The 57671-nt window shown below is 39.3% G+C and carries 56 protein-coding genes and 1 pseudogene; 35 read left to right on the forward strand and 22 right to left on the reverse strand.

Going from position 1 to position 57671, the window contains the following annotated elements:
* Together SAY88_RS04635 and SAY88_RS04640 are read left to right on the forward strand one after the other, a co-directional pair.
* Positions 1-345, forward strand: a 345-nt coding sequence (locus SAY88_RS04635; protein WP_332629746.1) for a hypothetical protein, incomplete at its 5' end; no start/stop codon positions are given.
* Positions 346-534: 189 nt separating this feature from the next.
* The gene (locus SAY88_RS04640) at positions 535-1209 is read left to right on the forward strand and encodes a response regulator transcription factor (protein WP_431308839.1); all 675 of its coding nucleotides are present in this window, start codon (positions 535-537) and stop codon (positions 1207-1209) included.
* A gap of 72 nt (positions 1210-1281) precedes the next feature.
* Here the strand turns inward: SAY88_RS04640 and SAY88_RS04645 are convergent, their stop codons facing one another.
* Positions 1282-1881: a CBO0543 family protein gene (locus SAY88_RS04645; RefSeq protein ID WP_332629750.1), complete on the reverse strand. Its 600-nt coding sequence runs from the start codon at positions 1879-1881 to the stop codon at positions 1282-1284.
* Positions 1882-1979: 98 nt separating this feature from the next.
* On the reverse strand, positions 1980-2618 hold the full coding sequence (locus tag SAY88_RS04650; RefSeq protein ID WP_332629752.1) for a CBO0543 family protein: 639 nt from the start codon (positions 2616-2618) through the stop codon (positions 1980-1982).
* 105 nt (positions 2619-2723) lie between these two features.
* On the opposite strand from SAY88_RS04650, the pseudogene SAY88_RS04655 reads away from it, so the two are divergent.
* From SAY88_RS04655 to SAY88_RS04665, 3 genes and pseudogenes are all read left to right on the forward strand, one after another.
* Positions 2724-2852, forward strand: a pseudogene (locus SAY88_RS04655) (NlpC/P60 family protein); the annotation flags it as partial.
* A 96-nt stretch (positions 2853-2948) separates the two neighbouring features.
* Positions 2949-3215: a YkvA family protein gene (locus tag SAY88_RS04660; RefSeq protein ID WP_431308837.1), complete on the forward strand. Its 267-nt coding sequence runs from the start codon at positions 2949-2951 to the stop codon at positions 3213-3215.
* Between the two features lie 293 nt (positions 3216-3508).
* A complete protein-coding gene (locus SAY88_RS04665) occupies positions 3509-4039 on the forward strand; it encodes a hypothetical protein (RefSeq protein ID WP_332629754.1) in 531 nt (176 codons plus the stop codon).
* 88 nt (positions 4040-4127) lie between these two features.
* On the opposite strand, the gene SAY88_RS04670 is transcribed toward SAY88_RS04665, so the two are convergent.
* Positions 4128-5354: an efflux RND transporter periplasmic adaptor subunit gene (locus tag SAY88_RS04670; protein ID WP_332629755.1), complete on the reverse strand. Its 1227-nt coding sequence runs from the start codon at positions 5352-5354 to the stop codon at positions 4128-4130.
* A gap of 15 nt (positions 5355-5369) precedes the next feature.
* Complete coding sequence (locus SAY88_RS04675; RefSeq protein ID WP_332629757.1) at positions 5370-6044, reverse strand: hypothetical protein; 675 nt, start codon at positions 6042-6044, stop codon at positions 5370-5372.
* A 440-nt stretch (positions 6045-6484) separates the two neighbouring features.
* Here SAY88_RS04675 and SAY88_RS04680 point away from each other — a divergent pair, with 440 nt between their 5' ends.
* Positions 6485-7093 carry a thermonuclease family protein gene (locus tag SAY88_RS04680; RefSeq protein ID WP_332629758.1) on the forward strand — a complete coding sequence of 203 codons (609 nt, stop codon included), beginning with the start codon at positions 6485-6487 and terminating at the stop codon, positions 7091-7093.
* A 438-nt stretch (positions 7094-7531) separates the two neighbouring features.
* On the opposite strand, the gene SAY88_RS04685 is transcribed toward SAY88_RS04680, so the two are convergent.
* Positions 7532-7813 carry a hypothetical protein gene (locus tag SAY88_RS04685; protein ID WP_332629760.1) on the reverse strand — a complete coding sequence of 94 codons (282 nt, stop codon included), beginning with the start codon at positions 7811-7813 and terminating at the stop codon, positions 7532-7534.
* A gap of 529 nt (positions 7814-8342) precedes the next feature.
* Here SAY88_RS04685 and SAY88_RS04690 point away from each other — a divergent pair.
* A complete protein-coding gene (locus SAY88_RS04690; RefSeq protein WP_332629762.1) occupies positions 8343-8651 on the forward strand; it encodes a hypothetical protein in 309 nt (102 codons plus the stop codon).
* A gap of 140 nt (positions 8652-8791) precedes the next feature.
* Here SAY88_RS04690 and SAY88_RS04695 read toward each other — a convergent pair whose 3' ends face one another.
* The 3 genes from SAY88_RS04695 to sda (SAY88_RS04705) form a co-directional block, all read right to left on the reverse strand.
* Positions 8792-8941, reverse strand: coding sequence for a hypothetical protein (locus SAY88_RS04695; protein ID WP_332629763.1), 150 nt, complete (start codon positions 8939-8941; stop codon positions 8792-8794).
* Positions 8942-9037: 96 nt separating this feature from the next.
* Entirely contained in the window at positions 9038-9223 is a 186-nt protein-coding gene (gene sda, locus SAY88_RS04700; RefSeq protein WP_332629765.1) for a sporulation histidine kinase inhibitor Sda, read from the reverse strand.
* Positions 9224-9398: 175 nt separating this feature from the next.
* The gene (sda, locus tag SAY88_RS04705) at positions 9399-9551 is read right to left on the reverse strand and encodes a sporulation histidine kinase inhibitor Sda (RefSeq protein WP_332629767.1); all 153 of its coding nucleotides are present in this window, start codon (positions 9549-9551) and stop codon (positions 9399-9401) included.
* A gap of 199 nt (positions 9552-9750) precedes the next feature.
* Here sda (SAY88_RS04705) and SAY88_RS04710 point away from each other — a divergent pair, with 199 nt between their 5' ends.
* The 5 genes from SAY88_RS04710 to galT all read left to right on the forward strand — a co-directional run bounded on the left by SAY88_RS04710 (position 9751) and on the right by galT (position 16034).
* Positions 9751-10746, forward strand: a complete 996-nt coding sequence (locus SAY88_RS04710; protein WP_332629769.1) for an ATP-binding protein — start codon at positions 9751-9753, stop codon at positions 10744-10746.
* 214 nt (positions 10747-10960) lie between these two features.
* On the forward strand, positions 10961-12175 hold the full coding sequence (locus tag SAY88_RS04715) for an ROK family transcriptional regulator (protein WP_332629771.1): 1215 nt from the start codon (positions 10961-10963) through the stop codon (positions 12173-12175).
* Positions 12176-12306: 131 nt separating this feature from the next.
* Positions 12307-13491 (forward strand): galactokinase, encoded by a 1185-nt coding sequence (locus SAY88_RS04720; RefSeq protein WP_332629773.1) that lies wholly within the window; start codon positions 12307-12309, stop codon positions 13489-13491.
* Positions 13492-14502 (forward strand): UDP-glucose 4-epimerase GalE, encoded by a 1011-nt coding sequence (galE, locus tag SAY88_RS04725; protein ID WP_332629774.1) that lies wholly within the window; start codon positions 13492-13494, stop codon positions 14500-14502.
* A 14-nt stretch (positions 14503-14516) separates the two neighbouring features.
* On the forward strand, positions 14517-16034 hold the full coding sequence (gene galT / locus SAY88_RS04730) for a UDP-glucose--hexose-1-phosphate uridylyltransferase (protein ID WP_332629775.1): 1518 nt from the start codon (positions 14517-14519) through the stop codon (positions 16032-16034).
* A 314-nt stretch (positions 16035-16348) separates the two neighbouring features.
* On the opposite strand, the gene SAY88_RS04735 is transcribed toward galT, so the two are convergent.
* From SAY88_RS04735 to SAY88_RS04750, 4 genes are all read right to left on the reverse strand, one after another.
* Positions 16349-16525 carry a YvrJ family protein gene (locus SAY88_RS04735; RefSeq protein WP_332629777.1) on the reverse strand — a complete coding sequence of 59 codons (177 nt, stop codon included), beginning with the start codon at positions 16523-16525 and terminating at the stop codon, positions 16349-16351.
* A 60-nt stretch (positions 16526-16585) separates the two neighbouring features.
* On the reverse strand, positions 16586-16801 hold the full coding sequence (locus SAY88_RS04740; RefSeq protein WP_332629779.1) for a DUF2922 domain-containing protein: 216 nt from the start codon (positions 16799-16801) through the stop codon (positions 16586-16588).
* 34 nt (positions 16802-16835) lie between these two features.
* Positions 16836-17039: a DUF1659 domain-containing protein gene (locus SAY88_RS04745; protein ID WP_332629781.1), complete on the reverse strand. Its 204-nt coding sequence runs from the start codon at positions 17037-17039 to the stop codon at positions 16836-16838.
* A 343-nt stretch (positions 17040-17382) separates the two neighbouring features.
* A complete protein-coding gene (locus tag SAY88_RS04750; protein WP_332629783.1) occupies positions 17383-17571 on the reverse strand; it encodes a hypothetical protein in 189 nt (62 codons plus the stop codon).
* A 164-nt stretch (positions 17572-17735) separates the two neighbouring features.
* Between SAY88_RS04750 and SAY88_RS04755 the strand changes: the two genes are divergently transcribed.
* Positions 17736-17891, forward strand: coding sequence for a YjcZ family sporulation protein (locus tag SAY88_RS04755; RefSeq protein ID WP_332629784.1), 156 nt, complete (start codon positions 17736-17738; stop codon positions 17889-17891).
* A gap of 230 nt (positions 17892-18121) precedes the next feature.
* Here the strand turns inward: SAY88_RS04755 and SAY88_RS04760 are convergent, their stop codons facing one another.
* Positions 18122-19771, reverse strand: coding sequence for a S8 family peptidase (locus SAY88_RS04760; protein WP_332629786.1), 1650 nt, complete (start codon positions 19769-19771; stop codon positions 18122-18124).
* 274 nt (positions 19772-20045) lie between these two features.
* The gene (locus SAY88_RS04765; protein ID WP_332629788.1) at positions 20046-21068 is read right to left on the reverse strand and encodes a C40 family peptidase; all 1023 of its coding nucleotides are present in this window, start codon (positions 21066-21068) and stop codon (positions 20046-20048) included.
* 294 nt (positions 21069-21362) lie between these two features.
* On the opposite strand from SAY88_RS04765, the gene SAY88_RS04770 reads away from it, so the two are divergent.
* On the forward strand, positions 21363-22214 hold the full coding sequence (locus SAY88_RS04770; protein WP_332629790.1) for a DUF6612 family protein: 852 nt from the start codon (positions 21363-21365) through the stop codon (positions 22212-22214).
* A gap of 43 nt (positions 22215-22257) precedes the next feature.
* Here the strand turns inward: SAY88_RS04770 and SAY88_RS04775 are convergent, their stop codons facing one another.
* A complete protein-coding gene (locus SAY88_RS04775) occupies positions 22258-23190 on the reverse strand; it encodes a polysaccharide deacetylase family protein (RefSeq protein ID WP_332629791.1) in 933 nt (310 codons plus the stop codon).
* Between the two features lie 376 nt (positions 23191-23566).
* A complete protein-coding gene (locus tag SAY88_RS04780; RefSeq protein WP_332629792.1) occupies positions 23567-26581 on the reverse strand; it encodes a CotH kinase family protein in 3015 nt (1004 codons plus the stop codon).
* 206 nt (positions 26582-26787) lie between these two features.
* Here SAY88_RS04780 and SAY88_RS04785 point away from each other — a divergent pair, with 206 nt between their 5' ends.
* On the forward strand, positions 26788-27540 hold the full coding sequence (locus SAY88_RS04785; protein ID WP_332629793.1) for a polyphosphate polymerase domain-containing protein: 753 nt from the start codon (positions 26788-26790) through the stop codon (positions 27538-27540).
* 15 nt (positions 27541-27555) lie between these two features.
* Positions 27556-28245 (forward strand): DUF4956 domain-containing protein, encoded by a 690-nt coding sequence (locus SAY88_RS04790; RefSeq protein WP_332629794.1) that lies wholly within the window; start codon positions 27556-27558, stop codon positions 28243-28245.
* Positions 28246-28323: 78 nt separating this feature from the next.
* Here the strand turns inward: SAY88_RS04790 and SAY88_RS04795 are convergent, their stop codons facing one another.
* Both SAY88_RS04795 and SAY88_RS04800 read right to left on the reverse strand, forming a co-directional pair.
* Positions 28324-30321 (reverse strand): acyltransferase family protein, encoded by a 1998-nt coding sequence (locus tag SAY88_RS04795; protein ID WP_332629795.1) that lies wholly within the window; start codon positions 30319-30321, stop codon positions 28324-28326.
* A gap of 636 nt (positions 30322-30957) precedes the next feature.
* The gene (locus SAY88_RS04800) at positions 30958-31782 is read right to left on the reverse strand and encodes a tetratricopeptide repeat protein (RefSeq protein ID WP_332629797.1); all 825 of its coding nucleotides are present in this window, start codon (positions 31780-31782) and stop codon (positions 30958-30960) included.
* Between the two features lie 224 nt (positions 31783-32006).
* Between SAY88_RS04800 and SAY88_RS04805 the strand changes: the two genes are divergently transcribed.
* The 9 genes from SAY88_RS04805 (at position 32007) to SAY88_RS04845 (ending at position 41909) form a co-directional block, all read left to right on the forward strand.
* Positions 32007-33419, forward strand: a complete 1413-nt coding sequence (locus tag SAY88_RS04805) for an N-acetylmuramoyl-L-alanine amidase (protein WP_332629798.1) — start codon at positions 32007-32009, stop codon at positions 33417-33419.
* A 178-nt stretch (positions 33420-33597) separates the two neighbouring features.
* A complete protein-coding gene (galU, locus tag SAY88_RS04810; protein ID WP_332629800.1) occupies positions 33598-34482 on the forward strand; it encodes a UTP--glucose-1-phosphate uridylyltransferase GalU in 885 nt (294 codons plus the stop codon).
* A 10-nt stretch (positions 34483-34492) separates the two neighbouring features.
* Positions 34493-35635 carry a polysaccharide pyruvyl transferase family protein gene (locus SAY88_RS04815; protein WP_332629801.1) on the forward strand — a complete coding sequence of 381 codons (1143 nt, stop codon included), beginning with the start codon at positions 34493-34495 and terminating at the stop codon, positions 35633-35635.
* Between the two features lie 16 nt (positions 35636-35651).
* Entirely contained in the window at positions 35652-36995 is a 1344-nt protein-coding gene (locus SAY88_RS04820) for an O-antigen ligase family protein (protein WP_332629802.1), read from the forward strand.
* Complete coding sequence (locus tag SAY88_RS04825) at positions 36988-38106, forward strand: glycosyltransferase (RefSeq protein ID WP_332629804.1); 1119 nt, start codon at positions 36988-36990, stop codon at positions 38104-38106. Before SAY88_RS04820 ends, SAY88_RS04825 begins: the two co-directional genes overlap by 8 nt.
* Entirely contained in the window at positions 38093-38572 is a 480-nt protein-coding gene (pssD, locus tag SAY88_RS04830; protein WP_250095677.1) for a PssD/Cps14F family polysaccharide biosynthesis glycosyltransferase, read from the forward strand. The genes SAY88_RS04825 and pssD overlap by 14 nt, the downstream gene beginning before the upstream one ends.
* Positions 38569-39048 (forward strand): PssE/Cps14G family polysaccharide biosynthesis glycosyltransferase, encoded by a 480-nt coding sequence (pssE, locus tag SAY88_RS04835; protein WP_332629808.1) that lies wholly within the window; start codon positions 38569-38571, stop codon positions 39046-39048. Before pssD ends, pssE begins: the two co-directional genes overlap by 4 nt.
* 36 nt (positions 39049-39084) lie before the next feature.
* Positions 39085-40617 carry a murein biosynthesis integral membrane protein MurJ gene (gene murJ, locus SAY88_RS04840; protein WP_332629810.1) on the forward strand — a complete coding sequence of 511 codons (1533 nt, stop codon included), beginning with the start codon at positions 39085-39087 and terminating at the stop codon, positions 40615-40617.
* A complete protein-coding gene (locus tag SAY88_RS04845; RefSeq protein ID WP_332629812.1) occupies positions 40614-41909 on the forward strand; it encodes a UDP-glucose dehydrogenase family protein in 1296 nt (431 codons plus the stop codon). Before murJ ends, SAY88_RS04845 begins: the two co-directional genes overlap by 4 nt.
* Positions 41910-41976: 67 nt before the next feature.
* On the opposite strand, the gene SAY88_RS04850 is transcribed toward SAY88_RS04845, so the two are convergent.
* Positions 41977-43851, reverse strand: coding sequence for a SpoIID/LytB domain-containing protein (locus tag SAY88_RS04850; RefSeq protein WP_431308838.1), 1875 nt, complete (start codon positions 43849-43851; stop codon positions 41977-41979).
* 358 nt (positions 43852-44209) lie between these two features.
* Here SAY88_RS04850 and SAY88_RS04860 point away from each other — a divergent pair, with 358 nt between their 5' ends.
* Positions 44210-45274 (forward strand): glycosyltransferase family 4 protein, encoded by a 1065-nt coding sequence (locus SAY88_RS04860; protein WP_332629814.1) that lies wholly within the window; start codon positions 44210-44212, stop codon positions 45272-45274.
* Positions 45275-45472: 198 nt separating this feature from the next.
* Here the strand turns inward: SAY88_RS04860 and SAY88_RS04865 are convergent, their stop codons facing one another.
* Positions 45473-46486: an LCP family glycopolymer transferase gene (locus SAY88_RS04865; RefSeq protein ID WP_332629815.1), complete on the reverse strand. Its 1014-nt coding sequence runs from the start codon at positions 46484-46486 to the stop codon at positions 45473-45475.
* A 583-nt stretch (positions 46487-47069) separates the two neighbouring features.
* Between SAY88_RS04865 and SAY88_RS04870 the strand changes: the two genes are divergently transcribed.
* The 7 genes from SAY88_RS04870 to pcp all read left to right on the forward strand — a co-directional run bounded on the left by SAY88_RS04870 (position 47070) and on the right by pcp (position 54236).
* The gene (locus SAY88_RS04870) at positions 47070-47525 is read left to right on the forward strand and encodes an Lrp/AsnC family transcriptional regulator (protein WP_332629817.1); all 456 of its coding nucleotides are present in this window, start codon (positions 47070-47072) and stop codon (positions 47523-47525) included.
* A gap of 88 nt (positions 47526-47613) precedes the next feature.
* The gene (locus tag SAY88_RS04875; protein WP_332629819.1) at positions 47614-48606 is read left to right on the forward strand and encodes an ABC transporter ATP-binding protein; all 993 of its coding nucleotides are present in this window, start codon (positions 47614-47616) and stop codon (positions 48604-48606) included.
* Entirely contained in the window at positions 48603-49631 is a 1029-nt protein-coding gene (locus SAY88_RS04880; protein WP_332629821.1) for an ABC transporter ATP-binding protein, read from the forward strand. Before SAY88_RS04875 ends, SAY88_RS04880 begins: the two co-directional genes overlap by 4 nt.
* A 163-nt stretch (positions 49632-49794) precedes the next feature.
* Positions 49795-51447, forward strand: coding sequence for a peptide-binding protein (locus SAY88_RS04885; RefSeq protein WP_332629823.1), 1653 nt, complete (start codon positions 49795-49797; stop codon positions 51445-51447).
* Between the two features lie 85 nt (positions 51448-51532).
* Positions 51533-52480 (forward strand): ABC transporter permease, encoded by a 948-nt coding sequence (locus SAY88_RS04890; protein WP_332629825.1) that lies wholly within the window; start codon positions 51533-51535, stop codon positions 52478-52480.
* A 15-nt stretch (positions 52481-52495) separates the two neighbouring features.
* Positions 52496-53419: an oligopeptide ABC transporter permease gene (gene opp4C, locus SAY88_RS04895; protein ID WP_332629827.1), complete on the forward strand. Its 924-nt coding sequence runs from the start codon at positions 52496-52498 to the stop codon at positions 53417-53419.
* A 214-nt stretch (positions 53420-53633) separates the two neighbouring features.
* Positions 53634-54236, forward strand: a complete 603-nt coding sequence (gene pcp, locus SAY88_RS04900) for a pyroglutamyl-peptidase I (RefSeq protein WP_332629829.1) — start codon at positions 53634-53636, stop codon at positions 54234-54236.
* Positions 54237-54309: 73 nt separating this feature from the next.
* Here the strand turns inward: pcp and SAY88_RS04905 are convergent, their stop codons facing one another.
* Complete coding sequence (locus tag SAY88_RS04905) at positions 54310-54714, reverse strand: secondary thiamine-phosphate synthase enzyme YjbQ (protein WP_332629831.1); 405 nt, start codon at positions 54712-54714, stop codon at positions 54310-54312.
* Positions 54715-54776: 62 nt separating this feature from the next.
* Positions 54777-55415 (reverse strand): YigZ family protein, encoded by a 639-nt coding sequence (locus SAY88_RS04910; protein ID WP_332629832.1) that lies wholly within the window; start codon positions 55413-55415, stop codon positions 54777-54779.
* A gap of 244 nt (positions 55416-55659) precedes the next feature.
* On the opposite strand from SAY88_RS04910, the gene SAY88_RS04915 reads away from it, so the two are divergent.
* A complete protein-coding gene (locus tag SAY88_RS04915; RefSeq protein WP_332629833.1) occupies positions 55660-56793 on the forward strand; it encodes a sensor histidine kinase in 1134 nt (377 codons plus the stop codon).
* Between the two features lie 57 nt (positions 56794-56850).
* On the forward strand, positions 56851-57555 hold the full coding sequence (locus SAY88_RS04920; protein WP_431308840.1) for a response regulator: 705 nt from the start codon (positions 56851-56853) through the stop codon (positions 57553-57555).
* Positions 57556-57671 lie beyond the last annotated feature (116 nt).

Raw genomic sequence — 57671 nt, forward strand, 5'->3', positions numbered from 1 at the left:
ATCGATGAAGTGACAACAGAAGTAGAAGAAGGAATCGAAGAGGTAGAGCTAGTAATCGATGAAGTGACAACAGAAGTAGAAGAAGGAATCGAAGAGGTAGAGCTAGTAATCGATGAAGTGACAACAGAAGTTGAAAAAGGAACAGAAGAGATTGATTCAGTAAATGATGGAGCTACAACAGAAACTGAAGAACCAACAGATGCTAATGCTGGAGTCGAGCTTGACTCGGAGACAGAGGCAAATGCAAATGCTAACGTGCAATATGAAGGTACGTTTGATAAGTTGTTTGGTTATTATGAGAGACTGAAAACGGGTTATACGAACTTCCTTTCTTTCTTGAAATAGGTGAGACTAAAGAGGGACCGAAATGGTTCCTCTTTTCTTAAAGTGGAAAGAAGATAGGACTGAGTTTCAAACTTATGTCCCTTGAAACGTGTTAATTGTTAATGCTACCTTGTATATGTGTAAAAGCTTCTTAGAAAGATTCCAATAGAATACGAGGAATTAAAGGAGAGGTTTTATTTGCTAAATGTTATGGTAGCCGATGATGATGATAATATTAGAGGAATCATTCATCATTATTTAAAAAAGCAAAAATATAACGTAATTGAGGCTGAGAATGGCAAAGATGCACTGGATTTAGCTTTAGAAAAACAATTCGACATGGTCATACTGGATATTTTGATGCCTGAAATGGATGGGTATGATGTTTGTCGTGAAATTAGAAAAGTTTCTAATGTCCCGATTATCATGTTAACCGCAAGCGGGGATGAATTGGATCGAGTCCTTGGATTAGAGCTAGGAGCTGATGATTACATAATTAAGCCATTTAGTCCAAGAGAATTGGTTGCTAGGATTAAGGCGATTTTAAGAAGAGTGGAACCTTTAAGTAATGAAAGTGTTAAAGAACAAAGCTACACGTATGATTATGGAGAGTTTAAGATTGATGTGGATCGAAGAGAAGTGATCTATAAAGGTGAGAAAGTGACTTTACGGCCAAAGGAATTTGATTTACTAGTACACTTAGCAAAGGCCCCTGGAAATGTGTATACACGCGAGACATTGCTTGAACATGTTTGGGGATACGACTTTTTAGGTGATATTCGAATTGTCGATGCGCATATAAAGAAGATTAGAAATAAATTAAAAACAACAGGTTGTGATGTGCTCCGTACTGTTTGGGGCGTTGGTTATAAATTTGAGGTATAGGTTGGAGCAGGATAAAAACCTTAGAAAGCGCAATGGAGTCATATGGGCCCATTGCGTTTTTTATGGTCATATTTATTTTAAGGTACCCAAATAGTAACCAGCAAGAAATATAGTAATAATAAGTATGAAATGGATAAGAAACCACCCTATTTTACCGTATTGTAAATTTTGAATGCTTATTGGTTTTCGTAAATGTTCGGGTATAATTTTTCCACCAATCCATTCAAAAAGTAAGAAATAAATCCACCACCATGTATAAGAGTCCCAAAGATTCCATTTGAAATTGAATTCAATAATACGTGTGTTCGTTAAAAGGAGGGTTTCAAAAAACACTCCTATATGGATAACGGTCCAATAAAAGGGGATTTTCCACATCCAAAGTTTTGGACTGTACCTAACACAAATCAAAACAAGTAACGGAAAACTAGCTGTTATAGTGATTACAGGCATGGTTGCAAGTTTGGGAAATAGGCGGTAAGGATACGAGTAAAATCCCAATTCCACAAATAGTAAACATAAAATATTTCCCACACTGGCACTTAGTAAAAACAACAACCCGTACCGTTTCCAATCTAATAAAGAAAATAGAATTAATCCAATGACTCCAATGCTAATGATCCCCAATAGGATAAACGTTTCTATGTTTGTTCCAACATTAATATATTGATTCATACACCTCCCCCTTACATAACAATTTAGTATGGATTATTCTACTTTCGTCGTTATATGTTGAAACTTGTATAAAGATGATATCCTGTATTTCAGAAGGGTTAACAAGGCTTTCGTTTTAACTCCTGTAATAGATAAGAATAGTATGGATAAATACATGTTTTGAAATTATCCATGAGGGGGTACTTTTTCTTCCTGATAAATAACAAATAAGGACCTCTCAATAACCGCCCAGTTAACGGGACTTTAAATACTGTCATATAAAACAGAACAGAAAAAAATGAAAGAGCCCATACCATTACAGGTTTTTTTAGAAAGAAATAACTAAATAGATACATCTGTAAATAGATCAGTCCTGACCAAATGACATTCCAACCGTATTTAAATCGAATCATTTTTCTCTTCTCTAAAAAATACTCAGCGAAACTGGATGCTAATACCCACTTCATCGTATAGATGACCTGATTTATAAACGATGTGGGAAATCGTGATAAGAATAGGAGCACTAAGACAGGTGAGAGAAAAAACGTATGTATTTTTCTTAAAAGCCTCCAGTTCATCCCTCCAGGTTTGAATTCCCAAAGAAGATTTCTTTTAAAAATATAATAATAAAGAGCATTAATAAAGCTTGTGTACAGCATACTTTTGTAGTATTTCGAGAGACCCTTCCATGTTCGGAGGTAAAGATTAAGTAATAGAATAATTAGAATTAATGCAATCTGTTTATGTCTTTGTCTCATTTTATCCTCCTAAACGTTAGTTTGTTTATAAGTATCTCTTATGAAATCCCAAATATGTAATTTAATTGGAAGTTTTTTGGTTATTATAGGCTGTTCATTTAATGGAGTTATGCTGGTATTTACATTGGCAACAATCAATTTATTCACGCCCGATCAAGCGCAGGTGTTATAATTGCAGATATGAATAATTCGTATTGGAAACCACGTTATTTAGGGGCGAAGTCAGTACGATAAGGAGCCTTTTTAGCAAGAGCTGATGAATCATGCTCTTGCTTTGTTTTTTATGATAACCTAGGCATAGATAGAAAGTTGGTGAGGCAGTTGCGGAAGGTGTTAAAGAGATTAACATTTATTTTTAAAGTGTGGAAGTTTGCTCCTTTTTTGAAAGACTATTTTTTATCAAAAGAGGTTTCTGTTAGTAAAAAGTGGATTGGAGTGCTATTGATCATCGGGTATGCTCTTTTTCCAATTGATCTCATTCCGGACTTTATCCTGTTTTTCGGGATTCTAGATGACATTGTTATTGCAACATTTATCTTTGAACGCATGGTGAAAATGGCTCCAGAATCATTGAAGGAGAAGTATAAGCTTAAATAAATATCGATTATCAAAAGCCTTGTCAAAAAGGCTTTTATTTTTTTGGAAAAATTTCAAAAAAAGTGAATCCAAACACTTTCAAATTACGTCAAAGGAAGGGACCTAGTCTCTAGTAGGAGGTAATTGAGTGAATTGTTTCTTCTCGAATCGACAGAAATAGCAAAAATGTTTCTTTACATATGGTACTCTGAAGATGTTGCGTAAGAGCCAACCCTTTTTAAATAAAAGGTTGATAATCTGTAAGCTAGAGAAAAAATAGATTAGTTGAGTTGAGGTAATGAAAGGAGCTTATGATGAAAAGTAAAAAGGTTGCGTTTATTTTAGTATATTCCTTAATTGCAATGTTCGGTGTTGTCATTGCCGTAAATTGGTATTCTGTTAGTCAAGGTGAGGAGACTATTGAGGAATATCTTGAACAGGAAGAAGCTGTAGAGGTGATTACAGTTAGTCATGAAGAAGGGGGAGAGGAATCGGATCTGTCTAATGATGAAGAGACAGAGAGCGGTTCAGGAGAGATCATTGCAGCGGTACATCAAGAGTTAAACCAATTAGTAGGGTGGAATCGCTACCGTGGGTTTTCTTGGGGGCGTAATGAACCTCGGCTTGAAGGAATTGTTGAAGATCTTGAAACGATGTTAGAGATAGAAACGAATGATGATCGACGTAAAGATGCAAAAAGAACGATCCAGGCCATTCAGAAAGCATTAGATGGAAGTGATGTAGAAGGGGTACGACTAGCTCATAAAATTATGCATGACCTAGATTTTTACGTAAACGGAAATGTTGGAGATGGGAAGAGGTATGGGATTACGGAATATCAGTAGGAATAGGAAAACCGCATGGGTCTTTCATCCCGTGCGGTTTTTAGCTATTGCAACTTTATTATGGTACCTTTCAACTTGTAGGAAACCACTATTGAACAAACCCCTGTAACATCAAAGTTAACAGTGTTTTCTTCCTAAAAGCTAACTGTGCCGTTTCATCAATTTCTTGTACCTGCAATTTCGTAACAAACGGGTTGTTATCCAGCATACCAGAAGGGTTTGATACAAGCCGCTCTCTTAACACAACCCCTCTTGTGACTTGTTGATGGTTATTTTGCGACATCCCTAATTCAATATGGCGTTGTTCGAGAAGGCCGTCTTCAATAATGAAGATAGAATATTCATCATTCTCTACTAAGATGCTAGACTCAGGTATTGTGATTGCGCTATGAATTTCATTTTGAATAATATTGAGATACACATGGTATCCAACCTTTAGTCCGTCATCTTGCTCTTCCATATCCCAGTCTACATAAAAAGGGTAGGTAGTTTCTTTATCAAGTGTGGGTTCTTTTGCAGGTAGGTTGGAAATCCGCGAGAGGATCCCGTTAATTGGTTCTTGATTATGTCCTGTGATTTCAACTCTCAACCCTTCATGAATCTCTTGAGATTCTGCCTGTGTTAGCTCCCCTTGGGCTAGTAATGTGCTAGAGACAATGGTCAGTAGTGGTGCGTTTTGCTGGGTGTTCACTTCTTTGATGATTCCCGTTACTGGACTGGTCACCTCTAATTCATATTGTTGGCTATTTAGCGCGAGGAGGGATTGTTGATGGATATCCCTTTCAAATTCGAGCGCTTCGATTTGGTGTTGCTTTTGTAAAATTTGTACTTCATATTGGTCTATTTGTTGATTTTGAAATGCTGTAAGTTCTTCTTCTGCTTCATCATCGAATTGATAATTTTGTTGTTCGAGCCTGTTTTTGATTGATGTAATTGTCCAAATCTCTTCTGATAGCTGAGATGTTTTCAAATCAATCTGATCAATTTTTGACTGTAATTCTTGCTCGGTAGATTCAATTTCAATGTTTTCATAAGTAAATAGAATATCTCCAACATGAACTTCTTGTCCCTCTACTACATAAAGATCACCCATTGAACCGATATTTTCATTAAAGTAAATATGCTCTTCATTCGTAGATAAAATAATACCTGGTTTCTCGGTTGATTCAACGAGGTCGCGTTCAGTTGGTGATAGAATTTCATCAACAATTTGTAAGCGTGGAATTTTACTTTCACTCCCGACAATGAGAAAGACATTAACTGAAATCAATAAGACACAAGCAAAAACGATGACATTTACTTTCCACTTTTTCACTAGTTGTGACCACCTTTACATCAAATCAACGCTAAGAAAGTTTGATAGAAATAATAAAAATACTGATGTGACAATCATGATGAGATGAGCTAACACGGTTATAACAATTAAGAACCATTTCCTCGTGTAAGCTATTTTTGAAAATGCATAGATTTGGTAAATCATTGCCGCTATGAAAAATAATGAGAGTTGCCCAAAAAAGTGAATATAGTATTCATTTGTTGTCCACAAATGAGCAAGAACACCTAAAGCAAAGGGAGACGTAGCTGATTGAACTCCGAGCAAAACTTCAAAAGGCAGCAGCGCTATGTTTCCGATAGTAAGAATGAAGATGCTAATGGTTGATACGACAAAGGCTTGTCGATAATGTGTTTCATCTAAGAACACCCAAAACCATACACTTGTGAACATCAAGTAGGCGAGGGGCGATACGAGCGCATCTAACACTCCGCCTAGTCCAATCATCAGTTTGGCTAACTCAAATTGGCTCGCAGTATAATTAGTAATGACGTGAGAAATGCCTGACGTATGTAAGCCGTAGTAAGCTTGTACGATCGAGACGGATACCCCTAGGAAGAGAATGAATACTACTTTCCCTAGGTTAAGAGGGATCTCTTCTGCAATTGATAACTGGTCAACCTTTGTATCTGGTTCTACTAAACTCCTTACTAGTTCTAAATGGTACCTCATTATATAAATCCCCCATGTGAGTCGATATGATAAGTCTACTTTATTTTACAGTTTTTTGTAGCTGTTGCCTAGGGAGTGCACTGGCACCACCCGAGTTTTGTCGATTTTTGATAGATTGTATGTAGATTCTGTAAATTAGGTAAATTATATGCCATACATGATGATTGCGAGACAAGGTGCTGTTATGATGACAGTGAGGTGAGGGAAATGACTAACAAGACGATTTTGGAGAATATGAAGGTTTATTTTGAAGAGAAGCTGAAACGGAAATTGAAGGTCGAGGAAGTTGCAGTTTTATCTCAAGCGATAGAAAAAGCTCACCGGTGATGTAGAATACTAAGATGAGAGCTCTGATGAGTACTTAAAATCAAGTACTAGTGTAGAGCTCCTTTTTTGTTTGATATAATAAAGCAGGCATTCATTTAAAAGGGGATAGGAAAATGTTTAAAAGGAAGATATTGTTCTTGTCGTTCGCTCTATTACTTAGTGCTTGTGCACCGGTGGAAAGGGAACTACCAGTAGAAATTGTGGCCGATGATGCTTCTTTTTTTGAGAGTGATTGGATTTTTGCAAGCGTTGAGAGAGTAGTAGATGGGGACACCATTCGTATTAAAGATGTAAACTTGGATTATGTTAGTGATCTCGACTTAGTTAAGGAGCTGTCTGAAGTTGGTCCTTCTGTACGAGTGAGATTTTTAGCAGTAGATACTCCAGAGGATACGAATGTGAAGCAGCTTTATGGAAGAGAAAGCACTGAGCGTGTTCAGGAATTATTGAAAAGTGGGTATGTCGTTATTGAGATCGATGAAAATGCTGATTTTGACCGGTATGATAGGTTGCTTGGTCATATCTTCACTGTAGATGGTGTGAATGTGCAGGAGGTGCTTTTACGTGAGGGCTTAGCGCGAGTCGCTTATTTGTATGATGATTACAAGTATGTGGATGATTATTTTGAAGCGGAAGCAGAGGCGCTAGCTAAAGGGTTGAACGTGCATTCTATTGAGGGATATGTAACGGAGCGAGGGTTTGATATGAGTGTGGTCGAGTAAGGATTGTTATAACCTGTATTTAGAATACATATTTATTGGTAAATAACCTGACATGAATGCTTACAGCTTTTTGGATGCTTGGTAGTATGAAGTTATCCAAAAGAGATGAACATTCAGGAGGTTATTCAAATGACGAACACACTTAGAAATCCGGGAATTTTCACGTTACTTGCTTTGACGTTTACGGTGTTTTTTCAAAAATAAATAGATAGCAGTGGAGAAGGAGCGAGAGCATGGGGATGAACATGCTCTTGTTTTTTTGCGTGGTTTTTTGGGGGAGCGGACAGTAAATCGACTTGTTTGGACAGTAAATGTTGAGGATTGGATGTAGCAGGATTGGATAGTAAACGCAGAAATTGGACAGTATCAAGCAGACTCATAGAAAAAACAGGAGCGAGCATCTGCCACTCCTGTTTTCCGATCAATTTTGGTTAAACGTTAACTATTCGCTCCTGTTAATCTATTTACAGCATCTTGAATGGTCGTAATGAGATTGTCCATGCTTTCTTTGATCGATTCTGTTACTTGTGTTTGTTCTTCAATGGCCTCTGTTTGGTCTTGGATTGACTCGTTCATATTAGAGACTTCATCCGTTAAGCCAGAAAGAGCGAAAAACAGAACACCAATCCCAACTGCAGCTACAATGAGCCACATCCAGCCTTGATTGTACCAAGGCTTTTTATTATTAGAATGTCTTGTTTCATTTTTATTATTGTCCATACCAATCACACCTTTGTTGAATTGATTAGGAGCGCTCGTAATCTATTTTTTTATTACCCTGAATTGATCTATATAAACACCTCCCCAAAAGGCCATTGAAAAAGGTTAAAGCCGTACCTTTTTCAGTGGCTCGATTAAGTAGCAATGGCTTCGCACGTTGCGCGCCTTCTATGAGAAACCCACTCATAGAAGGCTTAATTAAAACATGGCAACGGCTTCGCACATTGCATAGAGGGCACTAAAAAGGTAAAACCCAACCTTTTTCAGTGCCCTCACCAAAAAGGAGAGGTGGTATTGTCTCTATATCTTATTCGATTGGTGAAAAAAGTATAGCGAATCCACGATATCTACATTCTTCTTGTAGAGTTTTACAATGTTTACGATCCGTATTTTAGAGTTTCTGAGATTGTTGTAGAATCATCAAGAGTGGCAAGCTGGCACTTCTACTAATGCCTAATTTCCAAAAGGATAAGCTCTTATCCTGTCCTTGTTCAATAGGATATATAAGCTCTAAGGAAAAGGTGATGATATGTTTGTAAATGCATTTCACAGGTTTGGCCCAGTTGCACCCGCACGGTATGGCCATGGGCACATTTGGCACCATCCGGGCTTTTATCCAGTCCATTATGGGCATGGACATGTTGGACATCATCCAGGGTACCACTATGGACATCCTCAGCAGCAATGGCATCACGGATATCAGCAACCTCAAAATGAGGTGCTAGCTGAGCAAAAGCCCGCCAAAAAGAAGGATCATCAAGAGTATCATTTGCATCATGGATATGCGTTCGGACAAGGGACAGGACATTTCCCGGATTACTACAATCATAACTACTGATCAAAAAAGGGATTATCCCAAAAAAGGTCTAAATTTGACCTTTGGGATAACCCCTAATTCATGTGCAGAACCGTGGCGAGTAGCGAACGGAGCCATTGTCATCTCTGTAACTGGCTTTTAGACAGCCTCCTTTGTAAAACCTACCACCATGGACGACGTGGATACCAAGGGTTCCATGGAGTCCAATGCAACAATAGGTGATCTTGGTAAGAAGGGTTCCAGTGTCTGTCATGACTTGGATTGTGGTGCACATGTGGATGAAGACTCATTTCTTGAAGCCAAGGAAACATATTATCACCTCTTTGTACGCTGGGATAATATAGTTTATTTGGTTTTTTTAAGAATAGAGCTTTTTCACAAAAATTTATAGCGAAAATCTGCATTAACTAAGATTCTTGCTTTCTCTCTGTAGATTTATTTGAAGATAACTTTTCTCTGAGTTCTATTTCTTTCTCTATTAACTCAATAAATTTTGGGTCTAATTGGAGTGCGAGAGCTTTCTGTCTTGCATCTAATAGAATTTCATGATCAAGCCTCCCTAACCCTTTGTTTGTGAAAGTGTTCTTCATCATATATCCCCCTTGGTATTGAGTCCTATAGGTGAATACCACAATAATAAGTCTTTAAACATCATTGATACATTAATTATACAGAATATAGACGGTTTGGTGAAGGTATTTCGAGGATTCATAAAAAATGAGAGCTTTGGCGTTTGATGCCTAGCTCTCATTTGTTTATAAATGTTATTTAGTTTGTCTTTTTTTCTCTTAAATAAAGCTCTCGATTTAACAAATTAATAAACTCTTCATCCAATTGGAGTTTCATTGCTTTATTGCGAGCATCTAGTAAAATTTCCTTATCAACCTTTGCTAGAGCACGTTCCTTCATGATACTTTGCATAAGATAACCCCCTATTTGAGTTATATATATTACCTACCACATCACTTCAATTCGTAAACATACTATGAATCTAAGCTAGTTTCGACTTTTTGTAATCTATCATTTATAATAAAAAGAAAAAAAAGGATACGATTACGATTATGTCAATAAATCAGAACCTATCAGAGTGTAAACTGAAAAATGAAATAGAGAAGTTGATTTGCAGGCGAATGTCATTTTTTGGAATAAGGCAGCTGAACAATTAACAGGTTTTCTAATCACTGATTTTGAGAAGCAAAATCTCCATGACTTAATCCATCATACGAATCAGCAAGGGGAGCACGTTCCTCTAACTGAATGTCCTGTTTATCATGCGTTAAATAGTGGTGAAAGTATTTTTGTCGAAGATGATATCTTTTGGAGGAAAGATGGTACTTCTTTTCCTGTTGAATACACAGTAAATCCGATGGTGGAAAAGGGAGAGTTTATCGGGACCGTCATTACGTTTAGGGATATTTCTGAGAAAAAGAAAACAGAGCAAATGCTAGCTGAGTGGGAGAAGCTCTCGTTAGTTGGACAAATGTCTGTGGGGATTGCTCATGAAATTCGTAATCCAATTACATCTTTAAAAGGTTTCGTGCAGCTAATTAGAGAAAGCAAGCAATTACGAGAAGATTATTTTGACATCATGGACTCAGAGTTTAATCGGATCGAAAAGATTATTAAAGAGCTATTAATGTTTTCAAAGCCTAAAGACATTAATTTTACTCAACATGATTTAAAGGATCTCATTACTCAAGTCGTCATGCTCATGGAGCCGCAAGCTATTTTGAAAAATATTCGAATTGATACAGAATGGAACTCTAACGAAGCAATTATTTCGTGCCTCGAACATCAAATCAAGCAAGCCTTTTTAAACCTAATAAAAAATGCAACAGAAGCGATGGTTAATGGCGGAAATATCATCATAAAAGTAGACACAAATGAGAAAGATGTTCTTATTCAAGTCATCGATAATGGCCCAGGAATTCCAAAAGAGAAGCTTAAAAAAATAGGAGAACCGTTCTTTACGACAAAAGAAGGCGGGACGGGTCTTGGGATGATGGTAACGAAAAACATTATAAAAAATAACCATCAAGGATCATTAGAGGTAGAAAGTGAAGTCGGTAAAGGGACAACGTTTCATATTCGTTTGCCGCTTGGGATGGATTGTTAGGGGAAAAGGTTGATTGAATCTTCCAATATATAATACATAATCAAATGAAGAGGGCTGGAGAAATACATCAGTTCTCTTTTGTCGTTTTAATGATTTAACGTAGTAAAGAGGGGTCTGACCCCCGGAAATAACTATTATTTCCTCAACTAGATTTGGGGATTATTAACTAGGAACGAAACAGTTATAATAGATGGTGAGAGAAGGAGGGACGATAATGTCACGAAATCAAATGACCGGAAGTTTTCAGTGGATGAAAACATTAAATAAGTCGACAATCTTAAATACAATTAGACTTCATAGCCCAATTTCTAGGGCTGAAATAGCAAAGAAAACGAAATTGACTCCACCGACGGTTACGAATATTGTTGCTGAATTAATCGAAGCCAATTTAGTAAGAGAAAGCAAGGTTGGCACGTCTCAGGGAGGACGCAAACCGATCCTTTTGACGATTAATGACCAACACTCATTTATTGTTGGAATTGATGTAGGAGGGCATTTCGTTCGTGCCATTGTGACGGATCTGAATGCAGCGATTCAAGCGAAGTGTGAGGTAGAACTCCCAAAGCAGTTAACGAACGATCTGTTGCTTGAGGCGATCACAGCAGCTGTTGATACAGTCATTAAAAAATCAAAGGTATCAAAGGAAAAAGTGATTGGAATTGGCATTGGGATGCACGGGATTGTGGACCATACCAAAGGCATCGCTGTCTTTGCTCCAAACTTTCAATTGAGTGAAATTCCAATAAAAGATACGGTTGAACAGCAATTTCAAATCCCAACCTTTGTTGAGAACGATGTTCGTGCCTTAGCATTAGGGGAAGCGTGGTTTGGAAATGGCCAAGGAATCGATAATGTCATTTGTATTAACATTGGTGTCGGAATTGGTGCTGGGATCATTTTAAACAATGAACTGTTCCATGGGCAAAATGGTATCGCTGGGGAATTTGGTCATATTATTGTCGATATTAACGGAAGTCGATGTTCTTGTGGCAGTTACGGATGTTTGCAGACGATTGCGGGTGGAGGTGTCCTCAGGGAGCATGCTTTGCAGTCTGAGAGAAATGCGAAGCTGTTAGAAAAAGCCGATCACAACCCAGATGAAATCAATGGTGCGCTCATTTATCAATGTGCACAAGAGGGCGATGAGTTTTCGATCCAACTTTTAGCTGAAACAGGGCGATCGATTGGGGTAGGAGTTACGAATCTGATCAATTTAATTAACCCAACTCGAATTATCGTCGGGGGCGGCGTGTCAAAAGCCGGTGACTTTGTGTTAGGGCCGTTACGTGAGGTTGTTAAGCGGAGAGCGCTTACATCTCAAGCGCGTGAGACGGAAATCATCCAATCAAAATTAGGCGATGACGGAACCGTAATAGGTGCAGCAACGCTCGTGTTAAAGGACCTTTTTAGCCCACAAGTTCCGCACTGATTAAGCGCTTGCAAAATACTTTTGATAAAAGGGTTTTATTTTATTAAAAGTATGATACAATCTTAATTAATTAAATTAATTAATGAAGTTTATCTTTTTGATAGAAAATCACTAAAATGAGGTGTGCACATATGTGGAATACAACGAGTCTTTTAGAAAAGTTTGATCAGCTGTTTCCTGCGTCTGATAAAGAAAAGCGCTTATTTTTTGCTCCGGGACGTGTGAATTTAATTGGAGAGCATACAGATTACAATGGCGGATATGTTTTTCCTGCGGCGCTGACGATCGGAACGGAAATGGTCGTTCGTGAGCGAGAGGATAGAACGTTCCACTTAGCGAGTACGAATTTTGAACAACGAGTTTCTTTTACGTTGGATGAATTAACGTACGAAGAAGATGATGACTGGGGCAACTATCCAAAAGGAATTATCAAAGAACTTAGAAATGAAGGCGTTGTCTTAAAGGGAGCAGACATCCTGTATGAAGGAACAATCCCAAATGGCGCAGGGCTTTCTTCTTCAGCTTCAATCGGAATGGTAACAGCGTATGGTTTAGCAGAGTTAGCCAATGCGTCGATTTCACGAGTGGATTTAGCGAAGCTTTGTCAGCGCATGGAAAATAATTTTATTGGTGTAAATAGCGGCATTATGGATCAATATGCTGTTGGCCTTTGCAAAGAAAAGCATGCGATTTATTTAAATACGATGACGATGCACGCTGAGGATGTTCCTCTAGAGCTTCATGGCCACAAAATCGTCATTACAAATACAAACAAGCGAAGAGGTCTTGCTGATTCAAAATACAATGAGCGTAGAGCACAATGTGAGGAAGCGTTACGAAGAATTCAAACGAAAAAGCCTGACACGCAAACATTAAGTGATCTAACAAGTGAAGATCTCCCGGAAATGGAAGCTCTGATCCAAGATGACCTGCTTTACCGTCGTGCGAAGCATGTGGTAACAGAAAACAAGCGTACAAACGGTGCGAAAGAAGCGTTGCAAAACGGCGATCTAGCTATTTTCGGTAAATTAATGATCGGTTCCCATCTATCGTTAAAAGAAAATTATGAGGTAACAGGAAAAGAACTTGACGCCTTATTTGAAGCACAAAGAAAAGTAGAAGGTTGTGTCGGCACGCGTATGACGGGAGCGGGCTTTGGCGGGTGTACCGTAAGTGTTGTCAAAGCAGAGGCTGTTGATACATTTAAAGAGCAAGTGACAAAAGAGTATGAAAAGGAAACAGGGTTAACACCAACATTTTATATTTGCGAAGCTGGAAACGGTGTTCATGAACGTCAATTGGAGGTGCAAAAGTAAATGAGTGTTTTAATTACAGGTGGAGCGGGATACATTGGCAGCCATACGGTCCTTTATTTTCTAGATAAGGGCGAGGATGTTGTAGTGTTAGATAGTTTGGAAAAAGGCCATAAGCAAGCTCTTTTAGATGGGGTTACGTTTTATCAAGGATCGATTCATGATGAGGCACTTCTCAGTGATATTTTTCAAAAACATACCATTGAAGCTGTTGTTCATTTTGCTGCTTCATCCTTAGTCGGAGAAAGTGTTGAGAAGCCTCTAGATTATTATGAAAACAACGTTATTGGCTCTCACACGCTTGTGAAGCAAATGGTGAAACATGAAGTAAAGCATATTGTCTTCTCATCAACAGCTGCGACTTACGGAGAGCCAAAAAACATTCCAATTAAAGAAACGGATCCGACCATTCCAACGAATCCTTATGGAGAAACAAAGCTTGCGATGGAGAAAATGTTCCGCTGGTGTGACGCGGCATACGGATTAAAGTCAGTTTGCTTGCGCTATTTTAATGCGGCTGGAGCAGATCCAGATGGCCGCATTGGAGAAGACCATACCCCTGAATCACACCTGATTCCGATCGTTTTACAAGTCGCATTAGGTCAGCGTGAACAGGTGCAGATTTTCGGTGAAGATTATGATACAAAAGATGGCAGCTGCATCCGCGACTATATCCACGTCATGGACTTAGCAGAAGCTCATTATTTAGCACTAGAAAAATTACGTCGCGACAATACAACGTCGATTTACAACTTAGGAAATGGGAAAGGTTTTACTGTAAAAGAAGTGATTGAAACGTGCAGAGAAGTAACAGGTCACGAGATTCCAGCTGCTGTCTCAGAAAGAAGAGCGGGAGACCCGGCAACGCTAATTGCATCAGCAGAACAAGCGAATCAAGAGCTAGGGTGGCAGCCACGATACCCAGAATTGAAAATGATTGTCGAGCACGCTTGGAAGTGGCATGTGGCTAACCCAACAGGCTACGATAAAGAGGTTGCAGTGAATAAACAATAGAAAGGATGTCAGACATGAGTGTACACATTCATGAACAAATTGAACGACTCCTACAGTTCGGATTACAGAAGGGTCTCATTTCGAAGTGGGACCTTGATTATAGCCGGAATCAAATCTTTCAAGTATTAGGAATCGATGATGCAGAGCTAGTTCAAGTAAATGACGAAGAGTTAGAGACGCCTGTTGAGATCTTAAGTGAAATAGTAGACTGGGCGGCAGAACACAACATTCTTGAAGAAAATACCGTTACGTATCGTGATCTACTAGACACGAAAATCATGGGCTGTTTAACAGCTCGACCTTCAGAGGTTGTCAAAGATTTTTATGAGCGATATGAGGCAAATAGCCCAACGGAAGCAACGAAAGCTTTTTATCAATTTTCAAAAGATGTCCATTACATTCGAACAGACCGAATTGCGAAAAATGAGCATTGGTATGCACCGACGGAATACGGTGATATGGAAATTACGATTAATCTTTCTAAGCCAGAAAAGGATCCGAAGGCGATTGCGGCAGCAAAGCAGCTTGCATCGACCTCGTATCCGGAGTGCTTGCTATGTAAGGAGAACGTCGGTTTTGCTGGAAGGGTAAATCATCCTGCTCGTCAAAACTTGCGAGTCATTCCGCTGACGTTAACAGAGGAACAATGGTACTTACAATTCTCACCTTATGTGTATTACAACGAGCATGCTATTGTCTTTTTAGGTGAGCATGAACCGATGAAAATCTCTCGAAAAACGTTTGCAAGGTTGCTTGAGTTTGTGGAGCAGTTTCCGCATTATTTCCTTGGTTCGAACGCAGATTTGCCGATTGTCGGAGGGTCGATTTTAAGTCATGACCACTTCCAAGGCGGGAGCCATGACTTCCCGATGGCACAGGCGCCAATTGAACATTCTTTTACGGTAGCAAAATTCCCAGACGTTCAAGCAGGAATTGTGAAATGGCCGATGTCGGTCGTTCGTCTTCAAGGAGAGTCACGTGAATCTCTCGTTGAGGCAGCGGATTACGTGCTAGCTCAGTGGAACCAGTATGAAGATCGCGATGCGGAGATTCATGCGTTTACAGGCGATACACCTCACAACACGATCACGCCAATTGCGCGCAGACGCGGGGAATTGTTTGAGATTGATTTGGTGTTGCGCAATAACCGAACAACAGATGAGCATCCAGATGGTCTCTTCCATCCACACGCTGAAGTACATCATATTAAAAAAGAGAACATTGGCTTAATTGAAGTGATGGGTCTTGCCGTGCTTCCGGGACGTTTGAAAGAAGAGTTAGAGGAGCTTGCGAGCGTATTGCCAACAGGTGATGCGGAGGCGGCTATTTCTCGCAACGAGAGGATTGCGAAGCATCTTGATTGGGCTTTGAAAATTAAGGAGACTCATTCTGAACTGACGGAAGAGAATGTGTCGTCGATTTTACAAGATGAAGTAGGAAAAGTATTTGCAATGATATTGGAGCATGCGGGCGTGTTTAAACGAAATGATGCAGGAACAGCAGCATTCCTACGTTTTATTGAATCATTATGATTGATCAAGTTAATGAGCTAACGCTTGGGTGTTAGTTCATTAACTTTTTTTAGTAGAGAGAGGGGGAGTCTTCTGATGACTATTATTCAAGAGCATTTCGGAGAACTTGAGGGAAATGTTGTTACGTCTGAGTTTGACAACGTGAACTCGCTCTTTAGCCCAAGAGGATGAAGCCCCAAACGCCCAAAATAGAGCAAGGAACAGGTCTTCATCAAAGAGATGAAGACCCAAACCCTCAAATCAGAGCAAAGAAAAGCTCCTCATCGAGCGGATTCAGTATTCAGTAGACTGCAGGTTTGAGGTAATCCTTTCTGCTACTCTATCATCTTCTTCTGCTCCACTCCCCGATATGTTTGTTGGTACAAGTTTTCTGGCAGTTTTAAAATAGATTGGTTGACGAGGTCGAGCTTGTTCTCTATCCGGTGAAGAAGGTAGAGAGTCACAATGACCGGAAAGCCAAACTCACTTAAAACTGGCAGCCATGCATCCATATGAATACCCTCCTTTCGAAATAAAGAGGGAGGAAAAAAGTTCCTCCCTCTCCTTACACATTAAATTTCAATATCTTCAACAGTACGATCAACAATTCTCGCCGATTTCTTAGCGACAATGTCTCCGCCAGAAGATACAAATGCATTTTGCGCGACAATCGTATCCATTGCTGAACTAACAGCAGCGGCATTCGCTGGGTAGATAGGATTGTCTAGCGAAAGAGTAACATTTCCACCCATTTCATTTTCAAATACTAACTCAAGTCGTTTGCTCAAAGTATTTCCTCCTTTCTAATCATTTTTCAATCAATTACATCAAGCTGTGAATGTTCGTACGGTCAACAGAGACTACATCCCACTCTTGAAGAGGAGCTAACACAGTTGCAACCGATGTAAGCTGTTGGTCGGTTGCCGTTGGTTTGACGTTGTTGAAGCTCTTCGTTCTTCGAATTGGGTTGCCCTCGTTGTCTTGACCGTTTTCTAAACTTAGAATCAAGCGAGAATCGACTAGCATCGTATCACCTCCTCTCACTTTGTATATATAAGTGAGAGTGAGAAAATGTTTAGAGGCAGGGATGAAACTTTTTTAAAATGAGCAGGTAGAGGGGGAAATTGTAAATAGTTGAAAAGGGAAAGACCCAGGCAACTCAATAGAGGTCACTGAAAAAGGTTGATTTGTACCTTTTCAGTGACCTCGAAGCCATGTGCGGAGTGCTGCCTTTTTTAAAATGCCTGCTATGAACGGGTTTCCCATAGCAAGCGCGCAGCATGCGGAGCCATTGCTACTTAATCGAGCACTGAAAAAGGTTGATTTGTACCTTTTCAGTGCCCTCGAACTCAATATGCCTGGGTTTCCTTTATAGCTTTCGAAAAATAAAAAGTACGCCTTTAGTAATGAGATAAAGTGAGAAGACCAATACAGCTAGGAGACCGATCACTGTTGTAATTGGGTCAATTCCAGCTAAAAACGTACCTGATAACGGTAAGTTTAATAAAGCGAACCCTGCTAAAATACAAGCTAACATTAAGAAAATCCAACTACTCATGTTTCATCCTCCTTTCTTTACTAATTTATGTACAAGGAAGGAGGGAGTGCTTGTCTTTAGCAGGATGAAATTTTATAAAAAATTCTCAACCCTGTGACTTTCATCTAAACGAATTTTTTATTTGGACATACAATATAGCATAACTGGTGGAAGGAGGGGAAAAGATGAGCTGCTATGGATACGGATATGGTTGCGGTTATGGTCCACAGGTGGCAGGTGCGTATTCTCGCCCTGGAACAGGATTTGCGTTAATCGTTGTTCTGTTCATTCTATTAATTATTGTTGGAGCTGCTTTTGTAGACGATAAAAAACGTTGCTAATAGAAGCTCTAAGAAAAAGCGCCTTGATAAGAGGCGCTTTTTTATTGTGAGGAACTGAACAGTCGTCTCGATACCGATTTTCTTATAGCCTGAGACCTTTAGCAGTCGGGAGTGCTGGTGTTTATAGGCGAAAAGCATAAGCAAAAGGGCTGTCCTAAAAGTCCAGAACAGAGGCGGAGGAAGTATAGAAATAAAAAATGCTAGAGACGTAATACCGCCTCTAGCATTTTTTATAACCTTAAATCCTCGTTCAGTAATCTTGCCATAATAACAGCAAATTGTATTCGGGAAATTGGCTTATTTGGTTGAAACGTTCCGTCAGGATATCCACCGACAATGCCAAGCTCAACTAAGATAGGAAGCGCTTCTGCTCCTGTTGTTGTTTCACTTACATCAGAGAACGTGTTCACATAATCACCTTCTAAATTGTAGGCTTTTCCAATAATCTTGACCATTTGTCCACGTGTCATAAAGTTATTAGGTCCAAATGTTCCATCTGAGTAGCCTGATATCACTCCTCTATTTATAGCTTCTAGGACATATCCTGAGGCGAAGTAGTCTTGTCTTACATCAGGGAATTCTGTACTTCTTTGCGTACCATCCCAATTACTGGAACGACCGATCATCGCAACCGCTTGTCCACGTCGCACTTTATCTTGAGGTTTGAAGTATTGGTTGTTGTCATATCCTGTAACAATGTTTCTTTCAAATAAGTAGCTAATATGTTCAGCCGCCCATGAATTCATGTTTACATCTTTGAAAGAATGCAAAGTAGGATCAGTAGAACCTTTCTTAATAGGTGGCTGGACGAGTCCAAAGCCAAATAATTCGTCACGTCCTTGTGCTCCTAAATCAAGTGCATTGTTCCTGACGAGCCTGCGAATTTCGATATTAGAAGCGTTAGGGTACGCTTCTTTATAAAGTGCAATGACACCAGCGACGAATGGGGAAGCCATGGACGTCCCATCCATATGTGTATAACGATTATTTAAATATGTGCTGTAAATATCTACACCAGGTGCTGTTAATTCAATGGCTGCACCTGTTGCAGAAAACCTAGCAATCTTGTTATTTTTATCAAGAGCAGATACGGCAATAACACTTCCATATCGAGCAGGGTACTGTACAGGCATAGGCTTATCAAAGTTGCTATGCTTGTTACCGGCAGCAGCAACAATAATAACCCCACGCTCATGAGCTTCGTCCACTGCAGACCTTAATGCCGTATGTGATTCATCGGTACCTAAGCTTAAGTTAATAATATCCATTCCATTATTAACAGCCCACTCAATCCCTCGAATCGTATCATTCAGCCGTCCCATACCATTTCGATCCAATGTTTTGACAGCATATAATTGAACTCCTTGAGCAACACCAGGAGCCTTACTAGCCGTTGAAGCAATAATTCCTGCTGCGTGAGTGCCATGTCCAAAATCATCGTTGTAAGAGTTTGTATAATTAACCATGGATACCCCACCTGCCACTTTAAGAGCAGAGTGATTCGTTGCAATACCGCTATCGATGACAGCGACTTTTACTCCTTTTCCGGAATAACCAGAATCCCATGACTGCGGAATATTTAAATGTTCAATTCCCCAATTTTTTGAGGAGGAAGAAGTTGATGTTAATTGGATGTTTGGTTCAACTGTATGGATACTAGAATGTAAGATTAGTTGATCAAGCTGGTCACGGCTCGTTTGGACAACGACACCTGGAAATAAATCAAAGCTCTCAATAATCTCAATATGTGCATTCTCTAAAACTACTTCATCTATGTGATCGTTAAATGTAATAATGTATTCTTCTACTTCTTTTCCATGGTCAAGTCCTAGTAAAAGAACTAGACTTAACATTAAGAGTATAAATGGTTTTGCCTTCATGAACAGCCTCCCCGTATTCGTTTGTAACGATGACTCTTTTACTATCATACCTAAAACTTCAAAAAATTAGAAGAGAGAGTATCGTTGGAAATAAAAAAAGGGATATCCCAAAAGGTCTGCTTTTGACCTTTTGGGATATCCTCGAAGCAATGAGCGTAGTCGCTACATCTTTTAAAAGCCTTGAGAGGAGTGGGGTACACACTCACGGCGCGTAGCGAACGGAGCCATTGCCACCTCTGTTGCGGACCTTTGAGACATCCCCTTTTAAAATATATTATTCATATAATGCACGGTGTAAGAAAACGGCAAGCTGTGCTCTTGTTGTTGAATTATTTGGTCTAAATGTGTTGTCATTATGTCCAGTTGTAATTCCGCTTGCTGCTAATCTTTGGATTGCATCATAAGCATTTGAGGATGAAGGAACATCAGTAAAGCCAGCAGCTGTCACAGCTTCAGGTAAATCAAATGCTCGATCAAACACAATCGCTATATGGGCTCTAGTAAATGGATCATTAGGACGGAAGTTGCCATTTGAGTCACCTTTGAATAATCCCGCATCAACTACTGCTTGAATTTCTTCATAACCACTTGTATTGGAATGAACGTCACTAAAGTCACCAGAGTAATTCGTTGGTTTTAAATCTAAAGCTCTTGCTAATAATCTCGCAACTTGAGAGCGAGTAATTTCATTGTTTGGCTTAAAAGTAAAGTCACTATAACCATTAATGATTCCAGCTTCTCCAAGTCTTTTAATCATGTCATGTGCCCAAAAAGAGTTATCGACATCATGATATTGACCAGCTGGCAATGAAACAGGCTTTGCTTCTTGAACAGTTGGCTGTTTTTCTTCAATTACTCGTTTAGCGCCTAAATAACGAGGGCCCCAGTAATGAGGATCATTAATAGAAGAGGTACTCACTCCATTTGAAGATGAGGCATGTACAAATTGATTGTTACCTATGTATACACCAGAGTGTGAGGCTCCTGGTTGATATGTTTCAAAGAATACTAGATCACCAGGTCGTAGGTTCGATTTAGAAACTTTTTGCCCAACACGATATTGTTCTGCAGTTGTGCGTGGAAGCGAAATTCCAACTTGATTATAAACGTAACGCATAAATCCAGAACAATCAAAACCACTTGGTGTTGTTCCTCCCCATCTGTAAGGAACTCCGATTTGTGCTTTGGCAACTGCAACGACTTTGTCTGCTGTTGACGACGCACTTACCTGATTACTAGGATACAGTGTAACTAGTAAGATGACGGCAAGGAGAGTCAACATTATTCTACTAAACAAGAAAATCACTCCTAAATTTCTACAATATGTATGTTTTATATCAATTTATTACGAGTATGTACTCTGTTAGTCTATCATAAGAAAGAAGTGTCGAATATTACAGTTTCGTAACAGAATAATGTCAAAGAATGAAAAGAAATTTGTAATAATTGGTAGTATTGTGGTGCGATTATGCTTGAATTCATTCTTAGATGAAATATCGCTTGTTTTCGGATAACCCATTTATGTACAATAGGAAGAGTGATTAATTAGCGTAAATTGTAGTTATTTGTAGTCATAATAGGAGAGATAATTATGAAAAGAAAGATAGCAGCAGGGATCATACTTATGGTCATAATCATCTTAACAGGTTGTCGTGAATCAATTTCAACGGAAGAAGTCTATGATGAAGGATTGGCCCAATTAGAACAATTAGAAACCGTGTCATTATCAAGGACGCAAAGCTTGCGAGCTCAACAGCAGACATTTCGCAGTACGATGGAGGCAGATGTACAATTTGAGCCGTTAGAAATGTATGGAACGATTGAAATGTCCTTACTCGATTTGCGGGAACCTCTGCAATTTCAAATGTATTTAAATGATGATGAATGGCTTTCTTTGCCAGACCATCAAGGAGCTACATGGGAAACAAATGATCGTGAACAATTTGATGACGTAGTTTTTGAAAATATATCTTCGTTATTATCAATTTATAAGCCGTATCGCCATGAATTTCTAATGAAAGAAGTGGATGTAGTATTTGCAGAAGATGTGACAGAAGTGGAAGTTATTGATGAAGATGAGGAAGTAGATCTGGAATTGGAAGAAAATGAAAACAAGAAAATCGTTGCAGCTTATGAAGTATCGTTTCGAGGTTCCGATGAAAAGTATAAGCCTCTTGTTCGCAGTCATCTTGAACAAATGAATTTAAGCGAATTACAAGGAGTAGATTTAGATTCTGTTATGGAATCAGTAGAAATTGAGCGGATTGATATGATTGTGCAAGTAGATCAAGAAACGTTTGATATTCTAAGGTTCCAAACAAGGTTTCGATACTTAGTAGAAGTTCTTGATGAATTTCATGTCATTGATGAGTCGGTGATTATTAATTTACGAGATCATAATGAGCCAATTGACTTTGATCAGTTGCGAGAACAAGCTATATAAAAAAAGCAGAGCGTCCTCGTACGCTCTGCTTTTTTGAACGCCTTTATATCTCTTCATCAAAAACAGAAGGCTTAAACGTCTCGATTCGTTCAATTAATTCTATACCGGACACGTTATCATTAACATTAAGGCGGTTAATTCGCAGGGGATTGTCAGTTATATGGCTTGTCCGTCTGCCTGTTAGTAATACCAATTCAAATCCGACATCTTGAACAATTTGTTCGGTTACATCGTTAAAGGCTCCAAAAGGATAAGCGAAGGAGAAGACCTTTGTTCCAATTTCTGTTTCAATCACATCAATTGATTTTTGTAAATCATCAAAAATCCGAGTATAGTATTGCTCATCTATTTCCTCTTGGTCATCCCGTTCCTCACGAAGAAGCATGGCTTCAAGGCCCTTTTTTTCACGATGATGCAAATCATACGTATGGCTTTGAATATCAATCAACCCGGACTGGACCATCTCACGAGCGTGGTCCCATGTAAAGTGGGGGATGGTCAATCGTTCTTTCCCCATCTTGCTAGCGATAACGTATATCGTTGCATTCATATTCAACTCTTTTAAAATCGGAAAAGCAAATTCATAGTTACTTAGATAGCCGTCATCAATGGTGATCCAAACGGGCTTATCTGGTAGACCATCATGTTTCTTTTGATAAAACTGTAGCGCTTGTTCAGTCGTAATGGTTTCATATCCTGCTTCTATTAATGCGAGTAATTGATTTTTAAACGTTTCTGGAGTTACGGTCATGGATGGGTAATCCGTAATTTCTTCTTCAAAATGATGGTACATGAGTACAGGTAGAAACTCTGATTTCACGTATGGGTTAAGCTTATTAGATGTGTTTTCTAGGACGTATGATTCATTATTCTCTAGAACAAGTTCTGGATTATAGGCTTCTTCGGACTGGAAGATGCTATATAAACATGCACCAATGGTTATAAAAATAATGGACGTGGCAAATAGGCTTCTCAATGAAACGCTCCTCACAAAAAGTTAGTAAGTAGTAGTCGAAAACTCCTATATTAGATTACCATTTTATTACGAGAATGCCTATGAGAATTTAAGTGGAAAATAGAAATGTAAGTGAAATTTAGTAAAGGTGAAGACCGAAGTTTTTGAATATAGCTTGAGAAAAGGTCTTCATAGTGCCGATGAAGGCAGAAGTAAAAGGGGAGAGGTAGAGAAAAGAGCTTCATAGCTATGATGAAGACCAATTTAAATGTAAATCAGTTGAAAAAGTCTTTCATAACTCAATTTTAAATCTTTAACTTGTATCTCTACAATAAAATGTAAAAATGCACACGAGAGTTTCATCTAAAATACCTCGTGTGCATGCTTTGTTATCCACTTACTTTAATACTTGAATCCCATCAATATGAATTCTCTCATTCGTAGCTTCAGATCGGCTCTCACCTTTGACGATGATTTTGACTGTATGCTCACCATGCTCTAAATCGGTCAACTCAAATAACTCATTTTGGAAGACTGCATTAGGTTGATAAGTGTCGACTTCAGCAATCAGCTCATCGTTTACATAAACATCAGCTAACCCTTGAGTACTTGCGCTGTATCCATACCAAATAAATCCTGTTCCTTCAAAAGTAAAAGAGACTTCACTAGCTATTTCGTTTGAGAAGATCGCTAATTGATCTCTATGTTCAGCAATTCTGCTTTGTTGCCAAGTTCCAGAGTAATGGAAGATCGGACTATTTGCATTGTAAAAATCAGCGGTATCAGCGATATTGTTTGTAGAAACATTTAGAATGTGAATGATATTGCCTTCACGGGTGTGGCCAGTAATAACAACGGAACCAAAATCATTAATTTGGAGAACATTGTTTTCATCGATAGAAGCGACATCTGCGTCACTTGTTTCCCAACGTACAACGTTATTATCGATTAGCTCAACTGTACTACCCAGTTCTACCGTTTCGTTTTTTTGCTTAATATGAGAGACATCGATAGTTAACTCAAGAACAACTTCATTAGCTGTGGAGAAAGTAATCGTAGAAAGTCCCTCTTCTTGTAAAAGTAATGTACCGTTTTCTCCTAGTTCCACGACTGTTTCATCACTAGAATCAATTTGGATTTGCTCCAATTCCGGGAACGAAACATCAATTGGTGTGTCTGTAAAATACGTTCCACTCCATCCGGCAGGTAAATCACTTGCATCTCGTCCAGCAATTTTCCATTTTAGATCGGGATCAACGTTATCTATTGTCATTTCGCCTATTCCACGTAAATCAAAATAGCTTAAAAGATGAGCTTGAACGAAATCTGGTCTCTCTTTGGCAAAGGAGCGCATTGTATCGACTTCTTCATTCCATTTTTCGACATCGACAGGTGCACCCCAACGATCAATATGACTTGGCATCTCAGGAGCAATAACCGCAGCCATATTATCAATCGTTTGAATAACATGATCTGATTCGAAATTCGTATTTAAATAATGAGCAAAGCGTGAGATGAATGTCTCACGGAATGAATCATTTTCAAGGAGCGTTCGTAATAAAAACGTCGAATAATCTGGATTTGGCCAGCTTGTCCCACCTGGTTCTGTAGCAAATGCAAGTGTATGATGAGCAACAGTACCGATAGCTCCAGGTAAGTCAAAAGCAAAATCAAGATCATAGACAGACCAGCGCCACTTCCCATCAGGTCGTTCACGCCAATAACGGTTGTTATTTCCCGGCCAGTCTGTATTTCTGACAAAAATTTGTGCAATTTGATAATCAATAAAATTGTTTACATCAATTTGGTTTGCAACATGTTCATATACGTCAGGTTGTGATAGATCATTTTCTCTCATATAGGCAAGAAGAGCAACATAATCATCATTTGTCCCCTCTATTACCGTTGCATCTCTTTCAAGAAAATCAAGATTTTGAGGGTCGACACCATGTTTAATTTCGTAATAATGGCTATCATACCGCTCTCTCAAGTTATAAATACCCCAATACTCTCCATTTACATATAGCGTAGTAGGGCGGTATAACTGTGTTTCTAAGTCGAAATCTTTTATTAGTTCTTGAAGCATGGCATCACGGAACAATGTGTTATTCCAATCGTTCCCGGAATTTCTTAAAAGTAACCGGTTATACTCACTTCGCGTGTCATCCTCAAAGAATGGGTAACGGAATCGATTTTCACCGTAATCACTCCTAGCATAAAGACGGAATGACTTTCGATCAACGGTCCTTGATGCACCTCCATGCATCCGGATACCTGCACCTTGTGATAAGACTCGCTCTCCGTCTTTTTCGAAGAACTCGAGGTTAATCGGGCGTTCCCATTCCGCTCCGCTTTGTGCAAAATTTCCAGTGTGATGTGGGTTCGGTGCATCTGGGTTGTAGTAAATACCTGGTACATAGATACCAATTTCTCGGTCAAATAGGTTAGCTGGATCAGTAGAAATAGAAACAATTGGTAATGTCGTATCAACACCAATTAAGTATGTGTGAGTAACCTCATCACTTTCCTCTATCCCTTCCGCGAAAAACTTAGCACGAATAACTGTATTTTTTGCAATTTCAATAGGGTTACTGTAAGCAGTTGATGTTTCATCTGGAGCTGAACCGTCCGTTGTATAACGAATGACACCTTCAGAATCTCCTTCAGTAGATATGCTTACTGTAATCTCGGAATCGAATAATCCACCTGTCTCAGAAAAGACTAAGTGATGTTCAGGCCGCGCAAAGTCTTTATCTTTGATTGAGTCGTATGCTTGAGAGAGTACGATCCAATCTGTAATGGGATTTCCTTCTAAATAAAGACGCTCACGTAAAGTAGGTAACGTTGTTAACACTTCAACGGATCTAATGTCGTTATATCTTGCATTTAAGTCGTTAAGCTCTGTCAATTTACTAAGAGGAGTTAAATCATCTATTTTGTTTTCACGAATGTTTAGTGAAAGTAGATTTGTTAAATTTCCAATTGGTTCCAAGCTTTCAACTTTATTCCCTCGTACACTTAAGGAAGTTAATGCTCTTAATTGAGCTAATGGCTCAAGCGTAGTAATGTTATTATCTCGAACGTCCAAACTTTCTAGTCGAATCATCCGTTGCAATGGTTGCAAATCACTAATTTTATTGCCAGATATGTCTAAACTTACCAAGTTCTCAAAGGCTTGTATCCCTTCAATGGAGGTAATTCCACTATTAGCAAGGGAGAGCTTTTCTACTCGATTGAGCATATCTTTCCGGATAGCTCCTTCTTCTACTTGTAATTCTGTCCGAATTGCTTCTTCGAAAGCAGGATCTTCAAATACCAATTTTTGATCATCGGCAATTTGAAATCCAATCCCCCATATTAGGGCAATAATAGGGATAAGCCATAGTAAATTCTTAAACAATTGCTTCTTCAATTTATGAGTCCTCCTGTACGAAACTTGAATATGATCATGATTTCAAAATGATTTTCCCATTAATAAAACTCTTAGATTTTGTAATGACAGTTGAATTAAACCAGTGTTATACTACTAATTATGTTAACGTTCTGTAAAAATCAATAGTCTTATTATAAAGATATTGTAAAGCTTAAGTCCAATATAAATTAAGGTGGTGATTGGTCTTGGCACTTGAGATCTTTAGTCGTTATGAAGTGAAATATTTAATCCCATATAATATTTACGAAAAATTAGTCCCTTATTTGTTAGAAAGAATGCGATATGACAAATTTGGTACAAATGGTTATTATAACATTGTTAGTTTATATTTTGATTCCCCTGATAAAAAGATTTATTATGAAACAAGAAATAAACTTAGGTTCAGACAAAAACTTCGACTTCGTGTTTATGAAGATGCAACGATAGAAGGTCCTGCATTTTTAGAAGTAAAGCAAAAGTATAACAATGTTGTTAATAAGCGTCGTACGAAAATTAAATTAAGTGACGCTTACCATTACTTGCAAAGTGGCACAACTGATTTTATGGAAGGCTACGACCTTTCAAACCCGCAAATTCTAAAAGAGGTTCATTCGTTCAAGAGCTTATATGACTTAGATCCTCGAATCATTGTGAGTTATGATCGTCAGGCATTTCATGGTTTATATGAAGAGGACTTGCGTGTTACGTTCGATTTTAATTTAATGTGCCGTGATGATAACTTGCGGGTAGAAGATGGACCACAAGGGAAGCACTTTGTTGATCCGAATTTAGTTATTATGGAAGTGAAGGTTACGCATAGTGTCCCGCTTTGGTTGACGCGTCTACTTAGCGAATTTGAATGTAAAAAGCAAAGTGTCTCGAAATTTTGTACAAGTATCGATTTAATGGAAGAAGCGCGTAGGGACGCTGTAACACTGAGGGAAAAAGTCATTATTTAGCTTGAGGAGAATACGATGAATCAATTGTTTGAAGAACTTCAATTTTTTGCAGATCATACTACACGGTTAGCTGTGATTGAGTCATTTGCAGCCATTATTTTAAGTTTTATTTTAAGCTTACTGATTACATGGGTTTATAAACTTACTCATAAAAAAGGTCAATATTCTCAGTCGTTTATTCATACAATCATTATTATGTCTGTCGTTGTCTCAGTCATTATGATTGTCATTGGAAATAATATTGCCGTGGCCTTCGGTTTAGTCGGGGCATTCTCGATTATTCGTTTCAGAAGTGCGATGAGTGACCCGAAAGATATTGCGTTTATCTTTTTCGGCATGGCAACAGGGATTGCTTGCGGGTTAGGCTTTTATATTTTAGCTATTTTATTTGCGATTACGCTGTCTGTTTTAATCTACATTTTATTTGTTGTTGATTACGGCAAGAAAGATGTAGAAGAAAAAACACTAAAGGTGACAATTCCAGAGAACTTACATTATGAACAGCTGTTTGATGAGTTGTTTGATAAGTACTTGAAAAACTATACTTTGCAGCAAGTTGAAACGACAAGTCTTGGAACGATGTATCAGCTCACGTATTTAATTACGGCAAAGGAAGGCGTGACAGACAAAGAAATTATGGACGCCATCCGAGAGCATAATGCCAACTTAAAAGTTTCCATAATTATGCCATCGCGCATATATTAATACGATGACGAGGCTGGCTCATAGGTCAAAGATAGGACCTTTTGAGCCAGCCTCGTTTTTGTTTAACATCATTTGTTCTTATTTATTCAGCTTTTCAAAAGCTTCAATCATATATTCCTCTAAAACAGGTCCTAGCGTTTCAGAATATAAAGTGGAAAGGTGATGATTGTCACGGTAAATTAATACATTTCCAATAACAGCCTCACATGTTCCCTCTGGACAGAAATAGTCGGATAGGTCGATAAAGAACACATTGGGAGGGATCCCTTCTGTGTTTTCCCACGGAGGAATGTCGGACAAGGCATCTTGTCTTGGAACGGAACATTCATCAGGATTTACCTCGACACATAAAGGAATGTCATCTTCCATCCTCGGGTTATCACGTATGGCTATAACTTCGGTAATACCTTCTAGTTTTTTCCACTGATTGAGATATCCTGGAGGGAGGGTATCACCTCGATTGACGTTTGCTGTTGTAAATACGAAATCAGGTGGATCTGTTGTTAATGGATCGAGAACATTTTCATTCCACTCCATACAAGACTCGTTCAGGATTCCATCAAAATCATCATCGGAAAATCTGCAGCCATCTTTATTATAAACATCGATTCTTATATTCAACCTTTCTGACATTTCTTCTAAAGCAGGGAACCAGTGCCCTGAATGAGAACCACCGACAAGAGCAATCGTATAGTCAGGGTTTTCTAGCTCACCGTACGAGCAGAGTGTTACTTTAGGGTCATTTAACCCGGAGTAGCAGTTCAACTCTTCTTCATTATAAAAAGTTGGCAAGTGAGCTTTTGCCTGAACGGCATTCGGCAGTGGCTCTAGACCTGGAGTCGGTTCAATGCCATAAAAGATCGATTGTGCACCTGGATAATCCTTAATCGAATGGTATCCATCTAAGGTTTGGCTATTGGCTACATATACGCTCCAAGCTGTACCCGCGACCAGAACAGGGACCATGAAGCTCACCAAAATGGCGGAGAGCTTGACCTTAGATTGCTTTACGTTCATGTTTCGGACTGGTGATTCAATGATTTTTACCGATACGATTGATAAAGCGATTGAAGCAAGGATAATCGCAATCCCGCCAAAGATCGATACAGTCTCTGTCCTAAAGTAATCATAATAGAAAACTAAAATCGGCCAGTGCCATAAATAAATCCCATAGGAAAAGTTCCCTAAGAATGAGAGTGGCTTTGATCCTAGTAATTTCTCCACTCCAAACTTGCTTCCCCCCTCAGCAGCGATTATGACGAAAATGACCCCGGTTGTTGGCAGTAGCGCTGCATATCCTGGAAAGACTGTTGATACAGGCAAAAGAATTCCAGTTAATAAGATAATCGTTAACCCGAACCAACCTAGTATAAAACTGACTGCTTTATTAAATGAAAGATATGGAATCAGTAGCGCCAAAATTCCACCTAAACTAAATTCCCATACACGGGCGAACGTGTCAAAATACGCCCACGGCTGATTAACTGTCGTAATGTATACGGAATAACTAAGTGAAGCTGCAAAAATAGTGAGCAGCACAGCAAGCAGTGTTTTTCTAGCAGGTGTTTTTAGCATCTTTCTGGCAATAAAAAAGGATATAAAAATAATAAACGGCCATAGTAAATAGAATTGGCCTTGAATCGAGAGAGCCCAGTAATGTTGGAATGGACTTGCTTCATTATTTTGTGCTAAATAATCGACCGCATTGTGGGCCAATTGCCAATTTTGATAATATAACGCTGATGCAAAAAGTTGCGGAATCGCTTCTCCCCATTGTGCATGCGGTAAGATGAGAATAGAACCAATGGTAGTAACTAAAATAACAGTAAAAGCAAGGGGAAATAACCTTCTAGCCAAACCTAATATATACTCAAATACGTTGACTGAGCCGACCTTTTCCATTTTTGATAATAAAAGAGTGGTAATTAAATACCCTGACACAATAAAGAAAACATCTACTCCACCAGAAACGGAGCCTAACCAAATATGATAAATTGCAACCAGAAGTGCAGCAACTGCTCGTATCCCTTCTAATTCGGGACGGAACCTTCTTTCTGGTGATTTTAAATCGACCATAATATACATCTCCAATTTAATAATTTCATTTAATCAAAAACTCTGTTTGTACTTACTGACTAAATATTTATTTGTTATAGTAGTCTCCACTTTTGTTGTCAGTATTAAGATACAAAGTGAAGAAGCAAAGGAGCTAGGACTCTCTCATCGCTTGTCTATTTTATACTAGCTTTATAGTTTTATCAATGTAACGGAAGATGGACTTGGAAGCATCGTTAACTAGCTGGTTTAAGGAAAGGAGAGGAGCGTCCATCATCAGGGTGATGGACAAAACAAACTAAGAGAAAGCAAGGGACAGGTGTTGTTCCAAAAGGTTTGTATTTGACTTTTTGAGCCCCAATAAAACTGCATAGGGAAAACGGAGAAAAGTCCTTCGTATGTCAGGAAAGTCCAACCTTAATAAGAAATATATACTTTTTCCCTTAGCCTAAAATGAAAAGGGGCTGTCCTAAAAGTCCGGAACAGAGGAGGCAATGGCTACGTTCGCTACGCGCCTTGAGAGAAGAAACCCACTCCTCTCAAGGCTTTTAAAAAATGTAGCGACTCCGCTCATTGCTTCGGGGGTGTCTCAAAAGGTCAAAAACAGACCTTTTGAGACACCCCCTTTGACTTTCAAGCTATCCCTCTTATTTTTCTTTAATTCAATTTAGAATTAAAATAACTACGATACATCCCGAACGTATCTGTACCATATGTCTTTAAAAAATCGGTCGTAGGAGAGTATGTCATCTCTAGGTAAGCTGCTGCGGCTTCGTGTTCTCCCATTTCTTCTAATACGTAACTTAACGTATAGTATAGGGACATATCATCAGGTTCCAAGGCGATTAAGAAAAGGTAATTCTCCACGCTTTCTTCGTAATTCCCTTTTACATAATGTGCATTTGCAAGTGCGTGCAGTGTTTGCTTATTCGGATCTTCTCCACTAGCGTATAAATCCTCTTCTAATTGTAGAAGTAACTCAACTCCTAGGTCGATATCATACTTTGTATCAATCAGGAGTGAAGCATAATAGGCCACGTTATTTTGTCTTTCTGGCTCACGCTCGTACTGACGTTTAGCTTGGTTAAGTGTATCTTCTACCAATTTAGGAGAGGGATTATTCGTGTTTCTCACGTGAGCTTGCAGTGCTTCGTAATAGCGTTGTGTATACATTGCTGCTTGAGACTCTTCTTCAGCTAAAAGGTAACGTAAATAAATAATGACTTCATTATAATTACCTGCAGCGATCTCATCTTGCATAATGCTATTTACATTTGTAGTCGATAGTTTCTCGAAGCGGAAACGTTCTGCAAGGGTTTGAACCAATGAATCATTATATTGAAATTGTTCGTCGTCATAAGCATAAAGTTCCGAATCAATGCGACGATCTTCAGCAAGTTTTTTTTCCATATTCATTGTCGAACAAGCGGATAAAAAACTGAAAATGAGTATTAAAAAAAGTGAAAAAAGAGTTTTCTTCATTATAATTTACCACCTTAATATGAACAGTCTTCTTATTTTAGCTTTTTTTCATACGATTGTGAAGGGAGCGGCAACGGTTTTTAAGCGATTACCAAATTTATATAGATTTCAACAAGATATACGAAAAAAATACTAATTTCGCTATTTTTCTTAAATCGCTAGTTTCATAGAATTTTACATGTTATTCTAGGATGGAACAAAAATGACGGATGGGAGGCATGTAATTGTTAAAAAGAGGAGTTTCTTTGTCTTTAGTTTTCGGACTCTTGTTCTCCCTATTTTTGTTAGGAACAGGGACGAATGCTTCAGCACAAAGTACGTTTAGTGATGTCCCTTCAAGTGCATGGGGACATAAAGAAATCTATTATTTAAAAGATAACGGGATTATTGGAGGCTATCCAAATGGAACATTCCGTCCGAATAACTCGTTAACTCGTGCTCAGGCTTCCGTAATTCTTACAGGAGCTCTTGGTGTTGATGGTCTTAAAGTTAGTAGAGCCACATTTCGAGATGTGAGCCTTTCTTATTGGGCTTCGCCAGAGATTGAGCGTGCTGCTTCATTGGGAGTTTTGACTGGACGCAGTGATGGACGTTTCTCTCCAGGAGATAACCTTACAAAAGCTCAAGCAGCAGCGGTTATTGCCCGTGCCTTTAAATTGAATGGTTCTGGATCTAGCTCTTTTAGTGATGTCAGTTCTGGATATTGGGCTCAAAGAGAAATTAAAGCTTTAGAACAAAATGGCATTGTTGAAACAGGTGGACGCTATGAACCGGGAAAAAGCATTTCGCGTGCAGAGTTTGCTACATATGTAGCTCGTGCGATGAATAACAGCTATCGCTTAGGCGCATCACAGCCGAAACCGGAAAACGCTCAGTTTACAGGTGTGGTTAATGTATCAAGTACATTAAATGTCCGCTCTGGTGCGGGGACGAATCATTCATCAATTGGCAGTGTAAGAAATGGACAAAAAGTTGATGTGTATGAAACGATTGGGTCTTGGTATAGAATTAAGTTTGGCAATGATTGGGGATTTGTAAGCTCGACGTATGTCAAATCTAGCAATTCATCTAATAACTCTAACTCCAAGTTATCAAACCGTGTTATTGCGATTGACCCAGGACATGGTGGTCGTGACCCAGGCGCCGTAGGTAACGGTTTGCAGGAAAAGGATATTGTATTAGCTGTTGGACTTGAATTGGAAAAGAAACTTAAAAATGCTGGTGCAAAGCCAGTTATAACAAGAGACAGAGATGTGTTTGTTGAATTAGATCAACGGGCCAAAATTGCAAATGATGCAAAAGCTGATATTTTTGTTAGTCTTCATGTTAATTCAGGACCTTCAGGGGGGCAAGGTACGGAAACTTGGATTAGTGCTTCATCTTCCTCTAGTAATGAGAGCAGAGATTTGGCTGAGAAGATTAACAAGAGATTGGTTGCTGAACTAGGAACGCGTGACCGTGGAGTGAAATCGGCAAATTTTAAAGTTCTTACTGAAACGAATATGCCTGCAGTACTAGTTGAACTTGGTTTTGTTACAAATAGTCGCGATGCTACGATAATGAAACGTTCAAACTTCAACGAAAAAGCAGCAAATGCGATATATAAAGGTATTGAAGATTATTATTCTAGTAAATAAAGAAGGAGAGTAGCAGAGGGCCTGCTGCTCTTTTTTGATATCGTAAGATTCCTTCATAGAATGTACATTTTCATATATTTTTACATCATTGAAACGAAGAATTAATCTGCAATGTAGGAATGACTCATGTATAATGTAGAAGGAATTAACTCTGAATGAGAAACGGGAGGGTACCGTCTTGAAAGTAAAAAAAGCGATTATCCCTGCAGCAGGTTTAGGGACACGGTTCTTACCAGCTACAAAAGCGCAACCGAAGGAAATGTTACCAATCGTTGATAAACCAACGATTCAATATATTGTAGAAGAAGCTGTGAAATCAGGTATCGAGGATATCTTAATCATTACTGGACGTGGGAAGCGAGCGATTGAAGACCACTTTGATAGAATGGTCGAACTTGAGGAAGAGCTAAGAAGAAAAGAAAAAGAAGAGTTACTAAAAACGGTTCAACAAAGTACGGACCTACTCGATATCCACTACATACGTCAGAAGACTCCATCAGGATTAGGGCATGCTGTGTATTGTGCACGTAAGTTTATCGGCGATGAGCCTTTTGCTGTATTGTTAGGTGATGACATTGTTAAGTCAGAAGAAACCCCGTGCTTGCAGCAAATGATGGAGTTATATGAGAAACATGAAAGTCCAATTATAGGGGTACAAGAAGTTTCCGATCATGAAGTGGAACGTTATGGGATTGTTGATTGCAAGCCTTATGGCAAAGGGGTTCATAAGGTGAAGAGACTTGTAGAGAAGCCTTCGAAGGCAGAAGCCCCGTCAAACATTGCCATCATGGGCCGTTATATCCTTACCCCAGATATCTTTGACGTTCTTGAAAATACGGCACCTGGAAAGGGCCAGGAAATCCAGCTGACAGATGCCCTGCAGGCGTTAAGTCAACAGCGTGATGTACTTGCCTATGAGTTTTGCGGGACCCGTTATGATGTTGGAGAAAAGCTAGGATTTATCCAGACGACGATTGAATTTGCCCTTGATCGAGCAGACTTAAAAGATGAGATGGAAATATATTTAAAGGATCTTGTTGAAAAACGATTCACAGGAAAGTAGGACGTAGAACATGAAAGTTGGAATTATTGGGAATTACGGAAATAACAACAATGGAGATGAAGCGATCTTAACGGGAATTTTGAATCAATTAACCGAGCATCTCCATGTGAAAAAAGAGGACATCGTTGTCTTCAGTAATAATCCTGAGAATACGGTAGAGCGTTACGGCATTACAGCGAAACCTCTTATCCACAAAAAGGGGAGTATCCTGAAATCAGGAACAACAACGATTCGTGCTAGTTATCGCGTGATGAAGGAGCTTGATTTGCTTATTATTGGCGGTGGCGGTCTATTAATGGACATGTATAAACGAGACGCGCCGCTTTATAGCACCCTTGGTATTACAGGCAAGCGTGCAGGGTGCAGGGTTGTGGTGTATGGAGTGGGCGCGGGTCCTCTTAACACAGCAGTTGGGAAGTTTTTTATTAAGCAATTAACGAATGTAGCAGAGTCGGTCTCTGTTCGTGATACGGACTCACAAAAGCTCTTGCAATCCATTGGGGTAAAAGCACCTGTGTCTGTTATCGGAGATCCTGCTTTTTCCGTACCAGCGGAGAGAACACATACGTATTCAGAGGCAATCAAAAAAGTGGGAGTGACGGCTGTTCCTTATTTCAGCAATCAATATTGGCCGACTCCGGATCTTCCAAAGTATAATGCGTACGTTGAAGGAATGGCTGCTGGACTCGATCAATTGATTGAAGAAAAAGGGGTAGAGGTTACCTTCTTCTCGACAAAGTTTCCAGAGGATGTTCAAGTGACAAAAGATATCTATGCGAAAATGAAACATCAAGAAAAGGTAGCATTACTTGAAGACAATCTTCATCCAACAGAAATAGTTCGGATTAGTGCGGAGCAGGATTTAATAATTGGAACAAGACTTCATTCGCTTATCCTATCTGTTGTCGCACAAACACCTGTTATTGGGATCGGCTATCATCACAAAGTAGAGGATTTTATGAAAGTGATTGGTATCCCTACATCGGGAATTCCGATTAACAAAGTAACTCCTAACTCAACAGCGATTGTTGATGTTTTTCACGCAATTAGTGAAAATTGGGATTCAATTCAAAATGCCTATGTTAAGGTATCAGACCAATTAAAACAAGAAGCGTTAAAAGGTTTGAAACAGCTAGAATTAGATAAAAAGTGAATGGTGTGAATTTTTTATGATAGAGAAATATTTACCGGTGGAACGAACGAATCGGCTCCTCTTGGTAGCTACCGTCTTACTTGTCATTTGGACATCGATTGAACTACAGTTTACAAGGATTTGGGGGAACTTACTTCCAGGGGTCGTCCGAATGGCAATTTCCTATACGGGGGAAATGCTCCTTGTTGCCATGGCTCTTATCGTGATTATCCATCCTCAAATTGGTCGGAGACATTTACTAACGAAGTTGAAAAATCCGATTAACGGGAGTTTAATCCTCGTTATGAGTTTTGCGTTATTTAGTATGTTTGTGAACAATGTTCCGTTTACTCAAGGTGTCTTTGGAGTCCGTGCATTGTTTCAATATGCAATTTTGTTTTTTATCTTGCTTGCCTTGGATATTCCCGCTAGCTGGGTGAAAAAAGTTTTTCATTTAATTATTGGCTTGGCTATTTTCCAATCAATTATTGGCTTTATTCAAATTGCTTTGCTTGTTCCACTACCGTTACGAGATGTATCACAAAGAAGAAGCATTGCAATCGGTGAAGAAGTCCGTGCATTTGGATTAATGGACTCCAGTAATACACTTGCTGGATTTTTAGTTGCCGTGCTTTTGCTTGTCGCTCTCTATGTATTTGTTTACCGGCAAGAGCTCTCTACAAAGAAGAAGACGATTTATTTGGTGATCGTTGCGGTGTTATTAACGGCAATTGCACTAACGTTTTCACGTCAAGCCTTTTTAGCGTTAATCGGCTGCTTTGCTATAATTGGTATTATCAATCGAAAAAACAATGCATTTCGTATTCTATTAAAGGTTGCTATTGGACTCATTATTTTATTTATCGTAGGATACGGTCTTGCTCTTGCCTTTCTTGAAGGATTTGCTCAGCGGAATCTATATACGTTAGATTTAACGAAGAACTACCGTTTCCTTATCATATTAAGTGGGTTAGAAGTGTTTATGTTTAATCCAATTGCTGGGGTTGGTCCAGGGATGTTTGGGAGTAATGCTGCGTTTGTCTTTAACTCACCATTCCACCAATTTATGCATGAAGGGCTTCCGAGTACAATGCGTACAGTAGATAACAATGCGTTGTATGTTCTTGTTGAATACGGCATTATTGGAGTTATTCTACTCGGTTATTTCTTGTTTAAAGTGTTAAAGGAGATGACCTTGTTTGCTGAACGAAATCAATTGATTTATAAATGGATAGGTTTATTTGTTGTTACATTTGGGATTGCCTTTGTTATTATGGGTTTATTGTCTACAGCCTGGGAAAATCACCAAATTGCACTATGGTTTTGGCTCTTCTTAGGAATCGGGATGAACTGGCATATGAAGGAGAAAGAAAATGAATAAACAAAAGCGGGTACTTGTTTTAAGTAACATGTACCCTGGGGCAAAAAGTTCAACGTTTGGCATTTTTGTAAAAAATCAAGTTCAGGCATTAAGAGAACATGGGGCGAAAGTTGACGTTGTTGCTGTATCTGATCCAGATATGGACAAGCCTAACGTGTTAAAAAAGTATGTAAAGTGGGCAACGGAGACCATGTTTTCGTTTCTTTTTAAAGGAAGACGCTATGATGTTGTCCACGCTCATTACGTCTTTCCTACGGGAATGCTTGCCCTCTTATTTAAAAAATGGTTTAAAACAAGAATGGTTGTGACCGCTCATGGTGGAGATATAAACCGGATGGCTAAAAAAAGTGAGCGAATTAAGCAATGGACGTCAAAAATATTAAAAGAGGCTGACCACGTGATTACGGTAGGCCATGATTTATATCGTGAAATTCATGAAGAGTACCACATCCCAGAAGAAAAACTGTCGGTCATTAATATGGGTGTCAATTTAGAGGTTTTTCAACCACATGAAGTTAATGAGGCACGGCAAGTTCTCGGGATAAACGAGGGTGAAAGACCAATAGTTTTTGTTGGAAACATTATAAGAGAAAAAGGGATACTAGACCTGCTTGAAGCTTATAAAATGTTGAAGAAAGAGCAAGGAAATTTATCTCTTTATTTAGTGGGAAATCCTAAGCTTGAATCATTTAAGGTAGAAGTTGAAGAATATATAAGGCAGCATCAACTAACAGATGTTCATCTTTCTCCAGCTGTTCCTCAAGCGGAGGTTGCGATATGGATGTCAGCAGCGGATGTGTTTGTCCTTCCGTCCCATATGGAGGGATTTGGACTTGTTGCAGTGGAAGCAATGGCTTGTGGAACACCAGTTGTTGGAGCAAGGGTAGGTGGACTTCAAACTCTACTAGATAATGATCATGGGGTATTAGTTGAAGCGGAAGATCCCAATTCATTAGCGAGGGGTATTAGGAAAGTCATTGAGAATGAGGACTTCAGAAAGCAGTTAATTAAGGCTGGTAGAAAAAGAGCGCTAGAAAACGATCAAGAACTATTAATTGAAAAGGTCTTTGAGATATATGAGAATAAGGTGATCGAAGATGAAAAGAAATAAAAAGAAAAAAGTAATGTTCATCTCCTCGATTGGTGGTCATTTGACACAACTTTTGCAGTTGAAGCCATTATTTGAGAAATATGACTACCATATTGTAACGGAAGAATCGAGTATCACGAGAGAATTAGCAAAAGAATATCCTGTGTCTTTCTTAGTGTATGGAGCTCGTAATTACTTATTTAGCTACTTATTTAAGTTTTCTTTTAATTGTATTAAGTCCTTTTTTATTTTCTTAAAAGAGAGGCCAGATGTAATTGTTACAACAGGAACTCATACCGCAGTTCCAATGTGCTATATTGCTAAGCTGTTTGGAAAAAAAGTCGTTTACATTGAAAGCTTTGCTAAAACGACAACGCCAAATCTAGCTGGGCGTATGGTTTATCCAATTGCTGACTTATTTATTGTTCAATGGGAATCGATGAAAAAAGTCTACCCGAAAGCCGTGTATGGGGGGTCTATCTATTGATATTTGTAGTATTAGGAACGCATGAGCTGCCCTTTACGCGATTACTAGAAGAGGTTGAACGTCTGCAGAAGGAAGAAGTAATCTCAGAAGAAGTTGTCGTACAAGTGGGGCATACTCCGTATAAAAGTGAGACAATGAAGCTTATTCCATTTATGAGCTACGCTGATATGGAAGCGTACTTTGATCAGGCGAGACTAATCATCACCCATGCAGGCACGGGTTCAATTATTACCGGTGTGAAAAAAGGCAAAACCGTTATTGCGGCTGCACGCTTAGAAAAATACGGAGAACATAATGATGATCATCAAATTGAAATCTCTGAAACGTTCAGTAAAAAAGGTCATATTTTGAGTGTAGTAGAGATGGAGGATCTCGTGTCAAAGCTTGAAGAAGCAAAAAGTTTTGAGCCCGTTCCATTTGAAAGTGGTAGGGATCGGATGATTGGGCTTATTGATGATTTTATTAAATCAATCTAATTTTATTAGGGAATGACGGAAAGAAGTGAACGGGACGTGAAAGGCAGTACGTTATTTAAAATTATTGGAGCAGTAGCCGTGATCAATCTTGGATCGCGGTTTATCGGTTTTTTACGAGAAGTAGTCATAGGTTATCAGTTCGGAACAACAGATATTGCAGATAGCGTCATTGCGGCCTATACGCTGCCGAACTTCTTTTATGTCGTTCTTGGTGGAGCGATCACGACAGCATTTATCTCGATATTTAGTAAAATGGATGACCCGTTGAAAAGAGAGACGTTTGTAAGCTCCATTTTTACGTGGCTTTCGCTACTGTTATTGGTATTTACGGTGTTACTCATGGTATTTTCAGAAGCGGTTATTGGTTTGTTGTTTCAAGGATTTGCAGTAGAAGAGGTTAGGCTAACTGCAGACCTATTTCAAATTATGGCGCCAGCAACGTTGTTTCTTGTCTTGTCCATGTGGTTTACGGGCATATTAAATGTAAATGGGAAGTTCACGTTAGCAACAACATCAACTTTAGTGATGAATGTGGTGTTTGTGATTGTTGCGGTTGTTGCTTTCCCTTATATCGGACCGTATGCGCATGCGTATGGGGCAATCCTTAGTGCGATTGCTATGGCGATTATGTTAGTGATTTTACTGAAGAAAGGGAAGTTTGTCCGATTCCGTTTAAATTTCAAGCTCGACGATGATTTTAAGAAGATGTGGCGTTTAGCTCTGCCGATTATTTTGGGTGGCGCCACCTTACAATTTTATTTTCTGATCCATCGAGTTTTCGCATCGGAGTTAGCAGCAGGGGCAATTGCCGCATTAAACTATTCATCTAAAATTGTTCAATTGCCGCAAAGTGTGCTGATGACAGCTGTTACAACAGTTATCTATCCACTGCTTGCTAAAAAAGTAGCGGCAAATGAGCAGGATAATATCCAAGCCCTTTACCAAAAAGGGTTGCGAATGATGACGATCATCATTATTCCAGCAACCATTTTTGCTTTCTTTTACGCTGAGGAAATTTTTAGACTTGTATTTGAATACGGAAGTTTCACAAGAGAATCGACGTTAATTGCCGCACCTCTTTTTCAAATATTAGTCATTGCGATGTTTGCTCACTCAGCTAACCTTTATGTCACACGCTTTTTCTATGCAAAGGAAAAATCAGTGCTGCCAGTATTATTAGGGACGATTTCGGTTTTTGGAATCAATGTTATACTTAATCTTTTATTTATCGAACGGTTTGGTGCTGCTGGGTTGGCGGCTGGAACGTCGATTAGCGCTATTTGTAACTTCATTATGTTAATTGTTGCAGCAAAATATGTCCTTAAGTTAAAATTATTTGGTCCGAAAATCATGAGCACAGCTATGAAATTTGCTGTTCTGTTCGGGGGACTTATCGCTGTTCAATTAGCAGTAAAGAACGTCGTTACGATTGATATGCCAATAGTAACTCTCGCAGTTGGTGGGGGTGCTTCCATCATAGTAGTAGGTTTCATTTTGTACGTATTGCGTTTTCCAGAATATGAAGCGATTCGTACTAAGTTAAAGAAAAAGGTTGTGAAACGAGGATGAAATTAGCTGTTGTAGGAACTGGATATGTAGGACTCGTCTCGGGAACTTGTTTTGCCGAGCTTGGGAATACGGTAATCTGTGTTGATAAAATAGATGAAAAAGTTGAAATGTTAAAGCGTGGAGAGATCCCTATTTATGAGCCTGGATTAAAAGAGTTAGTGGTAAGTAATCAAGAAAAAGGCCGATTAACATTTAGCACAGATTTGTCTGCAGCTGTTGCAGCTTCAGACATTATCTTAATTGCTGTAGGTACGCCAGCAGCAGAAGATGGATCGGCAAATATGTCTTACGTCTATGCTGTTGCCGAAGAAGTCGGAGAAGCACTTGATTCAAATTATAAGGTTGTTGTTAATAAATCTACGGTCCCTGTTGGTACAGCTGAGAAGGTTGAAGAGATTATAAAAGAAAAGAATGGAAAGGCTCAGGTTGATGTTTGTTCTGTTCCAGAATTCCTTCGTGAAGGATCAGCTGTTAAGGATACGTTTAACCCTGATCGAATCGTCATTGGGACATCGTCCAAGAAAGCAGAAGAGATGCTCGTTGCTTTACATAAGCCTTTAACAGAAGAGATTGTGGTGACAGATGTCCGCAGTTCAGAAATGATTAAATATGCGTCCAATGCCTTCTTAGCAACAAAGATTTCGTTTATTAATGAAATTGCTAACATTTGTGATGCGTATGGAGCCGATGTGAAAGCTGTTGCTAGAGGAATGGGTCTCGATAACCGAATTGGGCCGAAATTTTTAAATGCAGGACTTGGCTATGGTGGGTCTTGTTTTCCGAAAGATACGAAGGCCATTATTCATTTAGCGCAATCGGCAGGATATACACCTGAGCTGTTACAAGCAGTAGAAGGGGTCAATGAACGTCAAAGTTCACGTATTATTGAGCATGTAAAAGGAATCTTCGGAACGGAATTAAGTGGATTAAAAGCTTGCGTACTTGGCCTTGCCTTTAAACCTGAAACCGATGATATACGTGATGCGCCAGCTTTGAAAATTATTAACCAGTTATTAGAAATGGGGATGGCCGTTCAAGCGTACGATCCGATTGCGATGGAAAATACAAAAAAGGTTCTTGGGGATCGCATTGAATATGGAGCGAATGTAGAAGAGACGCTTGAAGGTGCTGACGTAATGATTTTGGTCACTGAGTGGGATGAGTTTGTTACGCTCGACCCAGAAATGATCAAGAATAAGCTTAATCGAGCCATCGTTGTCGATGGAAGAAATGTATATGAACCGAAGGCCATGCGAGAGGCTGGATTCATTTATCATGGAATTGGGAGATAAGAAAAGACGAAGCTGTGACCAGCTTCGTCTTTTTACTACATAGTTTTTTGTCAGTTGCAAATACTATTTATCTAAACGACTCATCAATGGCACGAGTCATAAAACGTGAGAACTGAACGCGGTTTGTTGATTGGTTTGGACGAAACGCGCGATCGCCGTGTTCTGTTGTTAACCCATGATAAGCAATCGTATCAATCTCTTTTAGAAGTGATTGATTATACGTATTTCTATTAATATCAGCATAGGAAAAAGTTACACTGTCTGGCTTTGTTAAGTTGAAGGCACGTGTTAGTACTGCAGCCATTTGTGCACGTGTTAAGTCCCCGCCAGGATTCATTTTTCCGTTGCTGCCTGTCATAATACCGTGATATTCCATTTTACGGAATAGTTCATAATACGACTGGTCACTTGAAATATCAGTAGCTTTCAGGTTGTAGCTGCTTGGAGGTGCTGATAATTTCAACTCACGATCAAGCATTCTTGCAGTTTGTACACGTGTAATCGTTTGGTTTGGTCTAAAGCTGTTGTCTGGATAACCAGTAATGACATCACGACCATAAAGAAACATAATTTCTTCAAAACCTGAGAAAGTGTTTGTTACGTCAGTGAAGATGTCATTGCGCTCTACATCGAATTTGATGCTGCGTAGTGATACGCCAAAAGCAGAACGTAAACCATCTGCATTTCCAGAAGGTAATACAACAGAGTGCGCTTTGCCTGTTGATTTGTGCTTACCTGTTACTTTCACTTCTTGAACAGAGCCTGCATCCGTTCTTTTTGTAATTTGAATATTTTCAACCATGATATCTGTTGTACCGAAAACAGCTCGTGCAATTGTTGCGTTTGGTACAATAACTTGCCAATTGTTAAATGGGCTTGTAGCGGTATCGTATGAATCATCTACACCTTTTAAATAAGAAACACTACTTGTCCAAACATTTTCACTGTTTTCTGTATGCCCGCCTGAACTAGCATGGAAAACAGCATTGATCAGGATATTGTTGTTATCTAATGCTACTTCTCCAACTGTTTGTTTAATCGCATCATCAGAACGAGAGTACTCAGAAGCTTGCCAGCTTACATCAGAATGCGCACGAGTTGCCTTTCCTTTGTAAACTTGGTCAGCAACAGTATCAACTAATGTACCGCTGTTTGAATTTACTTGGACATGTGCATACGTACGCGCAGCAATAGCTTGTGCTTTTAATGCTTCTAAATTCCAAGAAGCAGGCATTTCATTAGGAACAACACCGCGTAAATAATCTTCCATCTTTAATTCGTTCGTTAAGGTTGGTTGGTTGTTTCCAACACCAATAATAAAAGATCCACGGTATTGTGCATCTACTGTAGAGGTTCCTTGTGTAACTTGAGACACAGCAGCAAATGTGTCGTTCGAGTTGTTCGTTGCTTTCAATTCAAATCCTTTGTCGGATGTGATTTCTTGATCGTTTGCTTTTACAACGACTTTATTGCTTTTTTGACTAAATTCAAGTTTGCCAGTAAATGAAACTTCTTCATTATTATCAGCGTTATATAATTTGTAATTACTGTTTGGTTCAATTGAAAAAATTTCGGATGGAGATAACATTACTCTCACATCGCGATCTTCTCTTGTACCAAGTTTAATTCCCTGGTAATAATGTTTCAAAATTTGCTCATAGTTTTTTCCATCTTGTGCCATGCCGCGTGCACCATATTGACTCATACCAATACGGTGGCCCCAGCCATCACCAGTAAATGTAAACGTGGCACCACTATTTGAAGATGAAGCTTGTACAACTTCAACTGGATCTACATATTCAACTCGTTCAATTGGTTCGCCGTCAATAATTGGATATGTTTCTACGTTGTCTACAATGTTATCGGCTAAAGCCAATCCACTACCGGAAAAAGCAACAATAGCTACTGAAAGAAGGATAAAAAGGAAACGGAATCGTTGCATAAATAAACTCCTAACTTATTAAATGTTTTACTAAACTACTAGATCTTGCCTATGATTATGAGCTAAACTATTAAATTTCGACCTCCTCTTACAAAATTTGTAGTTTTATTATATCAAAATGTTACATATTTCATAGAGTTAACGATTGGAAAGTGTAAAAAAGGTAAATTTACACATCTAAATTGTGTGAAATTGTGTCAATCTGCATAAAATGAAAAGTTTTTGATTCCGCTTTACGATCTTTATGGTACAATCCATTATGGGGAAATTGCTTTAGTATAAAAAGATACAAATAAAGTTCATAAAAAAGAAATAAAAGTGTTGATACTGGAGAAGGTAAGGAATAAGGAGGGTAATTATGCTTGCTCTTGCTTTAATCATATGCTTTATCGTGACGGTGCTTATTACACCGCTTGTAAAGCGTTTTGCAATAAAAATTGGTGCAACTGACAAACCAAATCACCGTAAAGTACACCAAACGTTAATGGCACGTTTAGGTGGTTTGGCGATATATATTGGTTTTCTTGTAGGTTTTGTTCTTTTACAGCCAAATAGTGAATTTACATTGCCGATCTTAATTGGAAGCTTCGTAATTATTGTCACCGGTTTTCTCGATGATATGATAGAGCTTTCGGCTAAATGGAAATTGTTTGGACAGTTGCTTGCAGCTGGTATTGTTATATATGGTGGTGTACAAGTTCAATTTATTAACTTGCCATTTGATGGGCAACTACAGCTTGGCTGGTTTAGTATTCCGTTAACATTGTTATGGATTATTGGGGTAACGAATGCGATTAACTTAATTGACGGGTTAGATGGTCTAGCAGCAGGGGTTTCAGCGATTGTGTTAATTACAATTTCATCATTAGCGATTATGCAAGGGGATCTTTTTGTTGCGTCGCTAGGTGTGATCCTGTTAGGAAGTACGTTAGGGTTTCTTATCCATAATTTCAACCCAGCAAAGATTTTCATGGGTGATACAGGAGCTTTGTTTTTAGGTTATATGATTTCGGTCATCTCTTTATTAGGGTTTAAGAATGTAACGATGTTTTCACTGTTAATCCCAGTTATTATTTTAGCAATCCCTATTTCGGATACACTATTTGCCATTGTTCGCCGTTTAGTGAACAAGCAACCTTTGTCTTCGCCGGATAAGTCTCATTTGCATCACTGCTTACTAAGATTAGGGCTTTCACATAAGCAGACAGTGTTAGTTATTTATGCGATGACTGCGTTCTTTGGGTTAGCTGCTGTAATGTTGACGATGTCAACGTTATGGATATCAATGATTATTATCTGTGTAATAATTATTGCAATCCAGCTGATTGTGGAGCGTGTAGGATTGGTAAGTCAAGACTACCGGCCAATGTTAAAGTTTTTAAGAAGATTTAGTGCCAAACGACCATTGAAATATGAAAAATGAAGCTGTCCCAAAAGTCCAGAATAGAGGAGGCAATGGCTCCGTTCGCTACGCGCTTTGAGAGGAGAAAACCTCTCCTCTCAAAGCTTTTAAAAGATGTAGCGACTCCGCTCATTGCTTCGGGGGTGTCTCAAAAGGTCAAAAACAGACCTTTTGAGACACCCCCATTTTTATGTCATTATAAAACAAATGACTCAGAAATTATTCTGAGTCATATTGGTTATATTCTGTTTCGTATTGAGTTTCCGCTTCCTTCAATCCAAGGTGAACTTGGAAGATCTCTGAAAGCTCGTTTACGGATTCATCATGAAGCTGATAGTAGTAGACACCATTTATACGTGCATCATTTCCTGCTAACGATAAAGATTCAATGTCATTTAGACCACTAGCATAAGAGTGAAGAGCAATGATGTTTCCAAAGCTTAAGTTTGTAGTCATGTGGTCTTCCACACTTTGCATCACATCGCCATAGTTTCCAATCGATGAAAGTGATGCTCCTTTATCAATAATTCCTTTGATTACTTGCTGTTGACGATCCCCACGTCCTAAGTCTCCGCGTGGATCTTTTTTACGCATCCGTGTAAATGCTAATGCTTCTTCTCCGTTTAGCGTATGTCGTCCTTCAAATAAAGTAATACTCTCTTTGTTGTTTTGACTATCCATCTCACTGAACGTAAATGGTACATCAACCTCAACCCCGCCAAGGGCATCAATAATTTCGACAAATGCGACAAAGTTTAATTTAACGAAATAGTCAACAGGAATATCAAATAAATGCTCTACTGTTTCAATTGTTAAATCGAGTCCCCCAAAAGAATGGGCATGGTTGATTTTATCGTGATTCAATCTGCCTGGTATTTCAACATAGGAGTCACGCGGAATGTTTAAAAGTTTAATAGTACCTAGCTCTTTGTTAAAGGTTGCAAGAAGCATTGCATCTGTTCGTCCTCTTAAATCGCCATCTCGATCGTCAACTCCAAGTATTAATACAGAAATGTTATCTTTTGATGGATCGACAGCGACCTCTCTGCGCTCTGACTTTTCACCCCGGTCAAGTTCTAACTGAGTGTTGGCTGTTACATTAGAGAGCTGATAAATGAAATAACTGACGGCAGCTCCAAGCCCCAATAGACTTACAAGACTTATAACCATAATAATACGAAATATATTTTTTTTCTTTCTTCTTTTACGGTGCCTAGACTTTATTTGCGTCATACGCAATACCTCACTTTTAATAAATAATGTATTACTTCTTTCATCTATAAATTTCAAAAGGTTTAACCCGAAAATAAGACAATATTCTACACTTACTTCATAGTATCTAAAAAAAGTAGATTAGTAAATAAGAAGATTGAGGGAAAACATGTAGGAGTTTCAAAGAGGGTCAGACCCCTCTGCAATACTGTACAGAACTACAGAGGGGTCTGACCCCAAATATACGTCGCGGATGCATAAGTTATTGTAAGAAACCAAATGGTCTGTTTTTACTCTGTGGATGAGTTTTACTGATGTGAGGGAATTCGTATCAATACTCGAGTTATTGTGTCAATTTCGAAAAAAAATAGTGCTAAATATTATGGAAATCACATATGAAATCATAACTTACTATTCTGTTTGTTAGAAATTCTCGCAAGAAAAATATTATTTTAAAAAGAAAGAATATTGCATTAACAGAAGTATTAAATTATAATGACGTTAGTCCAATTTACGAAATTTGCAGAAAAATATGTGAAATTAATAAATTTCGTAATAAAATACTAGTTTTCTAGCAAAATTCGTTATCGAAGAGAGTGGTCATATGAGTAAATTAGATGAAATGGATTTTTCAATTCTTGGATTTTTACAAGAGAATGGAAAGCGTTCTTATACGGAGATTGCAAAGCTGCTGAACGTCAGTGAAGGAACCGTTCGAACGCGAATCAACCGAATGTTAAAAGACGGGGTTTTCGAATTTATTATTCATATGGACCCAAACAAAATTGGATTAAATGTTCAAGTCATTATCGGGATCGTCACAAAGCTAGGGCATCAGGAGCAAATTGCGACAACTCTGAATCAATATCAAGAAGTTCGTTTTGTCGGTGCATTTTCTGGTCGTCACGATTTAATAATACAAGCCTATTTTAAAAACAATGACGATCTTGTTCATTTTGTTAACAAGGAACTTGCTAATATGGATGGCGTGATCTCTGTTGATGTGAGTATTGAATTAAAGCAATACAAAGATTCTTTCTCGTATATAGAAAATCAATAAAAAAATTTCAGAATCTTATTGCAATTGTTAATATTAATCCAGTTCAATCGGTAATTATGCAAAGTCTTCTAAGATAAATGAGGTGAAGATGGTGACAAATCAGCCATTATTAGATGTACGTAATTTAAAGACTTACTTTTATAAAAAAGGAAAAGAGCTTCCTGTTGTAGATGATGTGTCGTTTCAAGTACATGAAGGGGAAACGGTAGCTATCGTTGGTGAGTCAGGTTCTGGGAAAAGTATGACGACTTTATCAATTATGCAACTTGTTCCATCTCCTGGTGGGAAAACCGTTGGTGGAGAAATTCTCTTTAATGGGGACGATCTGTTAAAACACGGACAGGACCGTATGTTTAAAGTTCGTGGAAATGACATTGGAATGATCTTTCAAGAACCAATGACGTCATTAAACCCAGTATTGACCATTGGTGATCAATTGATGGAAACGCTCATCTACCACAAGAAGCTCACGAAAAAACAAGCATATGCTAGAGCGAAGGAAATGCTTGAGTTAGTAGGTTTTTCAAGAATAGATGAGATTTTGGCTGACTATCCTCACCGTTTATCTGGAGGAATGAGACAGCGTGTCATGATCGCAATGGCAATGAGCAATGATCCAAAGCTTCTTATCGCTGATGAGCCAACGACAGCTTTAGACGTAACCGTACAAGCCCAAATTCTTGATTTGATGCGTGGCTTAAGTGATAAGTTTAATTCTTCTATTATTCTTATTACTCACGACTTAGGTGTTGTGGCAGAGCTTGCTGATCGAGTCGTTGTCATGTATGCAGGTCAAGTCGTGGAGGAAGCGGATATTGTGCCTTTATTTGATAAGCCACTACATCCATATACGGTTGGATTAATGGAGTCAGTTCCGAAACTAGATGTAGAGCAAGATCGTTTAACATCAATTGCTGGAAACGTTCCAACGCCGGATAATTTCCCTAAAGGTTGCCGCTTCGTTACGCGTTGTCCTCTTGCATTTGATCGATGTTCACAGGAGCTTCCTGAATTGGTGGAAGTTGAACCAGGGCGCAAGGTTAGATGTTTCTTGCACGAGGAAGGGAGGAACGAGTCATGAGTGTACAGCTTACGAAAAGAGAAACAAGCACAAATGTAGGTAACGATGTGCTGCTTGAAATAAAAGGATTAAAAAAGTACTTTCCAATAAAAAAAGGCTTTTTCCAAAGAACCGTCGGAAATGTGAAAGCGGTTGATGGGATTACGTTTTCGATAAAAAAAGGAGAAACATTTGGCCTTGTAGGAGAGTCGGGCTGTGGGAAATCCTCAGCTGGTCGTACGATTATGCGATTGTATGAGCCGACAGAAGGGCAAATCATCTTTGATGGAACAGATATTTCGAAGCTCAAAGAACGTGAACTTCTAAAGTATCGCCGTGACATTCAAATGGTGTTCCAAGATCCTTTTTCATCATTAAATCCTCGTAAAACTGTCGGTGCAATCTTAAAAGAACCGTTAAGCGTTCACGGACTATATAAAGGGAAAGAGCGCCAAGAGTATATCGAAAAATTGATGGAGAAAGTTGGCTTAAATCCATCTTACGCAAACCGCTATCCGCATGAGTTCTCAGGCGGGCAACGTCAGCGTATCGGGATTGCTCGTGCACTCGCGCTAAACCCGAAATTAATTATCGGCGATGAGCCTGTATCAGCCCTTGATGTATCAGTTCAATCACAAGTGTTGAACTTAATGAAAGATTTACAAGATGAATTTGGCTTAACGTATTTGTTCATTGCCCACGACCTTGGGGTAGTAAAACATATCTCTGATCGCATTGGGGTTATGTATCTAGGAAATATGATGGAGATTGCTAGTAAGTATGACTTGTATAATGAACCACTTCATCCATACTCACAAGCTCTTTTGTCAGCGGTACCAAAATCGCATCCATCAGAGCGTAAGCGTGAGCGAGTTATATTACAAGGGGATATTCCAAACCCGTCGAATCCGCCAACTGGTTGTGTGTTCCATACACGCTGTCCAAAAGCGATGGACCATTGCAAGGTGGACATTCCTGAATTTAGAGAAGTTCGAAAAGATCGTTTTGTTGCATGCCACCTGTATAACAATGAAGCAATGATGTGACATAAGCAAGATGGGGGATAAACCCTAAACCCCCTTTTGTACATACTATTTTTTAGAAGATTCTTCTATATTCTGTAAGGGAGGTGTTGTCGAGCGAGGGGAGCTCAATGGGGAGGACATGTGTAATCAACCAATTTAAACGAAAAGGTAAGGGGGAAATACGATGTTAAACAAGAAGTTGTTAATGCTGCTTGGCTTGGCGCTCGCATTTATGCTTGTCCTTGCTGCTTGTGGCGGTAATGATGATGCTCCGGCTGAAGACCCAGCTGATGAGCCAACGGAAGAAACAGATGAGGATGCAGCTGAAGGTGAAGCGGCTGCTGGTGGTAGTGTTATTTTAGGTACTTCTGGAGAGCCTGTAACTTTTAACCCGTTATATTCTCAAGATACTGCTTCTGCAGATGTCATTGATTTAATTCATGCTAGTTTACTAGAATCTGATGAAAACTTAGAACTAATCCCAATGATTGCAACTGACCTTCCTGAGATCAGTGAAGATGGGTTAGAGTATACGTTCACACTTAACGAAGGTGTACTTTTCCATGATGGGGAAGAGCTAACTGCTGAAGATGTTAAGTTTACTTATGATATCTTCAAAAACGAAGATTACACTGGTCCACGCGCTGGCGACTTCACTGAGCTTGAAAGTGTTGAAGTAATTGATGAATATACTGTTACATTTACTTTAAACGAAGTAGATGCAAGTTTCATCACTCGTCATACTTATGGAATCCTTCCTAAGCACATTCTTGAAGACGTTCCTGTAGCTGATCTTGAAGAGCATATGGAATATAACCGTAACAACCCAGTTGGTGCTGGTCCATTTGAATTTGTTGAGTACCAAGATGGACAATACATCGAGTTAGTTGCATTTGAGGATTACTTTGCTGGTCGTCCAAACCTTGATAAAGTAACATTCCGTGTATTTGCTGATACAAATGCTGAGCTTTTAGCTTTTGAAACTGGCGAAATTGACTGGATGATTCTTCCTGCAACCGAACTTGCAACAGCAGAAACATATGACCACGGTCGTATCTCTTCTGTTTTAGCACTTCGTTATGACTATATTGGTTGGAACAACGACCGTGCTCCATTTGATGATGTACGTGTTCGTCAAGCTTTAACGATGGCGATTGACCGTCAATTAATCGTTGATGAAATCATGGATGGACGTGGGGAAGTTGCACATGCTCCTGCATCTCCACTTAGCTGGGCATACCCAGATGGTGTGACTGAATTTGATTATGATCCAGAAGGCGCTCTTGAGCTTTTAGCTGAAGCTGGTTGGGAGCCAGGTGCTGACGGAATCCTTGAAAAAGACGGAGAGAAATTCTCGTTTGAAATTCTTTCAAACGATGGTAACGTCATTCGTCGTGACATCGGTGTTATCGTTCAACAAATGCTTGCTGAAATCGGTGTTGAAGCACAACCTCGTCAAATGGAGTGGGGCGCGTTCTTAGATCAAATTAACCCACCAAACTATGACTTTGACGCTGTTGTCCTTGCATGGGCTCTTGCACTAGATCCAGATCCAACGGCAATCTGGCATTCTCGTGAAATCGAAAATGGCTTAAACAACATTTCATACCGTAATGACCGTGTTGATGAGCTAGCTGGTGGGAACAAGCGAATCATCGACCAAGATGAGCGTGCGGCTGTTATCGGTGAGATCTATGAGATTCTTGCTGAGGAGCAACCTTACACGTTCCTTTACTACCCAGAGCAACATATTTTACTTAACAACCGTGTAGAAGGCTTCACTCATCACCCACGTGTTAACATGTACAAACTTAACGAGTGGTATGTATCTGAATAAAGCCTTCAAGTAGTGGGGGGAAGGGGTGAATCCCTCCCCTTCCTACTCTACTAAATTATCTTGAGGGATTGTGAGGAATGTAATCATGATTAGTTACATCATTAAGAGGGTCGTTATGATGATCCCGATACTATTTGGAATTTCCGTTCTATCATTTGCTATTATGTACGCAGCACCTGGTAAACCAGCAATAATGAACCTTGATCCAGAGATTCCTCCTGAAGTACGTGAGTCGCAAATTGAACGTTTAGGGTTAAATGATCCGATTCCGGTTCAATATGTTCGTTGGTTAGGCAATGTCGTACAAGGTGACTTTGGAACATCCTATTCAAGAAAAATACCGGTTACTGATATGATCTTAGATCGTTTACCGAACACTTTATTATTGATGGCTTCATCCTTGTTTATAGCAGCGATTATAGCGATACCGTTCGGGGTTATCTCAGCAACAAGGCAATATTCCTTAACCGATTACGGGGTTACGATGGGTTCCTTTGTGGGGCTTGCAACTCCTAACTTTTGGCTCGGTATTATGTTGATAATGTTGTTTTCCGTTCAACTAGGCTGGACTCCAGTTGGTGGGGTTGCGACCATTGGTGCAGAATTTAGTATTATTGATAGACTTCATCATTTGATCTTACCTGCTTTTGTTTTAGCAACAGCAGATATGGCTGGCCTTACGCGTTATACGCGTTCAAGTATGCTTGAAGTGGTTAATCAGGATTACATTCGTACAGCTCGTGCAAAAGGGTTCCGCGAACGCCGCGTTATTTATAAGCACGGTCTGCGTAACGGGCTAATCCCTGTTATTACGATGTTTGGTTTAATGCTCCCAACGATGATCGGTGGTTCTGCGATCGTTGAGTCGGTTTTTAACTGGCCTGGGATTGGGAAAATGTTTATCGATGCGACCTTCCAGCGTGATTACCCAGTAATCATGGCCATCACAATGTTTGGTGCATTGCTAACAGTCATTGGGAACTTGATTGCAGATATTTTATATGCAGTACTTGATCCGCGAATTGAGTATTAAGGAGGGACGAAGAGCATGAGTGCACAACAACAACCACAACTAGGGAAGTTTGGACATGGGGTTGAAGACAAGCAAGTTCTCGGCGAACGTCGATCCCTTTTATCCATTATTGTTGCAAAGTTTTTTCAAAATAAGCTAGCGGTCTTTGGCTTAGTTATGTTGACGATTATTACCATTGCTTGTGTATTAGCGCCTTATTTAGCTCCACATGATCCGGCGTATCAAAATTTACGAAATCGTTTAGATGCTCCGAGTGCAGAGCACTGGCTTGGTACGGATCACCTAGGTCGTGACTTATTCAGCCGGATGCTGTACGGTGGACAGGTTTCCTTGTATGTAGGCTTCGCATCGATGTTAGGCGCAGTTACGATTGGAGCAGTAATTGGAGCAGTTGCAGGGTATTTCGGAGGATTAGTTGATGCATTCTTAATGCGTCTCGTAGATATTATCCTTGCATTCCCGAATATCTTCTTATTGATTACATTAGTTGCGATTTTAGACCCGAGTATTAATATTTTAATTTTGGTCTTTGCTTTACTCAGTTGGACAGGAACTGCCCGTGTTGTTCGAGGAGAGTTCTTGTCACTGAAAAAGCGGGAGTTCGTGCTAGCTTCCCGGACCATCGGGATGTCTAATATTCGAATTATTTTCTCGCAAATCTTACCGAACGCATTAGGTCCGGTCATCGTTGCTGCAACACTTGCAGTCGGGTCTTTCATCCTAGCAGAATCTGCATTGAGCTTCTTCGGACTAGGAGTGCAGCCGCCAAATGCATCGTGGGGGAACATGCTAACCGACTCGCAAAGTATTACGATCTTCCGTAACGCTTGGTGGTATCCAACTTTCCCAGGCTTGCTCATCTTAATTACGGTGTTGTGCTTTAACTTTATCGGTGATGGACTGCGCGATGCGCTTGATCCGAGAGTTGTGGAGAAGTAAGACGATTCTAGGATTGATAGGTGAGGAAGGGCAGTGGCTAAGGCCGCTGCTTTTCTGTTTGCTGCAGTAAAGTAGTGAAGAGCGGTCTGACCCGCTGTGCGGTAATGCAGTGCTGCAGTGAAGAAGTGCAGAGGGGTCTGACCCCGGGAAATGAATAGGAAATAAATAGAAAACCACTGAAAACTTTAAACCAATAATTTCAGGAGGACCAACAATGCGTGTACTACTTACTGGATTCGTCCCTTTCCTTGATCATGGCATAAATCCGACAGAAGCAATCGCCCGTGAACTGAATGGCCAACAGGTTGGTAACAAACAAATAATTGGAGAAGTCCTCCCTGTAGCCTTTTCCAAATCAGCAAAGCAGCTGATCAAGCTATTCGAAGAACACCAGCCCGATGCAGTCATTATGCTAGGCCTTGCAGCCGGTCGTAATAGCATTACGCCAGAACGGATCGCAATCAACTGCAGTGATGGGGAAGTTGATAATGAAGGAAAAGCCCTTCAAGACGCTCTCATACGAGAGGACGGCCCTGCTGCTTATTTCTCAACGCTGCCTAATCGAGCGATGGTCAACAAACTAAATGAAGCGTCCATCCCAGCTCAAATCTCCAACACAGCAGGAACGTACCTCTGCAACAATATTATGTATCAAATGCTAGACTACCTAAAGCAACATCACATCAGCTGTCCAGCTGGATTTATTCATATTCCGGCAAGTCATGAGCTTGCAGTCACGAATGCGCAGCTACCGAGCATGTCACAGCAAGAACTTACAAGAGCAGTAACGCTCATACTTGAATGCATAACAGAATAAAAAAAGTGGAGGATTAAGGCCCCAATAAGCCTCCACCCCTCCACCTAAGCAAATCAATGAAATAGGCTAAATTTTATCCTTCCAACACCTTTAATAATACCTTCCGATGTCGCGGACCATCAAATTCGCAGAAATACACCCCTTGCCATGTCCCTAGCACAAGTCGACCTCCAGAGATCACAATCGTCTGGGCATGTCCAACTGTACTCGTTTTCATATGTGCAGCGGTATTGCCTTCCATATGAAGGTCCTTATTATGATGCCATGGGTAGATTTCATCAAATCGTCTAAGCATGTCCGTCTTCACATCGGGATCCGCATTCTCATTGACAGTGATGCCAGCTGTCGTGTGCAGGGAAGACACAACAACGATCCCATTATTCACCCCAACAGAGCGCACCCATTCAGCGATGTCTCTAGTAATATCAATCATCTGATCACGAGAGTTTGTTTTTAGTTGCAATGTCGTTTCAGTCATAAATAAGCTCCTTCCTCTATGTAAATACCTATACCTCATTAGGGTAGGGGTCAGACCCCTCTTTACTCCACTAAAGTCTCCAAATACGTTTCTTCGCCTTGGCGAATCCTTGCTTGTCCATTTGTCATGTTTGTCATCCATTCTTCAAACGCCTCAAGATCATCAACCTCGACATACGTCTGGACATCAACTTGCTCCAAGTATTCAGTGCCTTTCATTTGATAAGGCGATTCTCTTAACGCGTGTTCGACCTTTCCGAGCCAGTGGTAGTCCACTTCTGTATGAACGACTTTCACCAGTGAACGCTTAACGACACCAACGGCATTGAGCCCCTCACTGACTGCGCCGCCGTACGCGCGGATCAAGCCGCCAGCACCAAGTTTGATCCCACCAAAGTAGCGGGTAACAACGACGACTGTGTCTTTCAGCCCACGCTTTTTTAATACCTCAAGCATCGGCACACCTGCTGTACCACTAGGCTCGCCGTCGTCATTGGCTTTTTGAATTTCGTCGCGTTCGCCGATCATATAGGCAGAGCAATTATGATTTGCATTCCAGTGTTCTTTTTTAATCCGTTCAATAAATGCTTGAGCTTCTTCTTCTGTTTCAACACGATCAAAAAACGCAATAAAGCGTGACTTTTGAATGACGATTTCATGTTCACCTGGTCCTTTTACCGTGTGATAGGTTGCTAGAGCCATAACTTATTCCCCCTTCTTTTTTCATAGTTTTACAAAACTGAGCAATCATTATGTAATAAAGCTATGGTACGATAGATTCGTTGTAGTCTCCCATCCTCAAATACCTATTCCTTCTTAACTAATAATAGCGCCCAAAAAAAGATTTATGCGTTATTTCGTTGAAGATGTTGTAAAATAAGGATATCGAATTCTTTTTTACATAGCAACTGGATCGTTTTATCTTCAACTAAAGGTTGGTGTTGGTATGACAGACACAAAAATTTTGGACAAGATTATAGATCAAACGTTAGATACAGTAGGCCAAAGTCGTGAACAAATTTTTGAAATTGAGGAATATTCAAGGCTCGAACAACAAGCACTTGAAAAAGAGTTAGAAGAAGTCCGAATGAAAGTAATAGAAGTTATCGAAAAAACGGACAAGACACAAGTGTACGCTCGACTTGCACGCAGCCGATTAGTTGAAGTTAGTAAAGCCTTCGATAAATTTACAAATGAGGAAGTTCGCATTACCTATGAAAAAGCGAATAACTATCAGGTGAAACTAGCTGTTTTAAAACAAGAAGAAATTCAATTACGGGATAAACGTGACCAAATTGAACGAAGGCTGATTAATTTGAAGGATACGGTCATGCGAGCAGAACAACTTTCTGGGCAAATGTCTATCGTAAACAAATTCCTATCTAGTAACATTAAGCAAGTTACTGATGTTATCGAGGATGCGCGCGAAAAGCAAGCATTTGGACTGAAAATCATTGAGGCTCAGGAGGATGAGCGGAAAAAGATTTCACGAGAAATCCATGATGGGCCTGCCCAAATGATGGCTAATGTGATGCTGCGTTCTGAGCTAATTGAACGAATTTATCAAGAAAAAGGAATAGATGAAGCGCTGAACGAGATTAGAGACATGAAAAAAATGGTAAAATCCTCACTTGCGGAAGTGAGAAGAATTATTTACGATTTGAGACCAATGGCGCTTGATGACCTCGGATTAATTCCTACTTTAAAAAAGTATTTGAGAACATTTGAAGAGCATAATCAAGTATCTGTAGTGTTTCAACATTTCGGTAAAGATGAGCGACTGCCTCAAGAATTAGAAATTGCCTTATTTCGTCTCGTACAAGAATCGGTACAAAATGCCTATAAGCATGCTGAACCGACGGAGATTCAAGTGAAAATTGAAATCAAGACAAACAAGGTTATAATGATAATTAAAGATGATGGCAAAGGCTTTGATCCTGCTCAGAAAAAGGAAGGATCATTTGGATTAATCGGAATGAAAGAAAGAGTGAACATGCTAAAAGGTGAGATGAAGATTCAATCAGAATTAAAGGTTGGAACGATTGTCATCATTGGCATCCCATTAAATTCTGCAAAGTAACATACGATAAAAAATATGTAACTAGTAAAAAAACATGTCAGCGGAGAGGTGAAAATGATGAGTGAAGTCAAAGAGAAAATTAAAATCGTCATCATTGATGACCATCAGTTATTTCGTGAGGGAGTCAAGCGAATTTTATCGATGGAACCTGAATTTGATATTGTGGCAGATGGTCAAGACGGCTCACAAGCGATTGAACTTGTAAAAATCCATCGTCCTGATGTCATTCTTATGGATATAAATATGCCGCAAATGAGCGGAGTGGAAGCAACAAAAGAACTCATTCAAACGTTCCCAAATGCCAAAGTGTTAATTTTATCAATCCATGATGATGAGTCATATGTGACGCATGTATTAAAGACAGGGGCATCTGGCTACTTATTAAAAGAGATGGATGCATCAGCACTAATTGAAGCGGTAAAAGTTGTTGCCTCAGGTGGAGCATACATACATCCAAAGGTTACACATAACTTGATTAATGAATACCGCAGACTTGCAACGGAAGATGATCTTCATGAAGAATCAATTGGCTTCCGTGAAGTTGAATATCGCAAACCACTACATATTCTCACTCGTCGTGAATGTGAAGTGCTGCAACTAATGACAGATGGGCAAAGCAATCGTGCCATTGGGGAAACGTTATTCATTAGTGAAAAAACGGTTAAAAACCACGTCAGCAATATTTTACAAAAGATGAGTGTAAATGACCGAACACAAGCTGTAGTTGAAGCAATAAAAAAAGGATATGTGATTGTTAGGTAACGATGAAGAGAGATAGCAGACGATGCTTTCTCTCTTTTTTGATAAAAAATCCTGAAAGTATACTCAAAAGAAGAGCAATGGTCCCACTCGTCGCGCGATTATTTTGAGAAGACCAC

Origin of the sequence: Halalkalibacter flavus, from assembly GCF_036663575.1 — a bacterium.
Taxonomy (GTDB): Bacteria; Bacillota; Bacilli; order Bacillales; family Bacillaceae_D; genus Halalkalibacter; species Halalkalibacter flavus.

Coding starts and splice junctions, on each gene's coding strand:
- SAY88_RS04755 (WP_332629784.1), top strand. CDS start 17,736: ATGAGCTGCTATGGATACGGATATGGTTGCGGTTATGGTCCACAGGTG.
- SAY88_RS04760 (WP_332629786.1), bottom strand. CDS start 19,771: ATGAAGGCAAAACCATTTATACTCTTAATGTTAAGTCTAGTTCTTTTA.
- SAY88_RS04820 (WP_332629802.1), top strand. CDS start 35,652: ATGATAGAGAAATATTTACCGGTGGAACGAACGAATCGGCTCCTCTTG.
- SAY88_RS04800 (WP_332629797.1), bottom strand. CDS start 31,782: ATGAAGAAAACTCTTTTTTCACTTTTTTTAATACTCATTTTCAGTTTT.
- SAY88_RS04920 (WP_431308840.1), top strand. CDS start 56,851: ATGAGTGAAGTCAAAGAGAAAATTAAAATCGTCATCATTGATGACCAT.
- sda (WP_332629767.1), bottom strand. CDS start 9,551: ATGCAAAGTATCATGAAGGAACGTGCTCTAGCAAAGGTTGATAAGGAA.
- SAY88_RS04675 (WP_332629757.1), bottom strand. CDS start 6,044: ATGAGGTACCATTTAGAACTAGTAAGGAGTTTAGTAGAACCAGATACA.
- SAY88_RS04870 (WP_332629817.1), top strand. CDS start 47,070: ATGAGTAAATTAGATGAAATGGATTTTTCAATTCTTGGATTTTTACAA.
- galE (WP_332629774.1), top strand. CDS start 13,492: ATGAGTGTTTTAATTACAGGTGGAGCGGGATACATTGGCAGCCATACG.
- SAY88_RS04875 (WP_332629819.1), top strand. CDS start 47,614: ATGGTGACAAATCAGCCATTATTAGATGTACGTAATTTAAAGACTTAC.
- SAY88_RS04685 (WP_332629760.1), bottom strand. CDS start 7,813: ATGGACAATAATAAAAATGAAACAAGACATTCTAATAATAAAAAGCCT.
- SAY88_RS04890 (WP_332629825.1), top strand. CDS start 51,533: ATGATTAGTTACATCATTAAGAGGGTCGTTATGATGATCCCGATACTA.
- pcp (WP_332629829.1), top strand. CDS start 53,634: ATGCGTGTACTACTTACTGGATTCGTCCCTTTCCTTGATCATGGCATA.
- sda (WP_332629765.1), bottom strand. CDS start 9,223: ATGATGAAGAACACTTTCACAAACAAAGGGTTAGGGAGGCTTGATCAT.
- SAY88_RS04715 (WP_332629771.1), top strand. CDS start 10,961: ATGTCACGAAATCAAATGACCGGAAGTTTTCAGTGGATGAAAACATTA.
- SAY88_RS04915 (WP_332629833.1), top strand. CDS start 55,660: ATGACAGACACAAAAATTTTGGACAAGATTATAGATCAAACGTTAGAT.
- SAY88_RS04735 (WP_332629777.1), bottom strand. CDS start 16,525: ATGGATGCATGGCTGCCAGTTTTAAGTGAGTTTGGCTTTCCGGTCATT.
- SAY88_RS04650 (WP_332629752.1), bottom strand. CDS start 2,618: ATGAGACAAAGACATAAACAGATTGCATTAATTCTAATTATTCTATTA.
- galT (WP_332629775.1), top strand. CDS start 14,517: ATGAGTGTACACATTCATGAACAAATTGAACGACTCCTACAGTTCGGA.
- SAY88_RS04795 (WP_332629795.1), bottom strand. CDS start 30,321: ATGGTCGATTTAAAATCACCAGAAAGAAGGTTCCGTCCCGAATTAGAA.
- SAY88_RS04825 (WP_332629804.1), top strand. CDS start 36,988: ATGAATAAACAAAAGCGGGTACTTGTTTTAAGTAACATGTACCCTGGG.
- SAY88_RS04770 (WP_332629790.1), top strand. CDS start 21,363: ATGAAAAGAAAGATAGCAGCAGGGATCATACTTATGGTCATAATCATC.
- SAY88_RS04845 (WP_332629812.1), top strand. CDS start 40,614: ATGAAATTAGCTGTTGTAGGAACTGGATATGTAGGACTCGTCTCGGGA.
- opp4C (WP_332629827.1), top strand. CDS start 52,496: ATGAGTGCACAACAACAACCACAACTAGGGAAGTTTGGACATGGGGTT.
- SAY88_RS04885 (WP_332629823.1), top strand. CDS start 49,795: ATGTTAAACAAGAAGTTGTTAATGCTGCTTGGCTTGGCGCTCGCATTT.
- SAY88_RS04910 (WP_332629832.1), bottom strand. CDS start 55,415: ATGGCTCTAGCAACCTATCACACGGTAAAAGGACCAGGTGAACATGAA.
- SAY88_RS04695 (WP_332629763.1), bottom strand. CDS start 8,941: ATGTTTCCTTGGCTTCAAGAAATGAGTCTTCATCCACATGTGCACCAC.
- SAY88_RS04850 (WP_431308838.1), bottom strand. CDS start 43,851: ATGCAACGATTCCGTTTCCTTTTTATCCTTCTTTCAGTAGCTATTGTT.
- SAY88_RS04690 (WP_332629762.1), top strand. CDS start 8,343: ATGTTTGTAAATGCATTTCACAGGTTTGGCCCAGTTGCACCCGCACGG.
- SAY88_RS04720 (WP_332629773.1), top strand. CDS start 12,307: ATGTGGAATACAACGAGTCTTTTAGAAAAGTTTGATCAGCTGTTTCCT.
- SAY88_RS04880 (WP_332629821.1), top strand. CDS start 48,603: ATGAGTGTACAGCTTACGAAAAGAGAAACAAGCACAAATGTAGGTAAC.
- SAY88_RS04865 (WP_332629815.1), bottom strand. CDS start 46,486: ATGACGCAAATAAAGTCTAGGCACCGTAAAAGAAGAAAGAAAAAAAAT.
- SAY88_RS04750 (WP_332629783.1), bottom strand. CDS start 17,571: ATGAGTAGTTGGATTTTCTTAATGTTAGCTTGTATTTTAGCAGGGTTC.
- SAY88_RS04860 (WP_332629814.1), top strand. CDS start 44,210: ATGCTTGCTCTTGCTTTAATCATATGCTTTATCGTGACGGTGCTTATT.
- SAY88_RS04745 (WP_332629781.1), bottom strand. CDS start 17,039: ATGCTAGTCGATTCTCGCTTGATTCTAAGTTTAGAAAACGGTCAAGAC.
- SAY88_RS04905 (WP_332629831.1), bottom strand. CDS start 54,714: ATGACTGAAACGACATTGCAACTAAAAACAAACTCTCGTGATCAGATG.
- SAY88_RS04680 (WP_332629758.1), top strand. CDS start 6,485: ATGTTTAAAAGGAAGATATTGTTCTTGTCGTTCGCTCTATTACTTAGT.
- SAY88_RS04665 (WP_332629754.1), top strand. CDS start 3,509: ATGAAAAGTAAAAAGGTTGCGTTTATTTTAGTATATTCCTTAATTGCA.
- SAY88_RS04790 (WP_332629794.1), top strand. CDS start 27,556: ATGAATCAATTGTTTGAAGAACTTCAATTTTTTGCAGATCATACTACA.
- SAY88_RS04815 (WP_332629801.1), top strand. CDS start 34,493: ATGAAAGTTGGAATTATTGGGAATTACGGAAATAACAACAATGGAGAT.
- SAY88_RS04640 (WP_431308839.1), top strand. CDS start 535: ATGGTAGCCGATGATGATGATAATATTAGAGGAATCATTCATCATTAT.
- SAY88_RS04645 (WP_332629750.1), bottom strand. CDS start 1,881: ATGAATCAATATATTAATGTTGGAACAAACATAGAAACGTTTATCCTA.
- pssD (WP_250095677.1), top strand. CDS start 38,093: ATGAAAAGAAATAAAAAGAAAAAAGTAATGTTCATCTCCTCGATTGGT.